The 47,745-nt window shown below is 61.6% G+C and carries 46 protein-coding genes and 1 pseudogene; 33 read left to right on the top strand and 14 right to left on the bottom strand.

Going from position 1 to position 47,745, the window contains the following annotated elements:
- The 9 genes and pseudogenes from VJX68_RS17590 to VJX68_RS17550 all read left to right on the top strand — a co-directional run.
- Positions 1 to 1,150, top strand: a 1,150-nt coding sequence (locus tag VJX68_RS17590; RefSeq protein WP_324097027.1) for a glycosyltransferase family protein, incomplete at its 5' end; no start/stop codon positions are given.
- A 51-nt stretch (positions 1,151 to 1,201) separates the two neighbouring features.
- Positions 1,202 to 1,537 carry a hypothetical protein gene (locus VJX68_RS17585; protein WP_324097026.1) on the top strand — a complete coding sequence of 112 codons (336 nt, stop codon included), beginning with the start codon at positions 1,202 to 1,204 and terminating at the stop codon, positions 1,535 to 1,537.
- 58 nt (positions 1,538 to 1,595) lie between these two features.
- Complete coding sequence (locus tag VJX68_RS17580; RefSeq protein ID WP_324097025.1) at positions 1,596 to 3,452, top strand: hypothetical protein; 1,857 nt, start codon at positions 1,596 to 1,598, stop codon at positions 3,450 to 3,452.
- Between the two features lie 109 nt (positions 3,453 to 3,561).
- Positions 3,562 to 4,185, top strand: a complete 624-nt coding sequence (locus VJX68_RS17575; RefSeq protein ID WP_324097024.1) for a GtrA family protein — start codon at positions 3,562 to 3,564, stop codon at positions 4,183 to 4,185.
- An 87-nt stretch (positions 4,186 to 4,272) separates the two neighbouring features.
- Positions 4,273 to 4,953, top strand: coding sequence for a DedA family protein (locus tag VJX68_RS17570; RefSeq protein WP_324097023.1), 681 nt, complete (start codon positions 4,273 to 4,275; stop codon positions 4,951 to 4,953).
- Between the two features lie 25 nt (positions 4,954 to 4,978).
- Entirely contained in the window at positions 4,979 to 5,665 is a 687-nt protein-coding gene (locus VJX68_RS17565) for a hypothetical protein (protein WP_324097022.1), read from the top strand.
- Between the two features lie 87 nt (positions 5,666 to 5,752).
- On the top strand, positions 5,753 to 6,769 hold the full coding sequence (locus VJX68_RS17560; protein WP_324097028.1) for a GlxA family transcriptional regulator: 1,017 nt from the start codon (positions 5,753 to 5,755) through the stop codon (positions 6,767 to 6,769).
- 17 nt (positions 6,770 to 6,786) lie between these two features.
- Positions 6,787 to 7,434 (top strand): annotated as a pseudogene (locus tag VJX68_RS17555) (DJ-1/PfpI family protein).
- A gap of 128 nt (positions 7,435 to 7,562) precedes the next feature.
- Positions 7,563 to 8,522 carry an amidohydrolase family protein gene (locus VJX68_RS17550; RefSeq protein WP_324097021.1) on the top strand — a complete coding sequence of 320 codons (960 nt, stop codon included), beginning with the start codon at positions 7,563 to 7,565 and terminating at the stop codon, positions 8,520 to 8,522.
- Positions 8,523 to 8,625: 103 nt separating this feature from the next.
- On the opposite strand, the gene VJX68_RS17545 is transcribed toward VJX68_RS17550, so the two are convergent.
- The 4 genes from VJX68_RS17545 to VJX68_RS17530 all read right to left on the bottom strand — a co-directional run bounded on the left by VJX68_RS17545 (position 8,626) and on the right by VJX68_RS17530 (position 13,716).
- Positions 8,626 to 9,579: an SDR family NAD(P)-dependent oxidoreductase gene (locus VJX68_RS17545; protein ID WP_324097020.1), complete on the bottom strand. Its 954-nt coding sequence runs from the start codon at positions 9,577 to 9,579 to the stop codon at positions 8,626 to 8,628.
- Positions 9,580 to 9,677: 98 nt separating this feature from the next.
- Positions 9,678 to 10,409, bottom strand: coding sequence for a CPBP family intramembrane glutamic endopeptidase (locus tag VJX68_RS17540; RefSeq protein ID WP_324097019.1), 732 nt, complete (start codon positions 10,407 to 10,409; stop codon positions 9,678 to 9,680).
- Positions 10,406 to 12,037: an acetate--CoA ligase gene (locus tag VJX68_RS17535; protein WP_324097018.1), complete on the bottom strand. Its 1,632-nt coding sequence runs from the start codon at positions 12,035 to 12,037 to the stop codon at positions 10,406 to 10,408. Before VJX68_RS17535 ends, VJX68_RS17540 begins: the two co-directional genes overlap by 4 nt.
- Entirely contained in the window at positions 12,034 to 13,716 is a 1,683-nt protein-coding gene (locus tag VJX68_RS17530; protein WP_324097017.1) for a thiamine pyrophosphate-binding protein, read from the bottom strand. The genes VJX68_RS17535 and VJX68_RS17530 overlap by 4 nt, the downstream gene beginning before the upstream one ends.
- A 128-nt stretch (positions 13,717 to 13,844) precedes the next feature.
- Here VJX68_RS17530 and VJX68_RS17525 point away from each other — a divergent pair, with 128 nt between their 5' ends.
- The 4 genes from VJX68_RS17525 (at position 13,845) to VJX68_RS17510 (ending at position 19,391) form a co-directional block, all read left to right on the top strand.
- Entirely contained in the window at positions 13,845 to 14,159 is a 315-nt protein-coding gene (locus VJX68_RS17525) for a hypothetical protein (RefSeq protein WP_324097016.1), read from the top strand.
- Between the two features lie 12 nt (positions 14,160 to 14,171).
- A complete protein-coding gene (locus VJX68_RS17520) occupies positions 14,172 to 16,925 on the top strand; it encodes a UPF0182 family membrane protein (protein WP_324097015.1) in 2,754 nt (917 codons plus the stop codon).
- Between the two features lie 130 nt (positions 16,926 to 17,055).
- Complete coding sequence (locus VJX68_RS17515; RefSeq protein ID WP_324097014.1) at positions 17,056 to 18,738, top strand: sensor histidine kinase; 1,683 nt, start codon at positions 17,056 to 17,058, stop codon at positions 18,736 to 18,738.
- Complete coding sequence (locus VJX68_RS17510; protein WP_324097013.1) at positions 18,738 to 19,391, top strand: response regulator transcription factor; 654 nt, start codon at positions 18,738 to 18,740, stop codon at positions 19,389 to 19,391. Before VJX68_RS17515 ends, VJX68_RS17510 begins: the two co-directional genes overlap by 1 nt.
- Before the next feature lie 246 nt (positions 19,392 to 19,637).
- Here VJX68_RS17510 and VJX68_RS17505 read toward each other — a convergent pair whose 3' ends face one another.
- Positions 19,638 to 19,901, bottom strand: a complete 264-nt coding sequence (locus VJX68_RS17505) for a hypothetical protein (RefSeq protein ID WP_324097012.1) — start codon at positions 19,899 to 19,901, stop codon at positions 19,638 to 19,640.
- 124 nt (positions 19,902 to 20,025) lie between these two features.
- Here VJX68_RS17505 and VJX68_RS17500 point away from each other — a divergent pair, with 124 nt between their 5' ends.
- Positions 20,026 to 21,864: a hypothetical protein gene (locus VJX68_RS17500; protein WP_324097011.1), complete on the top strand. Its 1,839-nt coding sequence runs from the start codon at positions 20,026 to 20,028 to the stop codon at positions 21,862 to 21,864.
- 17 nt (positions 21,865 to 21,881) lie between these two features.
- Here VJX68_RS17500 and VJX68_RS17495 read toward each other — a convergent pair whose 3' ends face one another.
- Positions 21,882 to 22,127: a hypothetical protein gene (locus tag VJX68_RS17495; protein WP_324097010.1), complete on the bottom strand. Its 246-nt coding sequence runs from the start codon at positions 22,125 to 22,127 to the stop codon at positions 21,882 to 21,884.
- 72 nt (positions 22,128 to 22,199) lie between these two features.
- Positions 22,200 to 22,931, bottom strand: coding sequence for a 3-keto-alpha-glucoside-1,2-lyase-like domain-containing protein (locus VJX68_RS17490; RefSeq protein WP_324097009.1), 732 nt, complete (start codon positions 22,929 to 22,931; stop codon positions 22,200 to 22,202).
- Between VJX68_RS17490 and VJX68_RS17485 the strand changes: the two genes are divergently transcribed.
- The 17 genes from VJX68_RS17485 to VJX68_RS17405 all read left to right on the top strand — a co-directional run bounded on the left by VJX68_RS17485 (position 22,921) and on the right by VJX68_RS17405 (position 39,622).
- Entirely contained in the window at positions 22,921 to 23,151 is a 231-nt protein-coding gene (locus tag VJX68_RS17485; RefSeq protein ID WP_324097008.1) for a hypothetical protein, read from the top strand. The genes VJX68_RS17490 and VJX68_RS17485 overlap by 11 nt on opposite strands.
- Positions 23,152 to 23,288: 137 nt before the next feature.
- Positions 23,289 to 23,738 carry a division/cell wall cluster transcriptional repressor MraZ gene (gene mraZ, locus VJX68_RS17480; RefSeq protein ID WP_324097007.1) on the top strand — a complete coding sequence of 150 codons (450 nt, stop codon included), beginning with the start codon at positions 23,289 to 23,291 and terminating at the stop codon, positions 23,736 to 23,738.
- A gap of 6 nt (positions 23,739 to 23,744) precedes the next feature.
- The gene (rsmH, locus tag VJX68_RS17475) at positions 23,745 to 24,665 is read left to right on the top strand and encodes a 16S rRNA (cytosine(1402)-N(4))-methyltransferase RsmH (RefSeq protein ID WP_324097006.1); all 921 of its coding nucleotides are present in this window, start codon (positions 23,745 to 23,747) and stop codon (positions 24,663 to 24,665) included.
- The gene (locus VJX68_RS17470; protein WP_324097005.1) at positions 24,662 to 24,949 is read left to right on the top strand and encodes a hypothetical protein; all 288 of its coding nucleotides are present in this window, start codon (positions 24,662 to 24,664) and stop codon (positions 24,947 to 24,949) included. Before rsmH ends, VJX68_RS17470 begins: the two co-directional genes overlap by 4 nt.
- Positions 24,946 to 27,024 carry a penicillin-binding transpeptidase domain-containing protein gene (locus VJX68_RS17465; RefSeq protein WP_324097004.1) on the top strand — a complete coding sequence of 693 codons (2,079 nt, stop codon included), beginning with the start codon at positions 24,946 to 24,948 and terminating at the stop codon, positions 27,022 to 27,024. Before VJX68_RS17470 ends, VJX68_RS17465 begins: the two co-directional genes overlap by 4 nt.
- Entirely contained in the window at positions 27,021 to 28,565 is a 1,545-nt protein-coding gene (locus VJX68_RS17460) for a UDP-N-acetylmuramoyl-L-alanyl-D-glutamate--2,6-diaminopimelate ligase (RefSeq protein ID WP_324097003.1), read from the top strand. Before VJX68_RS17465 ends, VJX68_RS17460 begins: the two co-directional genes overlap by 4 nt.
- Positions 28,566 to 28,583: 18 nt before the next feature.
- Complete coding sequence (mraY, locus tag VJX68_RS17455; RefSeq protein ID WP_324097002.1) at positions 28,584 to 29,663, top strand: phospho-N-acetylmuramoyl-pentapeptide-transferase; 1,080 nt, start codon at positions 28,584 to 28,586, stop codon at positions 29,661 to 29,663.
- 4 nt (positions 29,664 to 29,667) lie between these two features.
- Entirely contained in the window at positions 29,668 to 31,005 is a 1,338-nt protein-coding gene (gene murD / locus VJX68_RS17450; protein ID WP_324097001.1) for a UDP-N-acetylmuramoyl-L-alanine--D-glutamate ligase, read from the top strand.
- Positions 30,968 to 32,107, top strand: coding sequence for a putative lipid II flippase FtsW (gene ftsW, locus VJX68_RS17445; protein WP_324097000.1), 1,140 nt, complete (start codon positions 30,968 to 30,970; stop codon positions 32,105 to 32,107). The genes murD and ftsW overlap by 38 nt, the downstream gene beginning before the upstream one ends.
- Positions 32,104 to 33,186: an undecaprenyldiphospho-muramoylpentapeptide beta-N-acetylglucosaminyltransferase gene (murG, locus tag VJX68_RS17440; RefSeq protein WP_324096999.1), complete on the top strand. Its 1,083-nt coding sequence runs from the start codon at positions 32,104 to 32,106 to the stop codon at positions 33,184 to 33,186. The genes ftsW and murG overlap by 4 nt, the downstream gene beginning before the upstream one ends.
- 5 nt (positions 33,187 to 33,191) lie before the next feature.
- Positions 33,192 to 34,613: a UDP-N-acetylmuramate--L-alanine ligase gene (gene murC / locus VJX68_RS17435; protein ID WP_349255935.1), complete on the top strand. Its 1,422-nt coding sequence runs from the start codon at positions 33,192 to 33,194 to the stop codon at positions 34,611 to 34,613.
- Positions 34,600 to 35,502 (top strand): UDP-N-acetylmuramate dehydrogenase, encoded by a 903-nt coding sequence (gene murB, locus VJX68_RS17430; protein ID WP_324096997.1) that lies wholly within the window; start codon positions 34,600 to 34,602, stop codon positions 35,500 to 35,502. The genes murC and murB overlap by 14 nt, the downstream gene beginning before the upstream one ends.
- A gap of 33 nt (positions 35,503 to 35,535) precedes the next feature.
- Entirely contained in the window at positions 35,536 to 36,327 is a 792-nt protein-coding gene (locus tag VJX68_RS17425) for a cell division protein FtsQ/DivIB (RefSeq protein ID WP_324096996.1), read from the top strand.
- Entirely contained in the window at positions 36,324 to 37,541 is a 1,218-nt protein-coding gene (gene ftsA, locus VJX68_RS17420) for a cell division protein FtsA (protein WP_324096995.1), read from the top strand. The genes VJX68_RS17425 and ftsA overlap by 4 nt, the downstream gene beginning before the upstream one ends.
- 68 nt (positions 37,542 to 37,609) lie before the next feature.
- Positions 37,610 to 38,887 carry a cell division protein FtsZ gene (ftsZ, locus tag VJX68_RS17415; protein WP_324096994.1) on the top strand — a complete coding sequence of 426 codons (1,278 nt, stop codon included), beginning with the start codon at positions 37,610 to 37,612 and terminating at the stop codon, positions 38,885 to 38,887.
- A 161-nt stretch (positions 38,888 to 39,048) separates the two neighbouring features.
- Positions 39,049 to 39,285 (top strand): ribbon-helix-helix protein, CopG family, encoded by a 237-nt coding sequence (locus tag VJX68_RS17410; RefSeq protein WP_324096993.1) that lies wholly within the window; start codon positions 39,049 to 39,051, stop codon positions 39,283 to 39,285.
- A complete protein-coding gene (locus VJX68_RS17405; protein WP_324096992.1) occupies positions 39,278 to 39,622 on the top strand; it encodes a type II toxin-antitoxin system PemK/MazF family toxin in 345 nt (114 codons plus the stop codon). The genes VJX68_RS17410 and VJX68_RS17405 overlap by 8 nt, the downstream gene beginning before the upstream one ends.
- A 46-nt stretch (positions 39,623 to 39,668) precedes the next feature.
- On the opposite strand, the gene VJX68_RS17400 is transcribed toward VJX68_RS17405, so the two are convergent.
- From VJX68_RS17400 to VJX68_RS17370, 7 genes are all read right to left on the bottom strand, one after another.
- A complete protein-coding gene (locus tag VJX68_RS17400; protein ID WP_324096991.1) occupies positions 39,669 to 41,489 on the bottom strand; it encodes a phosphoenolpyruvate carboxykinase (GTP) in 1,821 nt (606 codons plus the stop codon).
- Between the two features lie 218 nt (positions 41,490 to 41,707).
- Positions 41,708 to 42,478 (bottom strand): DUF455 family protein, encoded by a 771-nt coding sequence (locus VJX68_RS17395; protein WP_324096990.1) that lies wholly within the window; start codon positions 42,476 to 42,478, stop codon positions 41,708 to 41,710.
- Positions 42,479 to 42,510: 32 nt separating this feature from the next.
- Complete coding sequence (locus VJX68_RS17390; protein WP_324096989.1) at positions 42,511 to 43,311, bottom strand: DUF455 family protein; 801 nt, start codon at positions 43,309 to 43,311, stop codon at positions 42,511 to 42,513.
- 55 nt (positions 43,312 to 43,366) lie between these two features.
- Positions 43,367 to 43,753: a hypothetical protein gene (locus VJX68_RS17385; RefSeq protein ID WP_324096988.1), complete on the bottom strand. Its 387-nt coding sequence runs from the start codon at positions 43,751 to 43,753 to the stop codon at positions 43,367 to 43,369.
- Positions 43,746 to 44,141, bottom strand: a complete 396-nt coding sequence (locus VJX68_RS17380) for a hypothetical protein (RefSeq protein WP_324096987.1) — start codon at positions 44,139 to 44,141, stop codon at positions 43,746 to 43,748. Before VJX68_RS17380 ends, VJX68_RS17385 begins: the two co-directional genes overlap by 8 nt.
- A 14-nt stretch (positions 44,142 to 44,155) precedes the next feature.
- The gene (locus VJX68_RS17375; protein ID WP_324096986.1) at positions 44,156 to 44,776 is read right to left on the bottom strand and encodes a hypothetical protein; all 621 of its coding nucleotides are present in this window, start codon (positions 44,774 to 44,776) and stop codon (positions 44,156 to 44,158) included.
- A gap of 29 nt (positions 44,777 to 44,805) precedes the next feature.
- Entirely contained in the window at positions 44,806 to 45,540 is a 735-nt protein-coding gene (locus VJX68_RS17370; protein ID WP_324096985.1) for a TetR/AcrR family transcriptional regulator, read from the bottom strand.
- 61 nt (positions 45,541 to 45,601) lie between these two features.
- On the opposite strand from VJX68_RS17370, the gene VJX68_RS17365 reads away from it, so the two are divergent.
- Both VJX68_RS17365 and VJX68_RS17360 read left to right on the top strand, forming a co-directional pair.
- Complete coding sequence (locus tag VJX68_RS17365; RefSeq protein WP_324096984.1) at positions 45,602 to 46,567, top strand: IS1595 family transposase; 966 nt, start codon at positions 45,602 to 45,604, stop codon at positions 46,565 to 46,567.
- A gap of 105 nt (positions 46,568 to 46,672) precedes the next feature.
- Positions 46,673 to 47,350: a hypothetical protein gene (locus VJX68_RS17360; RefSeq protein ID WP_324096983.1), complete on the top strand. Its 678-nt coding sequence runs from the start codon at positions 46,673 to 46,675 to the stop codon at positions 47,348 to 47,350.
- Positions 47,351 to 47,745 lie beyond the last annotated feature (395 nt).

Below are 47,745 nucleotides of genomic sequence, written 5' to 3'. Positions count from 1 at the left end.
TCAATTTCCGCTGTGGAATCCGTTCCTATGCGGCGGTATGCCGCTACTCGGTGATCCCCAGTCTCATTTCCTGACTCCCTGGTTCTTTCTCACCTTGATGTTCGGCCCGGTGGTGGGTCTGCATCTAGAGGTCATCCTTTACGACGCGATCGCATGGGCCGGTGGCTACGTGTTGGGCCGAGTGCTAGGAATGAGACGCATATCGACAATCTGTATCGGTACCGCATTCGCCGGGAGTTCTTGGTTTTTCCTGCGCGCTGGCGAGGGCCATCTCGTCATCCTGGTTTTCATATACCTGCCGTGGATAATTGCGGCCGGATGGACTGGATCGGATCGCGGCAAGCTTCGATACGCGGCGCTGTGCGGCGCGCTGATAGCGGTTAGTTTCTTCGAGGGCAGCCCGTATCCCCCACTCTTCGAAGGTTTGACGGTCGCGCTAGTGCTCGTTGGTCGAGCCGCGGTGCGGCTGAGTGCTCTCCCGCTGATCGCGCTTGTGGTCGCGGCGCTTTTCGCGGGAGGATTCGCCGCGGTCAAGGGGTTGCCGGCAATTCAGGCGATGGCATCGCATCCTCGCCCAACCGACGAAGGGTACTCGAACAGCGTCTATGCGCTAGGTGAAGCGTTGATGTCTCGCAATCAGGATCACGATCGACCAAGCGTGAATGGTTGGGGCTTTTGGGAATTGGGCGCATACGTGGGCCTGTTCGCGGTGATCGCGATGGCGGGGTTGATGTCTCCGCGCAACGCTCTGCCATGGCTTCTAACTGCGATCGTTCTGTTCCACCTGGCTCGAGGATGGACCGGTCCAAACTCTTTGTATGTATGGCTGCACAGTGTGCCACTCTTTTCTTCGACCCGTCTGCCGTCGCGCATTCTGATTCCACTCGCGCTGATGGTGGCGGTGTTGGCCGGTCTCGGCATCGACGTGGTGTGCAGTCGCGGCTCGGCCGCCGCACTCGCGGTTTCTGCTTTTCTCATACTCATTGGCGGCGTTGATTTGATTCTGGTCGGTCCTCCCAACCTGCGTTACACATCGATGTGGGTCGTCGATCATGGTCCGCCCCGGATTGACTTTGCCCAATATCAGCGCGATCCCGCACTCGTCGAGACCAGCGTGATTCGGCATCACGAAGGCGTTGTGAATTGCTAGACGTACACCGATTGGCCGACAGAGGCGAAAGGATGGAACGAAGCCGGCTATTTGGGTGAGCAATACCTTATAGGGCCTGGCACGGTGCGCCTGGAGAAATGGACTTCCAACCGCCTCGAGTATGCCGTGGACGCGCCGGTGCCTTCGGTGATGGTCGTCAATCAGAACTACGATCCATCGTGGCGAGTCACATCGGGCCCCAGCCAGACATTTTCGCAAGATGGATTGCTGGCGGTGCGGGTGCCAGCTGGAAAAAGCCGAATCGTCCTCAGATACATCAGCATCGCGGCAATTTGCGGGCTGATAATCTCAATGCTGACTGCTTTCGCCGCATTTGTGCTGATCCGATGGGAGTCACCGCGCCGCTTCGAGGCGCGTAATTTTTGAGTTTGGCTTCGGGGGCTTAAGAGTATGGCGAAGCAACCGATCCGTTGAGGATGCTCACTTGTTGCAACGAATCATTTCAGCCTTGACGAATGCTCTGTTCGAGCGGGAACCTTCCACCAAGGTCGCCGCGGCTGGGGATTCACTCTGCACCAACGACAGATGGTTTCAACCGATCACGCGGCGCGAAGCCGCGTGGCTCGTCGTCGGCTCGCTCGCATTTGCGCTCGTGTTCTCGTACCCGATACTCGGCGATCTGGTCTACCTGGGTCCGGGCGTCTTCAGATGGATAACCGCAGGACCGGTATTTAGTCATCTGGCTCGTCTCCCCGTCAATGGCGACTGGGATGAGGAAACAGCATTGCGGTGGGTAGTGTATCAAACGACTACTCACTTCCTTCAGTTTCCGTCCTGGAATCCATACAAATGCGGCGGGATGCCGATGCTGGGTAATCCTGAGGCGATCGTTGCCACGCCGTTTCTTCTGGTCGATATGGCGACCGGACCGATTGCCGGAGTTTACCTTCAAATTGTCCTGCACCTGGCGCTTGGGTTTGCCGGCGCCTACGTATTGGCGCGTGTGATGGGACTGGGAGCGATTGCAGGGCTGGTTCTAGGGTCAGTATTTCTTTCGTGTTCGTGGCTATACCTTCAGCTCGCGATGGGTAATCTCCAGATATCGCTGCCTGTTGCGTACTGGCTGTGGATGCTCGCGCTATTCTTTGTCGGGATCGATCGCCGAAAGATTGCACCGCTCGCTGTAGGCGGGATCATGCTTGCCCTCACTGCGACGGAGGGCAATTACACATTCGTATATGCAGGCATTCTGCTCGCCTTGCTTTCACTCATGATCGCATTGACGCAACGAAGCATCTGGCCAGGCATCGCAGCAGTCGTTCTGGTAGTTTTTGGAGCGGCCATCGGAGCAATCAAGATGTTGCCCGTTGCAGAGTTCATAGCCCTCTATCCGCGCGCCGCCGGATTGGCTTGCCGAGATGCTACGCTGTCTATGATTCCGACGTTCCTGTTCTCCAGGAACCAGGACTTGTATCGTGAAATTCCCAACACCGGGCTGTTCGCTTGTTACGGTGCGTATGTTTCGCCGGCATTCGCACTGCTGGCGGTGTTTGGCTTGCCCGGGAGGCTTAAGACGCTGCCATGGCTCGTCGCGGCGATAGTCTTACTCTTGCTGGCGCGCGGAAGTTCTGGTCCTTACTCCGCGTTTGCGCTGCTGCAAAGACTTCCGCTCTGCGGCAATATCAGCTTTCCCACGCGCTTCATGTACCCATTCGTGTTTGCGGTTGGCGCGATTGCCGCGTTCGGAGCGGATTTCGTCTGCCGCAACGCGGGACGATGGGGTCCGCACGCAGTCGGTGCGCTTTTTGTTATCGGGCTAGTCGACGCATGGTTTGTTGGCCCACCCAATCTCAGATACCTGTTTCACAGCCCTACTCCGAACGAGTTGTATCACTATGCTCAGTTCCGGCAGTTTTGGTCCGACGATACGCAGAAGATGACCGAATACAATATGGCAAATCTTGGTGCTATCAACTGCTATCGCACTGCGTCTATTCCACCGAGAGTCGTGGGATACAATCAGGCAGACTATTCCGGCGAGTACTACCTCGTCGGACCAGGCCAAGCTACTCAGGTCGAGTGGACGCCTAACCAGTTGACATACCATGTATCTGCGACGGCGCCGACCGAATTGGTAGTAAATCAGAATTATTTTCCGGGATGGCGCGTCGTACGCGGAGTTGGCGACCCCGCTTCGCGAGGCGGATTATTGGCAGTCCGTCTACCTGCCGGCAGCCAGGACATTGCGCTGAGATTCCGGCCCAAGCATTTCGCCGTAGCCGTGACTGTTACCCTGCTCGGTCTTATCGCCACAATCATTCTCTGGAGGAAGGACTGGTAGACTGGCACGTCGAGAGCGCGGAGCGAGGGCTCGCGACGTTTGCTTCTGTATCCGCAACTACGACCACATGGCATCACAGGAGTTTAGCGGCTCGGGCGGCGGTAGCAGGTTGGCACGGGACACAGTGCTCGCGCTGATCGTCGGATTTCTGACTGGTGCGCTGGCAATCCCGATCGTGATCAATCTTGGGCTCCGAACCGTGCTCAGGATTCCGCTGTTTTCCTTGCCCCCTATTGGCGCCGTGCTATTCGCGATCGCGCTGCTCGTCGCGAGCCTGGTTGCCGGCCGAGTTCCCTCGCTGTTCGAATTTGCGAAGTTTGCCTTGACCGGCGTTCTGAATTCCGGCGTCGATTTTGGCGTCCTGAATTCTCTGATGCTGATAACCGGCGTGTCCTCAGGCGCCGGCTTTGTTGCGTTCAAATCAGTCTCGGTGACGCTGGGAACGATCAACAGCTATCTGTGGAATAAGTACTGGACCTTCGATACCGCGAAATCCGCGGGGGCACGACGGGAGCTGGTCTCGTTCCTGGTGGTGACGCTGGTAGCGGTGGGCCTCAACGTGGCGGGCGCGGACGTGATTGTGAACGTCATCGGCGCACCGCGCGGAGTGAGTACCAAGCTGTGGGCAAACTTCGGCGCAATTTCCGGTGCCGGACTAACGCTCTTCACGAATTTCTTCGGCTATAAGTTTTTCGTGTTCAAAAAGCCGGCGACCGTTGCATTAGAATCATAAATGCGGCGTTTTGCTTCCGACGCGTAATTTTAACACCTGCTAGTCCAAAGCCTCTTACGCTGGCACACTCAATCCGGCAAGCTGGAGATGGCCGAGCGGGGTCCGAGTGCCGCTGACGTCGCGAAAAATGGATTTTCAATGCATGGGATAACCGACCCCGCCCGTATCGCGGATCTGCTCGCGACGTGGGGCTATCTCGGCATTTTCGTTGCCGTGTTCGTCGGCAACCTCGGCGTGCCAGTGCCCGAGGAAACCGTGATGCTAGCCGCTGGATTCCTGGCCGGGCAGGTACTGCTCGATCTGCGACTCGTGTATGTCGTCGTAGTCATCAGCGCGGTCACCGGCGACTGCTGCGGCTACGTTATCGGGCGCACCGGCGGACAGCGCGTGCTCTCGCGGCTGGCCACGACTTTCCCTTTCATGCGCACGCGCTACGAACGGCTGCAACTTTTCTTTCAGACTCACGGCAGCAAGGCGGTGTTCATGGCGCGATTCATTACCGGCGTGCGATTCATGGCAGGGCCGATGGCTGGTGCGTGCGGGATGCCGTTCTTTCAATTCCTCGGATGGAACGTACTCGGCGCGATTGTGTGGTGCTCGCTGGTCGTGACCGTCGGCTACCTGGTGGGTGACGAGCTTTATCCGGCGCTGACGATGGCGCATCAGGTTTCGCGATGGATCGGCGTGGCCGGATTCGTCCTGCTGCTCGTGGTGTTCGTTTTTTGGTGGAGGGATCGGCATCCTGCAGTGTCGCGGCCTCAACCGTAGTTGCGTTCGCGACTGCGTCACGCTCGTGGCGCTCATGCTCGCGCTGACCGGATGCAAGCCGCGCACGCGTATCGATCTTCACTATCTACCGGATTTCGTTCCGGGCTCGCAAAATATTTTTCGTCCCGCGAAAATTGCGGTGCCTCCCACGATTGGAAATTTCGGCTCTGGCGATTCCGAGACCGGCATGATCTACGCCGCCGATGGCACAGCCGAGAATACGCTCGTAGTTGCTGACGGTGCGCATGCTTTCAACATCGCGCTGACTAAGGGGCTCGCGGACGCCGGCCTGGTGCCGTTGGCGCTCGACTCGAATCCCGTCGACGGCAAGCCGCCCGAGGGCTCGGATTTTCTCCTCACCTCCGAGCTCGAACAGCTCGAAGTGAACAAGCGTTTCGGCGCGGATGAGACCGTGCACGGCCAGTACTTCACGATGAAAGCGGTGGTGCGCGTAAAGTACCAGCTCAAGAATCGCGATGGCGCCGTGATTTACTCGGACGAGATCAGCGGCATCGAGAATGAGCCGCCGAATCCCGTTGGCGCCGAGGTTTTTCTGCCGCTCGAGACGGAGCCCGCCGAGTCCCTGTCAGTGGCGCTCTCGCGCGCCGTCGGTTTGCTTATGCTCCAGCCGAAATTTCGCGATGCGCTGCCGATGCGACCCATCGCGGCGGCTCAGCCTTCGTCGCCGACGCCGCAATCGGCCCATCCTTGAAATGTCCGCCGCGTAGCCACGATTGGCAGTAACTGTGGCAGCTTGCCTATTGCTGCCAACATCGATGCGCGCGACAATCTCCCTGACATGAAGATCTCACGAACGTCCCGCAGATCGCGCACGCGCCGAATCGTCATGCTCGCGTTTCCCGACGCGCAGATCATCGATATCACCGGGCCGCTCGAAGTGTTCGGACGCGCCGCCCGTCTGCTCACCGACGAACGCGGCTGGTCCGTTCCCGCGTACACAGTTGAGATTGTGGCGGCGAAGGCGGGCGCGCTGACGACTTCATCGGGCATCCGGGTGATCGCAGAACGCTCGATTGCGCAGGTGCGCGGGCCGCTCGACACGATCCTGGTCGCCGGCGGGCGCGGAACTACCGACGCGCTGCGCGATCGCGCGTTGATCGAATGGCTCCGCGGCAGCGTGCGGCGTGCGCGCCGCCTCTGCTCGGTCTGTACTGGCGCATTTCTGCTCGCGGAGGCTGGTCTCCTCGACGGGCTGTCGGCGACTACTCATTGGCGGCAATGCGAGCGGCTCGCTGCGGATTATCCGGCGGTGTCGGTCAAGAGCGACCCGATCTTCGTTCGCGCCGGCAAGATATTTACCTCGGCCGGCGTGACTGCGGGAATCGATTTGGCGCTGGCGTTGCTCGAGGAAGACCACGGCCGTGACGTTGCCCTCGCGGTGGCGCGCGAGTTGGTCATGTTCCTGCGCCGCCCCGGCGGGCAGTCGCAGTTCTCGGTACAGCTCAGCGCGCAGGTTGCCGATCGCGAGCCGATCCGCGAGCTGCAGCGATGGATCGCGGATCATCTCGGCACCGATCTCTCGGTTGAAGCGCTTGCGCGGCGCGCCGCGATGAGCCCGCGGAACTTCGCGCGCGTGTTCATCCGCGAAGTCGGAGTGACGCCGGGGGAATTCGTCGAGAACTCGCGCGTCGAAGCGGTGCGCCGGCGGCTCGAAGAATCCGCCGACGGCGTCGATTCGATCGCGTCGGAATGCGGCTTCGGTACGCGCGAGTCGATGCGCCGCGCGTTTATCCGCACGCTGCACGTGCCGCCCAGCGCGTATCGCAGCCGATTTCACCAAAAATTGAGCGCCTGACGAAAAAGGAGAACGCCATGCGAATTGCCTTCCTGATTTTCGACGACCTCACAACACTGGATGCCATTGGACCGTTCGAGGTGCTGTGCCGAATTCCGGGCGCCGAGGTGATGTTCGTCGGCGAAACCGCGGGCATCAAGCGCGCCGATCCGAGATCGCTCGGCATAGTCGCCGACTATTCGATCGCCGATGTGACCAGCACCGACATCCTGCTCGTGCCGGGCGAACGCGGCGAGGCGCAGGTGCGCGAGAAGCCGCACATGCTCGAGTGGATACGGCAAATCGACAAGACCACATAATGGACTACGTCGGTTTGCACCGGCGCGTTGGTGCTGGGTGCAGCCGGGCTGCTGAAGGGACGGCCCGCAACCACGCATTGGACGCGACTCGATAAGTTGCGCCAGTTCGGCGCCGAGCCGCGCAGCGAGCGCGTCGTCGAAGACGGCAAAATCATCACGGCCGCCGGAGTCTCCGCCGGCATCGACATGGCGCTGCATCTCGTGCGCCGCGTGGCGGGCGACACCGTGGCGCACGCGATCCAGGTCGGCATCGAATACGATCCGCAGCCGCCGTTCGACGGGCATGCGGGCCGCGCGCCAGCGCACGTCATGGAAGTGCTGCGCCCGCGCTACCAGAGGGCCGAGGCAAAAGCGGCGGCGAAGTAAGCGTCGAAGTTATACGGATCGTGCTGCTACTGTTTACCAAGTCGAGAGTAAGAGAGTTATTATCTTTTACGACGCTCGCTCGTTTCGACTCAAGCCGCACAAACCACGGAATCGGAGGGCCGACCCCGATGACAGATCAGTTCACGGACCGCATCGACGTCCATTTCCATTATCTGAGCCCGGAGTATCGCGAGAAAATGATCGATGCCGTTGGCGGTTCGCCGGATGGGTTTGCGGCACCGCAATGGAGCGCGGAGGCCGTGCTCGCGATGATGGACCGAATGGGAATCGCGACCGGGATGTTGTCGGTATCTTCTCCCGGAGTGCACTTCGGCAACGACGCAAAAGCCCGTCTGCTGGCTCGATCCGTCAACGAGTTTGCCGCGCGCACTATTGGGGACTATCGCGGGCGCTTTGGCGGCTTCGCCAGCCTGCCGCTTCCGGACGTTGACGGTGCGCTGGAAGAGATCGCCTACGCGCTGGATACGCTCAAGCTCGACGGCGTAGTCATGCTGACCAACTTCAACGGCGTGTACCTCGGTGACAAGCGGCTGGATCCGGTCTTCGATGAGCTCAACCGCCGGGCAGCAGTAGTCTTCATTCATCCCACCTCGCCGATATGTTGGCAGCAGAGCGCGCTCGGATATCCGCGGCCAATGATCGAATTCACATTCGACAGCACGCGGGCGGTGGTCAACCTGATATTCAGCGGAACGACGGTGCGTTGTCCGAAACTCCGCATCATCGTGCCTCACGCGGGCGGCACTCTGCCGTTCCTGGCTCGGCGAATAGGCATGTTCGGCCGCGGTCTCGCCGGCGGCAGCGGGAGTACTCCGGTCAGCACTGAAGAGCATCTGCGCCAACTCTACTATGATCTTGCAGGCTCGCCCGGCTCCAATGCGCTCGCGCCGCTACTCGAGATGACCGAACGCTCGCATATTCTCTACGGCAGCGACTACGTACACACGCCGGAGTCGGTGGTGTCGGCGCATCTGGCAGAATTGCTGAGCAGCAAGTTGTTGTCCGCGGAGGACTTCCGCGCGATCGGGCGCGGCAACGCGCTCGCTCTATTTCCGCGGCTCAATTGAATGTGAAACCCGTTCTGGGGTTCACGCTTCCTTGTGCAGGGGTGACCCCTGCACCCGGTGTTAAGAAAGCGACGGCTAAGTGAGGGTGCAACTTCTCTCGCGCTTACAACGAGAAGCGCTCGCCGACCATCTCCTCACTTTTTCGCCACAGAGCATTTGCGCGGTCGAGGTTGAGAGCGTAGGAGCGCACGCCGACGCGCGACGTCGCGTCGTCATTGACCTCGCATACGTGACAGTCTTCGCAATAGCGCCCGCCGACCGCATCGGCCGGCGCGACAAAGCCGGCCCACACTGAAGTCGCGGAGCCTTGCGGCACCGTCTTGAAACGAAACGCGGGCGCCTGACCGCTCTTCGCGCCCCTGTTCACTCGCGCCATCATCTGCTCGATGAGTTCAGGCGTGAGATGGCGGCCGAGCTCGGTCTGGATTCCGCCAGGATGGACCGCGGTCGCACGCACGCCGCGTGCCTTGAGCCGGCTGTCGAGAGCGACCGCGTAAAGAATGTTTGCGGTCTTCGAGCGGCCGTACGCCGTAAAGGCTTGATAGGGAGTGTGCTCGAAATTCGGATCTTCAATGTCGACATCGCTTATCTGGTGACCCCCCGAAGAGAGCGTGACGACTCGAGCGCCGGACTTCAGCAGGGGCACGAGTCGGTTGATGAACACGAAATGCCCCAGGTGATTGGTCCCGAATTGCGTTTCGAAGCCGTCCTGCGTCTTGCCCTGCGGACACGCCATCACGCCGGCGTTCGCGATGATCACATCGAAGGGTTTGGCACGCGCGATCAAATCGCTCGCCGCCTTGCGCACGCTGCTGAGCGAAGCGAGATCAACTTCGACCAGATCTACCGGCGGGTTGCCGGCTTCCGCGAGGGCGCGCCGCGCCTTCGCGAGATCGCGCGCCGTGCCGACGACGGTGGCGCCGTGCGCGACGAGCGAGCGGGCGGCCTCGACGCCCAAGCCGGCCGAGACGCCAGTCACCAACACCCGCTTGCCCGAGAGGTTGATGCCTTCGAGGACCTCATCGGCCGTCGATTCCGCTCCGAAAGTCTTTGCCATTGTGCTTCTCCCAATCTCGAAACGCTGAAATTTGTTAAAGAAGCAGCGGAGGCCGCTGCGTCACGTCGGAGATAATATCGCCGTTAGACTGACAGCACTCAAAGGGTCAGGCCAGTGTCCAAGGTTTGTTTTCCTGACGACAATGACTTGTCGCTGTCAAGATTTGAGTATTTGGATTTTTTGTTCGCAAACCTGATGAACGCGATCGTGTCGTACAGTCCATGGCATAGCATCACAGTCCACAAATTGTACCCGCTGATTACAAACAAAACGCCAAATAAAATCGAGAGTTGAGTTATGATAACCATGGCACGAGGGCCCTGGTAGAAGTGGATGAGCCCGGCGCCCAATGCCGCGACGGAGACGGCAACCGCGGATGCGAGCGGCGCGGTGAGCCACGCGGTCAACAATGACTCGACCGATTTGAGAACAATCCCCCTGAAAACAAGTTCCTCTAAAATTCCTCCAAGCACCCAGGCTACTACTATACCGGCGATAAGTTTGACCCTGGATTCCTGTATCGCGCGGAATGACCCAAGGGTTGGCGGCTTGGCAAACGCTCGGGTCGCCAACCGGTCAGCCAAGGGGCTGTAAGCGAACATCAATGCCGTCCAGGCTACGGCCAATCCAATCACGGGCCACCATGAATTTGGGGTGGCCAGCCCAAGCTCACCCAGAGTTACTTTGTCAGAAACAAAAGCCGCCAACGGGTACAAGCCAATCGCGACCAGCCCTCCAATCAGAACGATGGTCGAGCGGCGAAAGCGAACCGCGACTACCACGAGCCAGAATAGAGTCAGGAGCAGGGAAGTCTGTTGAAAAGTCGTCATGCAGATTTGCCCTTGCGCAATTCTTCCTGGCGGCGTAGCTCTACGCGGCGGATTTTGCCGCTGACTGTTTTCGGCAACTCGTCGATGAATTCTATTTCGCGCGGATATTTGTAGGGAGCGGTCACGCGCTTGCAGTGTTCCTGGATCTCGGTCACCAGCCGGTCACTGGCTACAGCGCCGGGGCGAAGTTTTACGAAGGCCTTTACGATTGAGCCGCGATCGGCGTCGGGAGTTGCCACTACTGCGGATTCCATTACCGCGGGATGTTCCAAGAGGGCGCTTTCTACTTCGAATGGACCTATTCGGTAACCTGCCGAGATGATTACGTCGTCGGCGCGGCCTACGAACCATAGATAGCCGTCGGCGTCGCGCGTGGCCTGGTCGCCGGTCAGGTACCAATCGCCCTTAAACACGCTGGCGGTTTCTTCTGCGTTTTTCCAATATTCGAGAAACAGCGATGGCGGGCGCTCGGGAGTTACGCGCACTGCTATTTCGCCGAGTTCATCGAGCTTGGTTTCGGCGAGGTCGTTGTTGATAACGCGGACGTCGTGGCCGGGAAATGGGAGGCCCATCGAGCCTACTTTTACCGGCATCCCGGGCATGTTTGCTGCCAGTATCGTTGTTTCGGTTTGGCCGTAGCCGTCGTGAATCGTTAATCCCAGCTTGTCGCGCCACACCTCCATCACTTCCGGATTCAGTGGCTCGCCTGCACCCGTGCAATGCCTCAGTTTGGGGAATGAATAGTCAGTGAGTTTTTCCTTAATTAGTATTCGATACTCAGTCGGCGGGGCGCAGAAAGTAGTAATGCGGTAGTGCGCGAGCAATTCGAGTTCTTTGGCGGCGTCAAAGCGGCCGTTGTACATGAATGTCGTTACGCCGTTCATCCACGGCCCGAACAGCACGCCGTACGCGGCCTTGGCCCATCCGGTGTCCGAGGTGGTCCAGTGGATATCGCCCGGCTTGAGGTCCAGCCAGTTAAGCCCGGTGAATTTGTGGCTGTAGGTATAGGAGTGACTATGCAGAACCGCCTTGGGCTCGCGGGTGGTGCCGGAAGTGTAGTAGCAAATCGCGGGTTCAGACGATTTCGTATTCGCGGGCTTGAAGGCGGGCGACGAGTGACCCATGTATTCCTGCAGGCTGATCCATCCAGTGCGGGTCGTGCCGGTTATGAAGTAGTGCTCGACGCTCGGGCACTCCTTGCGCAGGTCGGCGATCATCGCGGCGTTCTCGACGGTGGCGATTATCGCGCGCGCGCCGGAATGGTTCGCGCGATAGATCAAGTCCTTCTCGCGCAGCATCGAGGTACACGGGATGACGATCGCGCCGAGCCTGAGCGCGCCGATATACGCGGCCTGCCACAATGTGATTCGCGGCAGCACCAGCAGGACCGCGTCGCCGTGCGTGATTCCATGGCCGGCGAGAACGTTCGCGATACGCTTCGATTGCGCCGCGATGTCCGCGAAGGTCAGGCGCGCGCGCCGGCCCTCGCTATCCTCGAACAGGATCGCGACCCGGCGCGGATCTTCGGCGAACTTGTCGATGACCTCGGCGAAGTTGAAATGCTCCGGCGTCTCCCAGCGGAAGTCGCGATACGCGCGCCGATAACTCTCAATTGCCTCGATCGTCATGGGCGCGAATTCCCGCGCGCCGCATGCTCGGCCGGCGCCTGCGAGCGTTTCGCCGCCGCCTTGATGTACTTGACGGTAACGGGAGAGAGGTCGTCGCGTTCGACGCGCACGTCGATTATCGCGAACGACTTGCAGTCGTGCGCCGCGCGGAGCGCGTCGCGCAATTGCTCGACCGTAGTCGCTTCGAATCCTTCGCCGCCCCAATCGCGCGCGAGTTGCGCGTACGGCCACGGCGGAATTTCGAGCAGTTCGCGGCGCTCGGCAATCGGCCGGAAGATGCCCCATCCGCCGTTGTTGATCACCACGACGATCGGATTGACGCCCTTGGCGGGCGCCTGCGAAATTTCGGGGCCGGTCATCTGAAAGCCGCCGTCGCCGCACATCACGAGCGGCCGCATGCCGCTGCCGATTTGCGCGCCGAGCGCGGCGGGCACCGCGAATCCCATCGAGGCGTAAAATCCCTGCGCGAAGTAAGCGTTGTTGTGCGGCACCCGGATGTCGAGCCCGCCGAAGAGCATGTCGCCCGACTCGGCGACTACTATGTACTCGCGTTTGTCGGCGAGGAATTCGTTGACCGTCGACAAAATCTGCGCGACCTTGACTGGCTTGCCGTCGCGCGCGGCGATCTCGCGAAGATTGTCGGCATAGATAACCTTTTCATGATGCTGCCGCAGCTTGTGCCGCAGGAGAGCGCGCGCGAAATCACGCACCCCGACGTCGGTGTAGGTGTGATACTTAACTTCGACCTTGCGATCGACGGCCCACACCGTCCTGCCTTGAATCACGTGCGGCGGCCGGTTGCCAAAGTTCATGTCGGTTTTGAGACATCCGAGGTTGAGCACGAAGTCGGCAGCATCCATCCGCGCGACGATCGACGGCGGACTGATCGGGCCGACGTGCACGCCCATGTACAACGGATGGTCCATCGGGAACGCGCCCTTGCCGAGCACGGTCGTGAACACCGGCGCGCCCATCTTCTCGGCCAGCTCGACCAGCTCCTGCGACGCCTTGAAGCGGTGAATCTCGATGCCGGCGATGAGCACGGGCTTCCGGCTCTCGTTGAACATCGCGGCCGTTTCGTGCGCGGCTTCCTCGACCTTGCGCGCGTCGGATTCCTGGAAGTGCAGGCGTCCGTCCCATTCGATGAGCTCATCGGGGACTTCGATTTGCCTATCGACCATGTCGCGATGAATCTCGACGTAGCCCGGCCGCTGCTCGGCCCATATTTGTTTCACGACGCGATGCAACTCGTCGGCGGCGGTGCGCGGATCGGTCAGCACCGCGGACGCGCAAGTGACTTCATTGTAGATGCGGCGCTGCGATTCGATCTCGCGGGCCTGATGATGAATCAGCGTGCCGAGCTTGCGCTCCTCCTCGCCCGGGCCCCCTGAAAAAATCAAAATCGGCACGCGTTCCGAGAACGAGCCCGCGACGGGATTGACCATGTTGTGGCCGCCGGCGCCGTAGGTGACGCAGATGACGCCGATTTTGCCGGTCGCGCGCGCATAGCCGTCGGCCGCGAAGCCGACGCCCGGCTCGTGCGACAGCGTGATGATTTTCATCCCGTGCTTGCGGCCCAGCGCGAAAAACAGCTTGAGCGCGAGGTCACCGGGGATGCCGAAGACGTGCGACACGCCAATCTTGCGCAGGTACGCGACCAGGAAATCGCCCAGCGCCATGTGCCTCTTCACTCCGCTTCGCCCTCCTAGCTCTCGGCTAATTGTAACAAAAACGCGGTTGCCTTCCTCATCGCAGGACATCTTCGGCGCCGCGCTGTGCTAGAGTATGATGTTGGTGGGTTAAGCTGATGTTTTCGAAGATACTGCGCATGCAATTTCTCGGGCCTATGCAACTGAGCCGGCTCGTGATGTACCTGCCCCAGTTCGTGCGCGTGTTCTATCGGTTGATGAGGGACGAGCGCGTGCCGATGCTGGCGAAATTGGTGCCGTGGATGGGTGTGCTCCTTATATTCACACCGCCGGCGCTCGAGCTCGACATGGTCCCGATTGTCGGCGAACTCGATTGGCTTCTTATCGGGTATCTCTCGCTCAAATTGTTTATCTGGCTCTGTCCGCCCGACGTCGTGCGCGAACACGTCAGCCAAATTGGCCGGGGCGAATAGCACATCACGTTGATGCGGCCCCGCAATCTCCTGATCCTTCTCGCGGCAGTCGTTGTCGTCGCACTGGTGATGTTGAGCTTCCTCGACCAGCTTCTGGTCGACTACCTGTGGTACGGCAGACTCGGCTATGGCGGGGTCTTCAACACGACCGTCGGCGCGGAAATCGCGATCTTTCTCGTCGTATGGCTGGTGGCGTTCGCCGCGATCTTCGTGAGCGGGCTGATTGCGATCGGCGGGAGCCGCAATCACGAGCGGCTGCGCGTGGTGCGCCGACCAGACGAGATGGTCGAGGTCAATCTGCCCGAGCTGATTCGTGCGCTCGGCGAACGTGTGCCCTGGCGCGTGATCGTCGCTGCCGGCGCGGCACTGCTCGCGCTGTTCGCGGCGCAGGGCGAGGCGACGAGTTGGGATACGTACCTCAAGGGACTTTACGGGGTGCCGTTCGGAATCGTCGAGCAGGCGTTCGGCAACGACATCGGCTTTTACGTCTTCACCGTGCCGCTGCTCGAGGAAATCCGCGATCTGTTCCTGATGGTGATCGTGCTGGCGGCCGGGATGGCGATCGCGGTCTATTGGGCGCGCGGCGCACTCGATTTCAAGGAAACGCCGCCGCGCGTGTCGCCGGGCGCGACGGGACATCTGTCGGTGCTGCTGGGGTTGTTCTTCATCCAGCGCGCGATGAGTTACTGGCTCGGCCGCTTCGACCTGCTGCTGCATACCGACGGCGTTGTGTTCGGACTGCGCTACGTCGATCGAATTTTGTGGCAGCCGGGGCTGTGGCTGCTCGTTGCGCTGTCGTTGGCCGCCGCTGTGATGTGCATATACAACGCGCGCGAGGGTGGCCTGCGGCTTCCTGTCGCCGCGTTCGTTATCGTGTTCGGTCCCGCGCTCATCATGAATTTTATCCAGCCGGTGATCGAGCGCCTGTGGGTCAAGCCCGACGAGCTGCGGGTCGAGAAACCGTACCTCGAGCGCAATATCGAGGCGACGCGGCACGCGTACAAGCTCGACACGGTGGACGTGAAGCCGTTCGCGGGGCAGGGCACGCTTACGCCCGCGGCACTCGGGCAGGATGAGGCGACGGTCAAGAATATCCGGCTGTGGGACCCGCGCCCGCTGATCGATACTTACCGGCAGTTGCAGGAAATCCGCACTTACTACGATTTTCGCGACGTCGATATCGATCGCTACTGGATCGAGGGCAAGTACACCGAGGTGATGCTGTCGCCGCGCGAGATGAATATCGACCAGCTGCCCGACACCGCGCAGACCTGGGTCAATCAGCATCTCAAGTTCACGCATGGCGCGGGGCTGGCGATGAGTCCGGTCAACAAGAAGGACACCGAGGGGCTTCCGGTGTTCTATGTGAAGGATATTCCCGCAGTCTCTAGCGTGGGGCTGAAGGTTGAGCAGCCCGCGATTTATTTTGGCGAGGCGCGCGACAATTACGCCGTCGTCGATTCGGCGACGCCCGAGTTCGACTATCCCAAGGGCGCTGACAACGTCTTTTCGTATTACTCGGGATCTGGCGGCGTGCCGGTCGCGGGATTTTTTCGCCGCCTGCTGTTCAGCATCTTTTTTCGCGACATCAACCTGCTCGTCACCGAGAATATCGTGGCGAAGAGCAAGATCATGATCCGGCGCAACATCGCGAGCCGCATCGCCTACATTGCGCCGTTCCTGAATCTCGATCGCGATCCTTACGCCGTGGTTCTAAACGGCCGCATGGTCTGGATCGTTGACTGCTATACGACCAGCGATCATTACCCGTACTCTCAGCGCAACGCCGACGGGATCAACTACATCCGCAATTCGGTCAAGGTGGTGGTCGACGCGTACACCGGCGACACCGATTTTTATGTGGCCGATCCCGAGGACCCGATAATCAAGACGTGGCAGCGCGTGTTCCCGGAGATGTTCAAGCCGATGGCGGCGATGCCCACTGAGTTGCGCGCGCACATCCGCTATCCGGAAGATTTTTTTCTGATCCAGGCCGACACTTTCCGCACTTATCACATGACCGATCCGCAGGTCTTCTATAACCGCGAGGACCTGTGGGGATTTCCGCGCGAAAACTACGCCGGCCAGACGGTGCCCATGTCGCCCTACTACGTGATCATGCGGCTACCGGGCGAGGCCCAGGCGGAGTATATGCTGATGCTGCCGATGGTGCCGTCAGGGCGCGACAACATGATCGCGTGGATGGCGGCGCGCTGCGACGGCGCGGATTACGGTCATCTGTTCGAGTATTCATTTTCGAAGGATAGGCTTTTCTACGGCCCTTATCAGATCCAGGCGCGCATCAATCAGAACCCCGAAATTTCGCGGCAACTCTCGCTGTGGAACCAAATGGGTTCGAAAGTCATCCTCGGCAACCTGCTGGTGATACCGGTCCAGGACTCGCTGCTCTACGTCGAGCCGCTGTTCATCCGGGCCGAGAACGGCCAGTTGCCCGAGTTGCAGCGGGTGGTCGCGTCGTACAGCGATCGCGTGGTGATGGGCGATACGCTCGACCTGACGCTGGCGGCGCTGTTCACCAATGAAGCGCCGCCGGCGCCGACGATCGCCAAGGCAATCGCGAATGAGACGGCGCCGCAATCGATCGCGCAGGGCACGGTACCGGGGAAGGCCGACATGCAGAGCGCTGCGCAACATTACAATCGCGCGATGGACGCAATTCGCGCAGGCGATTGGACAGCCTTCGGCACAGAAATGAAGGCGCTGGGCGACGAACTGTCGAAGCCGTCAGCCTCCGGACATCCCTGATAGCACTGGGCGCGAGTCGGGACGTCATCGTCCTCCGGAAGTGTTCCTTGCGTTACTGGACGCGCAGTATCTGGTCGCGCTCTCCTTAGGGCAGGCGTTTTCCTCTGTCATTGTTAGGCAGAGGAATTTTTTGGGAAGCCCTGTCAAAAAACGCAATCGACTGGCAGTTGTCGCTCCTCCGCCGCCATCGCGGGGAGCCTCTCTCAGCGATCGGATCGTCGCTATCGCAGAGCTTGGCGCCGGCACACTCGCGGCCGAGCGATGCGCGATCGCGTTTCAATCCGGTGGAGCGGGAGCCGGCGATGTGGTGTACGCGCCGCCGGGAGACTCGCGATGGGACGAGGCGCTGAACGCGATCCTCGTTGCACTCGAGAATCGGTTGGTTGATGCGATTGCGGCGGGCGGGCGGAAACGGGCGCGTGGTGCGCCGGGTTCAATCGAATCGATCGAAAGGATAGCGCTGAGCGCGGATGAGGTCGCTCCAATCGCGCGGCTCGAAAAAATTAGCGATGAGTATCAGTTAGCTGCGTCGGCGTTCACTGACGGCGCAAGCGCGGTGCGAATCGCGATGGTGGCGCGGGCGGATCGCGACCGCGGCGAACTCGAGGCATCGGTTGAACTTATCGCGCGCGCCGTTTTCGGCGAGATGGCGCTCGCTGCCGCGCGCGCGTCACTCGAGTTCTGGCGGACTCATGGCGCCAAGAATGGGCGCGAGGCGGTTGGCGCAAAGCGGGAACTCGGGCGGGAGCGGGCGGCGGCGAATTACCTGGATGAGGCAGTCGTCGCGGCGCGCCGTGCGCAACCGGGCGAGCGGTTCCGCCGCTTCGGCCAACTCGTCGCGGACGGAGCCGGCTTCGACCAATGGGTGGTTGCGGTCGCCGACAGCGGCTCGTTCATCGTGGCCGCATCGTCGTCCGGCCACAAACAATTTGATTTGGGTGAGAACAGTGCGCTGGCGGAAAGCTTCCGGCGCCGTATCGTGATCGCCCGATGGCGCGATCGCGGCGAAGGCGCCGTCGCTCACGCAAGGCAATATTTCGAAGACAGAATCTTCGGTGGTTCGTACGTGTGTATCCCGTTCGAGGCCGGCGCGATCGCGCTGGCGTCACGCGACACGCGCGCATCGGCGGCCAGGGCGGAGGGTATCGTCGAGCGGCTGGCTCCATTTGCCGCGAGCTGGGTGTTGGAGCGGGACGCCGCGCGGCGGAGCCGGCTGGTGCGTCAGCTTGCGCTCAGAATGTTCGCGGCGATCGACGAGGAGCGCGCCAAGATCGCGCGCGACCTGCACGACGATCAAGCGCAGCTTCTGGCGGCGGCACAAATTGCACTCGATGGACCTCGCGAGGCGGCACGCTCGATCTTCAAGCAAGTCGAGCGGGAGTTGCGCCGCAAGACGCGCGAACTTCGTCCGGCCATGCTTGGGAACGCATCGCTCGACCAGGCGATCGAGCGCGAGTTCGAGCGGCTGGACCGCGCGGGCGTGAAGGCGAAATTTTTTCATCTGATTCACGGCGCAACGGCGGAAAAAATCTCGCGCCCGGTACAGCAACTGTGCTTCCAGGTCGTGCGCGAGGCGCTGTCCAACGTGATCAGGCATGCGCGCGCGAAGTCGGTAGAAATAACGATCGAGAGCAACGACGCGGTTTTGCGCGTCTCGGTCGCCGACGACGGCTGCGGTCTCAGCGCCAACCAGGGCGAGGGCATTGGCCTGGCGGGTGTGCGCGAGCGGCTCGAGTTGATGGGCGGCAGGTTGACGTTGGAATCCCATGCGGGCGGTACGGCGGTCGTCGCCGAAATCCCGGAGTCCGCGTGATGGAAGGTCACGAACGGATTCGCGTGCTGCTCGCCGATGACCATCGGATATTGCGCGAGGCGCTCCGGATGGTGCTCGCGGCCGAATGCGAGGTCGTGGCGGAAGCGTCGGATGGCGAACAGGCCGTCGCGCTCGCGGCGCAACTGAAACCGCATGTGGTGGTGATGGACATCGGGATGCCGGGAATCGGCGGGCTGTCGGCGGCGTATCGAATCGCCAAAGAAGCGCCGGCGTGCAAGGTGCTGATGCTAAGTCAATTCGACGACGAGGAATACGTGTTGGAGGCGCTCGGCGACGCGGGCGCGGCGGGCTACGTGGTAAAGACCGACGCGGCGGCCGAGCTGCTCAGCGCGGTGCGGGCGGTTCACTCGGGGCGGCGCTATCTGAGCCCGACAATCGCGCCGATCGTACTCGCGCGGCTGCGCAACAGCCCGAAGAACTCCTCCCGCGCGGCAAATCCTACCCGGCGCGAGCGCGACGTGCTCAAGCTGATAGGCGAGGGCGCGACTACCAAGGAGGTCGCGCAACGACTTGGCATCAGCGTCAAGACCGCGCAGGCGCATCGCGACAACCTCAAGCAGAAGCTCGAGCTGCGCTCGACCGCGGCGATGGTGCGCTACGCGATCAAGCACAAGCTGATTCGCCTCGACTAGCTTGAAGGGCGAGTTGGTTCTCGGAGTGACACAAAGTCCATATTTTCGTCGAGTAACGTGACATTGTGATGCTGACTACTGCGATAGTCTCAGCCGATGGAACGGGCGAAGTCAGAAGAACGGCGCGTGCGGCGCTGGTTCGAACTCGAGCCGCCAGCACCTGAACGACTGGAACTGCAGACCTCGCCGCGTGTCTCGACCGTCGCCAGCTACGTGTTCACGCGCGCCGCCGAGCGGTCCTGGGAATTACTCAATGAACATCTCGAAGGGCCGCAAGGGGGAGTGTTCTGGATCGGTGGACCGGCGGGATGCGGCAAGACGCATTTTCTTGACTACGTAATTGCGTTGCAGCGGCGGGCCGGCGCACTCGACGCGCAAAACGCCCGGCGGCTGGTGTGCGGGCTCGAGCTGGCCGGGCGGTTCGACGGCAGGGAAGTCGAGCTGTTCCTGCTGAGCGTTCTGGCCGAGCAAATCGGCGGCGACCCGCGCTCGGGTGAACTTTTCCGCCAACTGCGTGGCGCGTCCGCGTTGAACGTGGGGCTGGAGACCGCGCGGCGGACGGGAACTCAGGGCGGTAACGGTCGCGATCGACTTCGGTACGTCGCATTGCGAAGCGGGGGCCGATTTTTTCGCGATGCTGGCACAGGTTGCAGCGTCCTTCCGCCAGGTGAAGTTCACCGTGATCGCTGCCGGCCGCGCGATGGCTCCGGAAGCGACGCGTCCGCTTGCGGTGGCGCCGATCGATGCGAACGAGGAAACGACTATTGCGGTGCGCCGAGCGCGGCGGCTGGTCGAGGAAGCCGAGTTTCACGCCAGCAACGCATACGCGGGAATAGATACGGCGGGGTTGGCGCCCGATGCGATCTTCCCGTTCCATCCGGCGGCGCTTAAAGCGCTTCGAACAATAGCCAGCCGTCGCATTCCGGACGGCGCGAGGGCCGAGCGCGCCGTGATCGTACCGTTGTCACGCCTCGCGCGTGAAGTGTTGGTGTCGTCGACCTTTGACGGGAGCGGCGGCGAGTTGCCGGCGCGGCTGATCTATCCGCCCGACCTGACGATGAACGCGGAGATCTCAAAGCTGGTCAAGGTTCACCTGGCTGAAGCGGGACGCGCCGCGTGGAAGATCGCGCGCGACACGGTCGCCGGTCTCGATGGCTATGAGAAGGACCTCGCGCGCGAAATCGTCGATTCGCTGATAGTGGAGAACGTGTGCGGCGAAACCGCGGCGCTCGCGATCGAAGAACTCAAGGCGCGAGTGCCGATCGTCGCGTGCGGAGCGGCGGCCGATGCGCGGGTAGCGCCGGGCGTCCGCGAATTGTTGCGCCGATTGGAGGTTTCCACCGGGGGCGTGATTCGTCTCGAGACCGACGCGGTGCGGTTCGACCCCGAGGCGGCCGGCGCGCCCGAGCTTGCGGCGTTCAATGCGGCGCTGGTACTCGCGCAAGGCTTCGATCCGCGGCTTACGCTGGCGCGCGACCGCCAGAGTCTCGCCGCGCGCCTGAATCGGCTCGACGCCTCGATGGCGCTTGCGGTAGAGCGTGCAGTCCGCACGCGCGAGGTGCTCGCGTCGGCGCTCGGAGAGGCGAACCTCGAGATGCCCGCGGCGAACAGCGCGGTGATCGCGGAATATATCGCGCTGGCGGAATCGGGCGCGGCCGCGATGCTCGAGGCGGCCGCCGATCGATCGTATCTGGCGTCGGCCATCCAAATCGCTGGCGCCTACGAAATTCTGGCTGCCGCGGCCGAATCCATCCCGCGGATGCGCGCGATGCGCGAGTACCTGGCTGCGACCGGACTGCGCGCCACGCCGGACGAACCCGCCCTCAGAGAGAATGTCTGGCAACAATCTGTGATCGCTTCATTGGAGACCGAGTGCGAACTGCTCCGGGTCGAGCTTGGGCCGCGCATCCTGACCGGGCCGCCGCGCAGTCTCGATGCGCTGGAAGCGCGTTTCCAGAAATTCAAATGGACATACGTGCAGTGCTACCTGGGCGCGCATACGCAATGGCGCCAGAAGATGGAACGGCTCGAGCTGGCGGTGGGTGATGGGCGGCGGTACTTCGACGCGCTTGCGCGGCTGAACGCGATCGTCGCGCTGGGGCGTCCCGAAGGCGCGCATCTCAGCGCGCGGGTCGCGGAGTTGAGCGCGCGCGTCGTGCGATGCGAGCTGGGAGACGCAATCGCGCCCGAGACGACGCCGCGATGTGCGAGCTGCGGGTTTCAGCTCGGCGCTTCGTCGCCGCAGGCGGAACTCGAAGACGCGATGGAGGGCATTCGCCGCGCCCTCGAACTAAAGCTGGCCGCGCTCTCGCAAAGCATGATCGCGCGGCTGATTCGGGCTCACGACAAGGAACATCGCCTCGAAGGATTTCTCAAGATCACGCAGGCCGCGCAAACCGACGCCCTCGTGCGGGTGCTCGACGACAAGCTGGCGCGCTATTTGGCGCAGGTGCTCGAGGACGAGCGGCGGTAGTACCGACAGCGGGACAACTAACGGGTGGAGGCGGTGCGTTTCTTTGGCTGGCCGGGAGGAAACGCGCTGGCGCGTTTGTGGCGCGGGCGGACGTTGAGACGATCGAGCAGGCGGAAGTAGGAATCGCGGACGATCTCGAGGCCCCACAGCAGCGTCAGACCCAGCGTGCGGCCGACCCCGCCGGCAACTTCCAATATAAGAGGAAGCCCGCGCAGCGGCTCGATGCGAACCTCGACGGGCGTTTTCTCTTGAGTGGTTTCCATCAGGGTTCAGAGTAAGTTGCCGGGCGCCCGCATGCAACTACGTCATTCGGGCGCCCGGCGAGATTGCCGGTGCTACGGCGACGCAGACGCGGCAGGAGCGGGGGCGGGCACGCTTTCGCCTGCGCCGAGGACCGTGATTTTCAGGTCGTCGAATTGCGCCTGCGAATCGTCGGCCGCCCAGAGTCCGACTTTGCCTTTGGCTATTTTGCTGTCGTCGAAATCAAAGATCATCTTGTCGTCGTCGTAACACATGAAGTGTCCACCCTGAGCCGTGACCTTAAGCCGGTACCAGGTGTCCTTGTCTGTCGGTACGACGCTCTGCTTGAGGGTGTTCAGCTGTCCATTGGTCATCCGCGAGAGCGCGAAGTAATCGCTGGGGCATCCCGCGGAAAGCAGGTAGAAGTTTTTGTCGTCAACGTAACGGAAGAGGAGACCGCCGGAGCAATCGAAACGTCCGCCGGCGGACTTGAACTGAGCTTCGAGAGTAGAGTCGGAATACTCAGTCGGATCGGTTTGAATTGCCATTGGGTAATACGCGAGTGCGCTGGTCAGCGACTTGAGCAGCCGGCCCGCGGGCAAGCCGAAGGTATTAGGCTTGCTGGGCGCACTCGGATCGGCAATCACCTGCCAATCGCCTTCCAGCGCTTTCCATCCCGACGGCACTTCGCCCGCCTTGTCCTGATCGAAATTCCACACGTGAACTTCAGGGGTCGGCGTTGGGGTCGGCGTCTGGGTTTCGGTGGGCGTCACCTCGGCCTTTTTCTTCTTTCCCTTCGAATAAGCGGCCGGGCTGATGACAAGCACCGTCATTACCAAGCCTGCTGCAACGACTGCGGCGCTTCGCAGCCAAGAATTTCCCGTCTTCATCTATCCTCTCTCTGCCCCGATGAGTTACTTCGTATTAATTTTGATTCTGTGGATCGACAATCGAATCGCGCGAGTTTCGCCAATGAATGGCGTCGCTGTCAAGCTGACGTTTTTTCGGCGAAGCATCTTCAAGACAGGCTTTGCACAGAATAGCTAGAGCAAATCTCAGTTTCGCTTTTTCTTCGTTACTGACTAATCGAGCCAATAGTCAGTTTATCGCATCACAGGACGCGCGAATTGCTTGACTGTAGTGGGATAGAGTGGGATGTTGTGGGGCGCTAGGGAGGGATTCCGGTGTTTAGTGGTCGGTTTGACCATTCGATCGATGAGAAGGGGCGGGTGAGTATCCCGGCTCGCTTTCGCGAGGTTCTGCAGCGCGAAAATCACGATCGTCTATATATCACCAACTTCCCTCACGAAGGAGAGCGATGCCTCGCGCTGTATCCGCCGAGTCAGTGGGACACGCTCAACGCGAAGCTGCAGACCAAGCCGCGATTCGATCCGCTGGTGCAAGTGTTCGAGACCCTGATCATCGGCGGAGCGCATGAGGTGCCCGTCGATCGGCAGGGGCGAATCCTGATTCCGACGAACCTGCGCGACTACGCAAAGCTGGATCGCGAGGTCACATTTTCGGCGCGGCAGGATCATTTTCAACTTTGGGACAAGAAGATCCTCGCGAAGGTTTTGAAGGCCACCGAGGAAAAAATTATGGATCCAGAATTTTTTGCGAAGCTGGGTCTGTGACGTGCGATGAATCTGGCGGTGATAGACGAAGACGACGCGGCGGACCGGTGGCATGTGCCGGTGATGGTGGAGGAGGTGTGCGGGCTGCTGTCCGCACACGGTCCGCTCGCGTTCGTCGACGTGACTGTTGGGACGGGTGGGCATGCGGAGGCGATGCTCCGCGCCACGAAGGCGCGGATGCTCGGGCTGGATCGCGACGCGGCGGCGCTGGCCGTCGCGCGCGACCGGCTGGCGGAGTTCGGCGATCGCGTCGTGCTCGAGCGCGCCGACTTCGGTGAAATCGCGGCCGTGATGAAGCGTCATCACTTCGACGGCGCTGACGCGATGCTCGCCGACCTCGGCATGAGCAGCTACGCGCTCGACGATCCGAATCGCGGGTTTTCATTTCGGCTCGACGGTCCGCTCGACATGCGGATGGACGATCGGCAGACGCTCCGCGCGCGGGACATCGTCAATGAAGAGAGCGCCGAAGAGCTCGCGCGCATCATCTATGCATACGGCGAAGAGCGCGGGTCGCGGCGGATAGCTCGGATGATCGTCGAGGCGCGCCGGCGCCGCCCGATCGAGACGACGGGCGAGTTGCGCGCGGTCGTCGAGCGGGCTCTGGGAGCCCATCGGCGCGGCGGGGCGCATCCGGCGACGCGCACCTTCCAGGCTTTGCGAATTGCGGTGAATCACGAGATGGAAAGTCTCGCGGCGCTTCTGCGCGACGGTCCGGCGCTGCTCAATCCGGGCGGCCGGATGCTGGTCATCTCGTATCACTCGCTCGAAGACCGTCCGGTCAAAGAGCGCTTTCGAGATTTGGTGCGTGTGGGAGACTACACCGCGATCGCGCGCAAGGTGATCAAGCCGTCAGCGTCGGAGACTTCGCGCAACCCGCGCGCACGCAGCGCGAAAGTCCGATGCATCGAACGGAGCATACAATGAGCGCGCGGGTGAAACCGACGCGGCGGCCGTCGAAGGTGTTGCCGACGGTGCTGGGCGTGCTGATCGCGATGGTGGGATTCGCGACGTTGATGATTCGGCTGGAAGCTACGCGCGAGGGCTATCGGCTCTCGGCGCTGCACGATGAAATCGCGAAGCTGCAGGACGAAAATCGCGAGCTGCGCCTGACCGCCGCGCAACTCAGCTCGCATGACAGGCTGCGCGCGCTCGCGCCGCAGTATCATCTTGCGCCGCCGGGGCGTGGGCAGGTGGTGATGCTTCCATGAATACATCGTTCAAGCAGCGTCGCGCGCGAATCGGGGCACTCACGCTCACGCTGGCGGCATTGTTCGGTTTCGCGGTGATTCGGCTGGTGGTGCTGGTTGCCCTTTACGGGCCGCGACTGAACTCGCTCGCGCAACATGAGCATAAGGGAGAAACCGAACTCGCGGCGGTGCGCGGGCCGATCGTCGATCGCAACGGCGAGCCGCTGGCGCTGTCGGCCGAGACGCGCTCGGTTTACGCGCGGCCGAAGAAGGTGCTCGAGTCGAGCACTCCGGCCGAGCGGTCGAAGCTCGCGGCGATCCTGATGATGATGCCGATTTCGCTCGAATCGAAGCTGAACAAGGACGCGCCGTTCGTATGGCTCGAGCGACGAATATCGCCCGACAAGGCGCAGGCCGCGGAAACGCTGGGAATCGACGGCGTCGGCACGATCAGCGAGTACAAGAGGTTTTACCCGGAGAGCAACCTGGCCGCGTCGGTGGTGGGGTTGGCGGGGATGGACGGCCAGGGGCTCTCCGGGTTGGAGTTGCAGTACGACAGGATTGCCCGCGGCGAAGCGGTCGAGCTGAGCTTCGACCATGACGCGCAGGGGCATCCGATTTTCGACAGCCCGCTGGCGCTCAAGGCGCCGGAGCCGGGCGCGCAACTCGAGCTGACGATCGACTCGTCGATCCAATCGCTCGCCGAAACCGAACTGGCGGCGGAAGTGCAGGCGAGCGGCGCGAAGCGCGGCAGCGTAATCGTGCTCGATCCATTTACCGGCGAGGTGATGGCGATGGCGAACGTCACCGCCGACGGCGTCAACGTTCACGACCGTCTGCATAACCCGGCGGTCGAGGACGCGTTCGAGCCGGGCTCGACGATGAAGGGGATTCTCGGGTCGATCGCGCTGGCCGATCACGCGATCACTACGGACAAACAGTTTTTCTGCGAGAACGGGCGCTTCTACCTCGACCGGCACACGATCCACGATCACAGCCCGCACGGATGGCTCGACCTCGGCGGGATAATCGAAGTGTCGTCGAATATAGGCGCGGCAAAAATCGCGTTGACGCTCGGCTCGCAGCGCTACTATGAGGGGCTGCGCGCCTTTGGAATCGGATCGCGCACGGGAATCGACCTGCCGGGCGAAGCGTCAGGACTGTTGAACAAGCCTGCCGGGTGGAAGGAAATCGATCTCGCCAATCACGGCTTCGGGCAGGGCGTGGCGGTCACGCCGATCCAGCTTGCGGTGGCGTACGCGGCAATCGCGAATGGCGGGAACATCGTGCGGCCGTACGTGGTGAAGGCCGCCTACGACGCCGAAGGGCGCGCGATCCTGACGCATACACCGCAGGTGCTGCGTCGCGCGATTGCGCCCGATATCGCGCATCAGATGAACCTGCTCCTGCGCAACGTCGTCATGTCCGACGGCGGCACGGCGGCGAAGGCGCGCGTTGACGGCTTTATCGTCGCGGGCAAGACCGGCACGGCGCAGATGGTGAATCCGGAAAACGGCACCTACTATCAGAATCGTCACGTGTCGTCGTTCGTCGGATTCTTACCGGCGGACGATCCGCGGCTGCTGATCCTGGTGGCGTTGTATGATGTCGGCCACGAGCATTTTGGCGGCTTGATAGCGGCGCCGGTGTTCAGTGAAATCGCACAGGGCGCGGTCCGCGATTTGAACATCACGGCGCCGAATCAGCCCTACGATACCGCCAGCATAATCCCGATGCCGGATTTCGGCAAAGACTCGAGCGGCAAAACTCCTGCTGCAACGGCTGCGGATCCTGATGACTATTTGCCCGTGCTGACGGGCTCCAAGTTAACGCGCGCGACGCCGAATTTTGCGGGACTCAGTCTCAGGCGCGCGATGGAGTTGGCGCGCGTGTCGCGCGTCAACGTCGATGTGCATGGCGGCGGCTACGTCGTTGCGCAGGAACCGGACGCCGGCGCCCCGCTCAATCATGCGACGGTGAAACTCACGCTCGCGCCGATCGTCGCGGACAGTGGCGCCGATACGGCGGCGGATTCGGGCGTCATGCCCGCATCGTATTTCAGTGGCGGCGGGATATCGCCCGTCAAGCGAAAGTGAAACTTGGTGAATTACTCGAAGGACTCGACGTACGTCGAATCGACGGCGACCTGAACGTGGAAATCACGGGCCTCAGCTACGACTCGCGTCAAACGAGGCCCGGTCATCTGTACTTCTCGACGGCCCGCGACACGACGCGCAACCGGACCAACATAGACGATGCATTAAACCGTGGCGCGCGCGCTGTGGTGGTTGGGGGATGGGATGTTGGAACAGCGCGCCCCGCGGCGACCCTGGTGGTGAGCGAGCGGCCGCGCCTGCTGATGGGCGCGGCCGCGTCGCGTTTCTTCGGCGCACCGAGCGAGCGCGTCGATTTGATCGGCATCACGGGCACCAGCGGCAAAACCACGACGAGCTACATCGTGGCGTCGATTTTAGAAGCGACCGGTATGCCGACGGGGATCATCGGCACGATTGGAATTTTCATTGGCCGCAAGAAAATCTACAGCGGACTGACAACGCCCGAGTCGATCGACTTCGAGTCGGCCCTGGCGCAGATGGAGCATGAGGGCGTGCGTCACGCGGCGGCGGAGGTGTCGTCGATTGGAATCGCGGAAGGCCGGGTCGACGCGTTGAGCTTCCGCGCGTGCATGTTCACCAACCTCGGCCGCGACCATCTGGATTATCATGCGAGGATGGAGGACTACTTCGCGGCGAAGCTGCGCCTGTTCACCGAGATACTACCGCACAGCCGGCGGGCAAACACCGTCGCGATCGTGCGCGGCGATGATCCGTTTGGGCGGCGCGTGCTCAAGTCGGTAAAGGGGTCGAAAATAAGTTTTGGAATGGATCGATCTCTCGATGCTTATCCTGAGAAATTCGACGCTGACCTGAGCGGGATTCGCGCGACGCTCTCGGTGCTCGGCAGGAAAATCGAAATCGAATCGCCCCTGATCGGCGAAATCAACTTGCTCAATATCCTGGGCGCGGCGGCTCTGTCGGCGGCCCTGGGTGTCGATATGGATGCGGTGGCGGATGGGGTGCGGCGATGCCCAGGGGCCCCCGGCAGGCTCGAAGTGGTCTCAACGAAAGCGAAACCGGGGGTCACGGTGCTGGTCGATTACGCGCACAAGCCCGACGCGCTCGAGGCGGTGCTGACGGCGCTCCGGCGTTTGCGCGCGGGCAGAATCATCTGCGTGTTCGGATGCGGCGGTGATCGCGACCGCGGCAAGCGTCCAATCATGGGTGAGATCGCGGGGCGGCTCGCCGATATCCCGGTGCTCACGTCAGACAATCCGCGCAGCGAAGATCCGATGGCGATAATCGCCGAAGTCGAGAAGGGTTTGACGGCGACGGGACGCACGCGAATCTCGAGTGAGAAAAACTTTGTCGACGCGTCGATCGGTGGCGGATATATCGTCGAGCCAGATCGCCGCACGGCCATCGGCATTGCGCTTCGACTCGCGGCGGTGGGCGACGCGGTTTTGATCGCGGGCAAAGGGCACGAGGACTATCAACTGGTGGCGGGGCGCGTGCTTCCATTCGACGATCGGGTCGTGGTCCGCGAGATTGCGGCGGAACTCGGCGGCGGGCAGAGTTGAGACTCGGCGAGCGCCGCGATGCTCTATCTGCTGCTCTACCCCCTGCACAAATATTACTCCGGCTTCAATGCGCTCAGGTACGAGACGCTGCGATCAGTCCTGGCCGGGCTGGCGGCGCTGGCGCTGTCGTTGGCTCTGGGACCCATCCTGATCGAACGGTTCCGCGCGCTGAATATCGGACAGACGATTCGCGAAGTCGTTCCGCAGGCGCATCAGAAGAAAGCCGGCACGCCGACGATGGGCGGACTGCTGATCGTGGCGTCGATGCTGGCGGCGACGCTACTGCTCGCCAACATTTTGAATCCGTACGTCTGGATCGCGATCTTTGTGACGCTGACCTTCGGCGCGATCGGTTTCAGCGACGACTACTTCAAACTCACGCGCGGCAAAGGGCTGGGACTCAGCGGCCCGGCCAAACTGGTGTGGTCATTTTCGTGCGCGTTCATCGCGGCCGCGTGGCTGTTTCTGTATCTCGGCTTCGACACGCATCTGACGGTCCCGTTCCTGAAGAACGTGCACCCCGATCTGCACGTGTGGTTTTACATCCCGTTCGCGATGCTGGTGATCGTGGGATGCTCGCATGCGGTGAACCTTACTGACGGGCTCGACGGGCTGGCGATTGGACCGGTGATGACCGTCGCGCTCACGTACTGGACGTTCTCGTATGTCGCGGGAAATTACAAATTCGCGACCTATCTTCAGATACCGTATATCGCGAACATGGGCGAAGTTGCGATTTTTTGCGCGTCGATAATCGCCGCCTCGCTCGGCTTCCTGTGGTTCAACGCGTACCCGGCTTCGATGATGATGGGCGACGTGGGCGCGCTCGCGCTGGGCGGAGCGCTCGGCACGGTCGCTGTGCTCGCCAAGCAGGAACTCGCGCTGATAATAGCGGGCGGAGTGTTCGTCGCGGAGGCGGCGTCAACCATCATCCAGCGATATTATTTCAAGGCGACGCACAACCGATTTTTCCTGATGGCGCCACTGCACCATCATTTTGAACTGAAGGGAATCCCCGAGACTGTGGTCGTGATCAGATTTTGGATCGTATCGATCGTGTGTGCGCTAGTCGCGCTGAGCACACTGAAGCTGCGTTGAATAGATGGAGCTGTCGAGCAAACGCGTGATGGTTGTAGGACTGGGAGTCAGCGGAGTTGCCGCGGCGCGATTCCTCGCGGCGCGCGGCGTGAAGCTCGTGATGACTGATCGCCGCGTCGACGTCGAGCGCGGCAAACTGCCGGCGGGCGCGCTTAAGCTGGGGGCCGAAGATCCGAGCTGGGTCGATGGCGTCGACTTCGTGGTCACCAGTCCGGGAGTCCCGCGCGATTCGATATTGCTGCGCGCTGCGACCGAGCGGCAAATTCCGGTGATCGGAGAAATCGAACTCGCGAGCCGCTTTCTCGAGGCGCCAATCGCCGCGGTCACCGGCACCAACGGCAAGAGCACGGTCGTCGTGCTGCTCGGCGAGATTTTGAAGGCGTCGGGACGGCGCACTTTCGTCGGCGGCAACCTCGGCACGCCGCTAATCGACGCGATCGATGGCACATGGGACGTCGCAGTCGTCGAGGTCTCGAGTTTCCAGCTCGAGTGGATCGAGAAATTTCGTCCGCGAGCTGGTGTGCATCTTAATCTGAGCGACGATCACTTCGATCGCTATCGCGGCCTCGCGGACTATGGGCGCGCGAAGGCGCGTTTGTTCGAAAACCAGCAAGCTTCGGACTACGCAATTCTGAATCGCGACGATCCGAACGTATGGAAGCTCGCGAAGAGCGTGCGCTCGCGAGTGATCGGCTTCGGGCGCGCGCGCGGCAAATCCGGAGCGTCGATCTGGTTCGACGAGCCGACTAATGCGCTCGTTTTCGATTTTGATTTCGAGGTCGCCCGCCGCGGGCGCATCAGCCTCAAAGGATTTCGGCTGCGCGGGCGGCATAACATCTCCAACGCGATGGCGGCGTCGGCTGCGGCGCTCGCGCTTGGCGTCGAGGCCGGAGAAATCGAACGCGCACTCGCGTCATTTCGCGGACTGCCGCATCGGATTGAAGTTGTCCACGAGCACGGCGGGGTGACTTATATCGACGACTCAAAGGGAACCAACGTCGGCTCGGTGGTCGAAGCTATCGACGCGCTCGCGGCGCCGATTATTTTGATCGCGGGCGGTCTCGACAAAGGTGGCGATTACGCGCCGCTGCGGCGGCCGCTCGAAGAAAAAGTCAAGCTCGCGATTTTTAACGGCGCGGCGCGGGATAAGATGGCGGCGGCGCTCGCGGGTGCGACCAAGATCGAAACGGTGGCGACTCTCAAAGAAGCGGTCGAACACGCGGCGCGCGCGGCGCGGACGGGAGATAACGTGTTGCTGTCGCCGGCGTGCTCGAGCTTCGATCAATTCAAGGACTATGCGGAACGTGGGAACGTATATAAAGAGCTGGTTCGGGCGCTTTGACGCTGTAAGTTACCGGCGGCCCGACCCGTGGCTGTGGCTGCCGGCGGCGGTGCTGCTGTTGCTCGGGCTGCTGATGGTGCTGAACACGACGTACTTTCTCGGCATCGAGAAGAGAGGCGACGCGTTCCACTTTTTCAAGCTTCACCTGGCGCATATCGCGGTGGGTTTTGTGTTTCTGATGCTGCTCTCACAATTCTCGCTGGCGGGTCTGCGCCGAATCGCAATGCCGCTGTTCATCGCGTCGATCGTGATGCTCGCGCTGCTCTACGTGCCCGGTCTCGGACTGATGAAGGGCGGCGCGCGCCGATGGCTCAGACTGGGACCGGTTATCGCGGAGCCGTCAGAGCTGGTGAAATTCGCGCTGGTATTTTTCCTCGCGAAGTTCCTCAGCAAACGGCAGGATCGTATCCGCGAGTTCAAGCATGGACCGCTGGCGGTATTTCTGATCGTCGGGCCGATTACACTTTTGATCTTGAAGCAGCCGGACTTTGGCAGCACCGTGATGATCGCGCTGATCCTGTTCGCGATGCTGTGGGCGGCCGGCGCGCGCTGGCAGCATCTTGCTGGCGCTGGCGGCGGGGCGCTCGGCCTCCTCGCGTTCCAGGCGGTGGCGAAGTCGTACCGAATGAAGCGGCTGACGACGTTCCTCGATCCGTGGTCGGTCGCGCGCGGCGCGGGATTCCAGCTCGTGCAATCGTTTATCGCGCTCGGCGAAGGCGGCAAATGGGGCGTCGGTCTGGGTGCGGGTCGCCAGAAGATGTTCTATCTGCCGGAGGCGCACACCGATTTCGTTTTTGCGGTGGTTGGCGAGGAGTTCGGGCTGATAGGCGCGGCAGTCGTGATCGCCCTGTTCCTCGTAATCCTGTTTCGCGGGATGCGCATCGCGCACGACGAGCCCGATCCGTTCGCGAGCCTGCTCGCGGTAGGGCTGACGGCGCTGCTCTCGATCCAGGCGTTGATCAACATGTCGGTGGTGATTGGGCTGATCCCGACGAAGGGGCTGCCGCTGCCGTTCCTGAGTTACGGCGGCACTTCGATCATCATCGCGATGGCGGCGTTGGGCGCGTTACTCGCGCTCGGGCGCCGGCCGGCGGTGCGATGAAGGTGATAATCGCAGGCGGTGGCACGGGCGGGCATCTTTTCCCGGCGGTCGCGCTGGGCGAGGAAATGATTCGCGAGCGTCCGGGGATCGAGGTACTGTTCGTCGGCACGAGCGCGGGACTCGAGGCGAAGTGGTTGCCGAAGAGCGGATACAGGTACGAGCTGTTCGAGATGCATGGAATTCGCGGGCATAGCGCTCTTGAGCGGGCGCGTGCGTCAGTGGAATTCATTCGCGCCATTGGACTCGCGCTGTCGCTGGTGCGGCGGTTTCGTCCGAGCATCGTGGTGAGCGCGGGCGGATATGCGTCGGCGTCGATCGGCGCTGCCGCAATTCTAACCCGGACGCCGCTGGTGTTGATGGAACAAAACACGCGGCCGGGTTTGGCGAATCGAATGATGTCTAGATTCGCGGAAAGGATTTGCGTTGGCTTCAGTGACAGCGCGAGTTACTTCAGTTCTTCTAAAGTTGCGGTGACGGGCAATCCGACCCGATTCAAGTACCGGCCTGACCGATCGAGGCGGGAGGGCGGCCAATTACAAATCCTTGTTTTAGGTGGTTCGTCCGGAGCGCATCGCCTGAATATTGGCGTCGTAGGGGCTTTCAAAATCTGCGGAAAAAGTGTTATAAATTTGCACGTTGTCCACCAGACCGGGGAGGCGGATGGGGAGTTGGTGAGGAGTGCATACCGCGAAATCGGGTTCGCGGCTGAAGTGCTGCCGTTTATCGACGACGTCGCTGACGCGCTGCATCGGGCCGATCTGGTTATCGCGCGCTCAGGCGCGATGACGGTCACGGACATTGCTCTTGGCGCGCGTGCGGCCATTTTCGTGCCGTATCCCTTCCACAAGGATCAGCAACAAGTGCACAACGCGCGCGTGATCGAAAAGCGCGGCGGGGCGATAATAGTTCGCGACGACGATCAGCTTGCGTCCAACCTCGCGCGCGAAATTGAAGCGTTGGTTCGGAATCCGGCGCGGCTGGACGAGATGGGTCTTCGGACGCATCAGGAGGCGCATCCCGACGCGGCTCGCAGTATCGCCAAAATTTGTTTCGAGCTTGCGGAGAAAGCAGCGGCGTGAGTGAACTGCACGCAAATGGTCTTTTGACGCGTCAGCGCCGGCTGCATTTCGTCGGAATCGGCGGCGCCGGCATGAGCGGAATCGCCGAGCTGTGTATCAAGCTCGGGATCCGCGTCAGCGGATGCGATCTGAAACCGTCTGCGACCATCACGCGACTTGCGTCGCTCGGCGCGGAAATCAGCCAGGGGCATCATCCGGCGCATCTGAAGGACGACGGCGGAATCGACGCGGTGGTGATCTCGTCAGCAATAAAATTTTCGAATCCTGAAGTCGCGCGCGCCCGCGAGATGAAAATTCCTGTGATCGCGCGGGCGGAGATGCTCGGCGAGTTGCTGCGGATGGCGAAGCTCGGCGTCGCGGTTGCAGGCACGCACGGCAAGACGACCACGACCGGCCTGATCGCGCTGATCATGGAAGAGGCGGAGCTCGATCCTACCGTGGCGGTCGGCGGAAATATTCGCAATACGGGCAGCAACGTGCGGCTCGGGCGCGGCGATTTCATGGTGGCCGAGGCCGACGAGAGCGACGCGTCGTTCCTGCTGCTGATCCCGACGATCGCGGTAGTGACGAATATCGATCCGGAGCACCTCGATCATTATGGCACGATGGATCGAGTGCGCCAGGTGTTTGCGGACTTTATCAACCGCGTGCCGTTCTACGGCGTGGCAGTGCTTGGGATCGACAACGTCAACGTGCGCGGGCTGATGGCGTCGATTCGCAAACCAATGGTGACCTATGGCGTCGCCCAGGATGCGGACCTGCGTGCCGAGAAAATCGTGATCGATGGCCTTTCGACTCGGTTCGAGGTGATTCGCAAGGGCGAGCATCTCGGGCGAGTGACTGTCCCGACGCCGGGCGTGCATGTTGCACTGAACTCGCTCGCGGCGATCGCGGTCGCGATGGAAGTTGGAATCAGTTTCGAGCGCGCGGCCGCGGCGCTGGCAAAGTTCGGCGGAATCAGCCGACGATTCGAGATCAAGGGCGAAGCGGCAGGACGAATCGTGCTCGACGACTATGCTCACCATCCGGCCGAGGTGCGCGCGACGCTGGCCGCGGTGCGGGCGTCGTTCAAGCGCCGCGTGGTGGTGGTCTTTCAGCCGCATCGGTACACGCGCCTGCGCGATTTGTTCGACGATTTCCTGTCGGCCTTCGATGACGCCGACGTGCTCTACCTGTTCGACGTGTATCCGGCCGGCGAGGAGCCGATTGCCGACGTTTCGTCACGGCGTCTGTACGAAGCGCTGCGCGCGCGCGGGCATCTCGAGGTGCATTACCTGGGCGCGGAGGAAGATCCTGCGGCGCGCATTGCGCAAGGCTCGCGCGCGGGCGACGTGATCGCGACTTTGGGTGCAGGCGATATCTACAAGATGGGCGGCGAAATACTTAACGCGCTCAGCGCCGAGGTCAAAGTTCATGAAGGCGCTTGAGGGCGAGCTGCGCGCGAAATTCGGTGCGCGAGTCCGCGCGTCGATGCCGCTTTCCGAGCTGACCTCGTTTCGGATCGGAGGACCGGCCGACTTGTTCGTCAACGTCGAGGACGAAACCGAGCTAATGCATGCGAAGGCCGCGGCTTATCGCGCGGGCGTGCCGTGTTTCTGCCTCGGCGCGGGAACGAATCTGCTCGTGAGCGATCGCGGGATGCGCGGACTGGTGGTGAGGCTCGGCGACGGCTTCGCGAAAATAAAAATTGACGGCACGAAAGTCGTTGCGGGCGCTGGCGCCGCGTTCGGGACGCTGGTCTTGGCGGTAATCGATCAGGGTCTTGAGGGGCTCGAATTCGGCGAAGGCATTCCAGGGACGGTCGGGGGCGGATTGGTGATGAACGCAGGTGCGTTCGGCGGCGAGATCGCCAAGGTGGTCACGCTGGTGCATGGCGTCACCGAGGCCGGCGAGGCGCTCGCGCTGACCAAGGACGAGGTGAAATTTGCGTACCGGCGCACCGAACTGCCAAGTCATTTCATAATCACGCGCGTCGATTTCGAACTTGCTCGCGGCGATCGCGAGCGTCTGATGGCTCGGGTCGCGGAGTTGAAGGCCAAGCGCGCATCGCGTCAGCCGCGCGGCGTTCCGAATGCGGGATCGATCTTCAAAAATCCGCCGGGGAACTTCGCCGGGAAGCTGCTCGAAGGCGCGGGTCTGAAAGGGACGCGGCTGGGCGGCGCGGCGTTTTCGGATCAGCATGCAAATTTTATAGTGAATCTTGGCGGCGCACAGGCCGCCGACGTGCGCGCGCTGATCGACATGGCGCGCGACAAGGTGAAAGAGCACAGCGGCGTCTGGCTTGAACCGGAGGTCAGGTTAGTCGGCGACTGGTGAAGCGAGATTTGGATTTTTCACTGAGGTGGCGGGGTGGCGGTTCGCGGAGGAAATAAAGCGGTGGCGGGATGGAACGCGCGGATGGGCGGGCTGGTGGTCTGCGCATTTTTCGCCTTGGGCGTGATGACGGGATTCAGCACGACCGGCCGCGTTGTCGCGCTCAGAGCGGCAGCGACTCTCAGCGCATATCGCGATCAAATCATGAATTCGCTTGCGCCCGCGCGCACGACCGCCGCGAACTACTCCGCGGTGCTGGTCGAGTGGGCGGGACGCGCGGGGATTTACCATCGCGGCTTGCGCGAGCCGGGCGCCGCGGCGATTTCGGCGGGCGACATGCGTGACGGTGCGATCGCGATCGTCGAGCGTCACGACGGCTTCTACGAACTGTTCAAGGGCGGCGAGCTGCGCGGGCCGGTCTCGCCCGGCAAGCAGGGCGACCTGCCGGTGCTGAGCGGCGCCGCACTCGACAACGCTCGCGGTCCGCAGATGGTCGACTACGCCTCGGAACTGGTGCGCGCGGAAACGCAACTTTCGGAAATTATCTCCGAGATGCGCGTTGGCGATGACGGGACGGCGTGGCTGTTCCTCGAGCGGGAGCGCACAGAGGTGGTGATCGATCTCGATCGCGCAACGACAGAACTTCAGCGCGCGATCAAGGTGCGGCGGCAATGGCAGGGGCGTGAGAATCTGATCGCGGCGCTCGATTTGACCACGCCGGGGCTGGCAGTCGTGCGCCTGCATGCGGCCGAGATTAAAAACTCGAAGCACAAGACCGCGCTTCGCAAAGTTTCGTACCAGCCGGGCGGGGAGCCGGTGACGCAATGAGAAATCTGCTCACCGGATTGGACGTCGGCACCAGCAAAGTTTGCGCGATCGTCGGCGAGTCACTGCCCGACGGGCAGTTGGCGACGCTCGGCTTTGGAATCGCGCCATGCACGGGGCTGCGCAAAGGCGTAGTCGTCAATATCGAGGCGACGGTCGATGCGATCAAAGCGGCGGTCGACGAAGCGGAGAAAACTTCCGGCGTGCGCGTGGGCTCGGCAGTGGTTGGCGTCGCGGGGCCGCACATCAAGGGCCTCAACAGTCACGGGATCGTCGCGGTGCGCGGCGGCGAAGTCAGTTCGCGCGATGTGGATCGAGTGATCGATGCGGCGCGCGCGGTCGCAATCCCGCTCGATCGGCAGGTGCTGCATATCCTGCCGCAGCAGTTCGCCGTCGATGAGCAGGAGGGCGTGCGCGAGCCGTACGGAATGGCGGGAGTGCGGCTGGAAGCGCGCATTCATATCATCACGGCGGCGCAAAGCTACGGCCAGAATCTCACCAAGTGCTGCGAGCGCGCGGGTGTGACGCCGTCGGAGATGGTTTTCCAGCCGCTGGCGTCAGCGGACGCGGCGCTGTTTCCGGAGGAACGCGAGCTCGGAGTCGCGCTGATCGACATCGGCGGCGGGACCACGGACATCATCGTGTTTCACGGCGGCGCGGTGATGCATACCGCTGTGCTGCCGATTGGCGGGAATCATCTCACCAGCGATATCGCCGCGGGATTGCGCACTCCTATTTCCGACGCCGAGCGGCTCAAGGTCACGTTCGGCGTGGCGACCAACCAGGTCGTGCGGCGTGACGAGATGGTGCAGGTGCCGGGAGTCGGCGGACGCGAGCCGCGAGTGATCGCGCGCCGGCTGCTCGGTGAAATCGTCGAGCCGCGCATGGAAGAGATTTTCACGATGGTGCAGCGCGAACTGCTGCGCTCGGGCGTTTCGGACGGGCTCGCGTCGGGCGTGGTGCTGGTCGGAGGAACTTCGCTGCTCGAGGGCACGCAGGAACTGGCCGAGCGCATCTTCGGCGTGCCGGTGCGGCGTGGACTTCCGATCAACCTCAAGGGTCTGCCGGAAGAGTTGATGAAGCCGATGTTCACGACGGCAGCGGGCTTGCTGCTGTACCAGAGCGCGGCGGGCGGAGTTGGCAACGGAATCGGAAGGACGGGCCGGCTGAGACGTCTGCGTTCGCGGCTCAGCGATTGGGTGAGAGACTTCTTTTGAGAAGTCGGCGCAACAAGAAATTAATTGGGCAACAAACTTTGCCGGTAGGTGGTGGAGGAGGATCTGTGATGATTGAGTTGGTGAGTAGTCCCGACCCGGGCGCGAGGATCAAGGTAATCGGCGCAGGTGGATGCGGCGGCAATGCGGTCAACCACATGATCAATGTGGGCCTGCGCAACGTCGATTTCATCGCCGTGAATACCGACATCCAGGCGCTGCAGAATAATCACGCGCCGCTGCGCGTTCAGATTGGCGACGAGATCACGCGCGGACGCGGCACCGGCGGCAATCCTGAAATCGGTCGCAAGGCCGCGCTCGAAGACGAAGAACGGATTCGCGAAATCCTGTCCGAAGCCGAAATGGTCTTCGTGACGGCCGGAATGGGCGGCGGCACCGGAACCGGCTCTGCGCCAGTGATTGCGCGCATCGCGCGCGAGCTCGGCGCGCTGACCGTCGGCGTCGTGACCAAGCCGTTCCAGTTCGAAGGACGCCGCCGCATGGCACAGGCGGAAGAAGGACTGCGCGAGCTGAAGAACGCGGTCGACACGCTGATCACGATTCCCAATCAGCGTCTGCTCTCGGTCGCCAGCAAAAATACGTCGTTGAAGGAATCCTTTCAGAAGGCCGACGACGTGCTGCTGCAAGCGGTGCGTGGTATTTCCGAACTTGTCACCGTGCATGGGCTGATCAACCTGGATTTCGCGGATGTGCGATCGATCATGGCCGAGATGGGCATGGCGATGATGGGTGCGGCGACGGCGTCGGGCGAGAATCGCGCGGTCGAGGCGGCGCAGCGCGCGATTTCGAGCCCGCTGCTCGAAGACGTCTCGATCAAAGGCGCGCGCGGCCTGCTGATCAACGTCACCGGCGGCTCGGACATGGCGCTGTACGAAGTCAACGAGGCGGCCAGCCTGATCCAGGAAGAGGCGCACGAGGACGCGAACATCATTTTCGGCGCGGTGATCGACGACGCGATGTCCGACGAGATTCGTGTCACTGTAATCGCGACTGGCTTCGGCGACCTCGATAGAAGTTCACCGCGTTACTCGCCGTCGGGCGCGCCCGTCACCACGCCGATTGCGGCGGCCTCGACTCGGCCCGTCGATCCGATGGAGGCCAGCCAGCCGGCTCCCGTGCAGGCTGGGCAGGTGCGGATGTTCCCCGGCAACAAGCCGGTGCGCAGGATGGGGCTGGTCGTCGACGACAGCACACTCGACATCCCGGCTTTCAGACGCCGCGGCGAGGATGCAGGCCTGGCGGACGGCGAGAAGCTCGAGCCGAACTCACTGCTCGACGGCGACGACAAGCTCGACATCCCGACCTTCCTGCGCAAGCACCTCGACTAGCGCGGGCCATCACAGAAAAAATTGCGGCGCCGGAGTCTAACGACTCCCGCGCCGCATTCGCGTCGTCACCGCTCCTGTCCGCGTGTCGCTGGGTTGCTTCTTTTAGCCGCACGGCGCATATTAGTCGAGGATATCTTGTAAAGATATCTGGAGCGAAACTCATGGAGTCTATCTCCCTTAAGCTGCCCGAGGACCTGCTCGAAACCAGCGAGCGATGCGCCCGTGAGCTGGGGATCCCGCGCGCCGAATATATCCGCCGCGCAATCGAACGCATGAACCGCGAGGCCGAAGCCCGCGCTCGCGCGGAGCGGATGGCTCGCGCGTCGCGCAAGGTCCGCAAGGAAAGCATGCGGGTGAATGCCCAGTTCGCCGCGATCGAGCGCGACCCGGATGCCTGAGCGTGGCGAGGTATGGCTCGCCAATCTTAATCTTCGCCGCGGCACCGAGCCGGGCAAGACCCGCCCCGTGCTGATCGTTCAGGCGCAGGCGCTGATCGACGCTGGCCACCCTTCGACACTGATAGTCCCTCTGACCACCAATCTCATCGACGATGCCGACCCGCTGCGCATACGCGTGCATGCGCAATCCTCTTTGCGACGCAATTCTGATCTGCTCATCGACCAATTGCGCGCGATCGACAACCGCCTCCTGGTCAAAGGCCCTCTGTCACATCTCGATGAAGCAACGATGGAGCGCGTCGTGGCCGCTCTCCGCGAAGTGCTCGACCTTGGCTGAACTCAGAGTTCGGGCGCAGCGTTCGCGTCGAAGCTCTGCAGATCTGTCAGCGGCCCGCGGCGATTTGACGCACGGGAGCTTCGCCGTCGAGCGAATGGAGGATCGCCTGGCGGCGATCCTTCAATTCCTTCGGCATCGTTGGGCCGATCTTTTCGAATAACTCGCCCGCCGATTCCAGCTCCGACTTCCACTCCGCGGGATTTACCGCGAGTGCGTCGCGCGCCGCGCTCTTGGAAAGATCGAGGCCCTTCAGATCGAGTTCCGTTTCATCGGGAACGATCCCAACCGGCGTCTCTCGGCCGCCCGCGCGTCCATGGATTCTATCGAGCATCCACTTGAGTACGCGCAGGTTCTCGCCGTAGCCGGGCCAGATGAAGTTGCCGGCGGCGTCCTTGCGAAACCAGTTGACCATGAACAGGCGCGGCGGTTTTTTGATTGAGCCGCGCATCTTGAGCCAATGAGCGAAGTAATCGCCCATGTTGTAGCCGCAGAACGGCAACATCGCCATCGGATCGCGCCGCAGCACGCCGACCGCTCCTGAAGCCGCCGCCGTCGTTTCCGATCCCATCGTCGCGCCCATGAAAACGCCGTGCGCCCAGTCCATCGATTCGAGCACCAGCGGCACCGTCGTGGCGCGGCGTCCGCCGAAGATGATTGCTGAGATCGGCACGCCGCACGGATCGTCGGCGCTCGGCGACCACGCGGGATTGTTGCGCATCGGAGTCGTGAAGCGGCTGTTCGGATGCGCTGCCTTGTCGGTCGATCCCTTTTTCCACGGATGTCCCTGCCAGTCGAGCAGCCCGTCGGGCGCGGGCACGTCCATTCCTTCCCACCACACGTCGCCGTCGGCGGTCATCGCGACGTTGGTGAAAATCGTATCATGCTCGACCATCTTCATCGCGTTCAGATTCGATTTTGCGCTGGTGCCGGGCGCGACGCCGAAGTAGCCGTTCTCGGGATTCACCGCCCACAAGCCGCCGTCGGGACCGACGCGCATCCACGAGATGTCGTCGCCGACCGTGAAAACTTTCCAGCCCTTGAACTCGGCCGGCGGCGTGAGCATCGCGAGATTGGTCTTGCCGCATGCGCTCGGAAACGCCGCGGCGATATAAGTGGTCTCGCCTTCCGGACTCTGCAACCCGAGGATCAACATGTGCTCGGCGAGCCAGCCTTCGTCGCGGCCGAGCACGCTCGCGATTCGAAGCGCGAAACATTTCTTGCTGAGCAGCGCGTTGCCGCCGTAGCCGCTGCCGACCGAGATGATCGTGTTGTCCTGCGGAAAGTGGCAAATCAGGCGCCGCTCGGGATTCAAATCGAGCGTGCAATGGATTCCGCGATTGAAATCGGCGGACTCGCCAAGTTGCTCGAGCGCCGCCGCGCCCATGCGCGTCATGATTCGCATGTTCAGCACGACGTAGAGGCTGTCGGTGAGCTCGACGCCGACCTTCGACAGCGGCGAGCCGAGCGGCCCCATCACGTACGGCACCACGTACATCGTGCGCCCGCGCATCGAGCCGTCGAGCCATCCGCGCAGCTTGGCGTAGGTCTCCACGGGCTCCGACCAATTGTTCGTCGGCCCGGCGTCGATTTGGTTCGGCGTGCAGACGAAAGTCAGTTGCTCGGTGCGAGCGACGTCGTTGGGATTCGAGCGATGCAGGTAGCAGCCGGGCCGCTTCTGCTGGTTGAGCTCGATGAGGATTCCCGCGGTGACTGCCTGTTTGGTGAGCCGATTTTTCTCGGCTTCGGAGCCGTCGCACCAGACAATGGCGTCAGGTTTGGTCAGCGCTGCTACTTCGTTGACCCAATCGCGCAACGCGCGGCTGCTGGTCGGCGAACTGTTTGCGTTTTCGTTGGGATTGGGCGTCACTTCATGCGCTCCAAGTCGGTCCTTGAGAAACGTAACTCTTGTTCCATGCGGACCGGCGAAACGCGACCCGATGAAAACCAGATCGTAATATGTAGATTAGCAGATTAGAATAATCAAGGGTCAGAACTATAAGCAATTCTTTACCCCGTCGGCGGGCACGAGGCCCTTTCGGCCCGCTTGACTCGCGACGAACGCGTAAGCTTGCGCTTTTGGAACCGCTAGTAGGCGGCGCTCTTGCGCGCGGAATCGATCAGCCGTTGGATTTCTTCTTCGGTGAATCCCGCGAGCATGCGCGCCTCTTTCGCGATCGAGACAATCTGCCCGTCGTCGTTCGAGATGTCTTCCTGCGCCAGCCGGCCGCCGCGGAAGTTGAAGACCTCGTCCACCATGTCCTGGAACGCCTGCGCCTTGGCCAGCCGCTCGGGGTCGCCCTCGGTCAGCTTGCGCATCCATTTCGAGCCCATCCGCACGTGCGTGATCTCGTCGGCCAGCACGTAATCCACCGAGCGCTCGATCACCTCGTCGCCGTTGCGCTGCGCGATGCGAATTAGCTGATCGAAGACGTCGCACGCGAGGCCCTCGAGGCCGCGGTTGATGCCCGCGACGCGCGCCGCCGGATCCATCGCCTGCGTGCATCGCCACAAAATCTCGGTCTCGACGTAGTCACCGGGATGACCGCCCATGTACTCGACGAGGCGCTGAAAAATCTCGGCGTGGCGCGCTTCGTCCCACACCTGCCGCGCCATGTCGAGCTGGAACTCCCACGGCGCGTCAGGGAAATCGAACAACGTGCGGCCCGCCGCCTCCATCGCCTGCAACTCACCGGTGTAGATGCCGTGCAATCGCGCGCGCAGCGTCTCTTCGTCGAACGGCATCGGGCCGCCGGCGTCGAGGCCCTGCTCCTCGCGAATTTCGCGGACTTGCCGGCTGCGCAGCACTACCCAATTGTCGGGACGGGCGAGGCGGTCAACGGGGATGCATTTTTCCATCGCAGAAATTCCTTGGTCGAAAGGCGCCGCGATTAGTAGGCGGCGCTTTTGCCGAAGCCTTTGACGAGCCGATCGATCTCCTCTTCAGTGAAGCCCGCCAGCAGGCGCGCCTCGCGCGCGATCGTGATACCGGAGTCGATCTCGATTTCCTTGTCGTTGACGCGCTGCATGACGTGATCGACGTCTTCGATCCGCTTGCGCCCGCCGCCGAAGTTGAACAGGTCGTCGATGCTGTCCTGGAACGCCTGCGCCTTTTTGAGCCGCTCGGGATCACCTTCGGTCAACTGGCGCATCCACTTCGAGCCCATGCGCACATGAGTGATCTCGTCGGCCAGCACGTAATCTACCGAACGTTCGATAACCGAGTCGCCCATTTTCTGCGCGATACGAATGAGTTGCTCGAACACGTCGCACGCCAGCCCCTCGAGTCCGCGATTGATTCCCGCCACGCGCGCCGCGGGATCCTCGGCCTGCGTGCACGACCACAGTACCTCGCCTTCGGGAAATTCTCCGTAGTAGGAGCCGACGTACTCGAGCAGCTTCATATAGATCTCAGCGTGGCGCGATTCGTCCCAGACCTGGCGCGCCATGTCGAGCTGGAACTCCCACGGCGCGTCGGGAAAGTCGTAAAGCGTGCGGCCGGCCGCTTCCATCGCCTGGAATTCGCCGCCGCAAATCCCGTGCATCCGCGACTTCAGGAAATCATCCTCGTAAGGCATCGCGTTGCCCGGCGACAATCCCTGCTCGCTGCGCGCATTTCGCGTTCGATTGGCGGGCAGCAGGATATGGTCCTCGGGACGCGCCAGCTTGTCGACCGGAATCATTCTTTGCATCGAGCTTGCTCCTTCTTTCAGTGTCCCACTCTTACTATTTCGACCTGCCAGATTATCACTTGCTCCACGCTGACCGTCGTCCGGTCAGGTTCAACGCTTCGCGCACGGTCCACTTGCCGTCGGTCTCTCCGAGCCGAAACTGAAATTTGAACGGTTCGGCATCGGCGCCCGTCAATCGCGCTTTCAAAAAGTAATGACGCGAGACGCGCGCGCGACCGATTATTTCAAACCTATCATACCGGTTTGGCGGAATCTCTTTCGCGATTCTCAACATCTCGTCGCGCACATGCGGCGGGGTCATCGCCTCGACGCTTGCATGGTCGCCGCGCATCAGCGCGTTCAGAAGGTGCTCTGCCGCCGCGAGCATCGCGGCCGGCGGCTCGACTATCGGCGCAATCGGCTGCGGACCCATCACATTGCCGCGTTCTCCCAGGTCAGGCATTGCCGTTCCCCGCCCGAGCTTGCGCCACCGCGGCCGCAAGCTCGGGAATGTCGCTCCACGACGAGCGCTTGCCCGTGGTGTCCTCGACGCTGACGATCACCCACTTGCCGTCGCTCTCTTTGCGCCATCGATACAGCACCCGGCGCATCGTGCCCGCGTTCGTGAATCGAAGTTTCGAGATGTACTGGAAGCCGACCTTCGCCAGCGCGAGCGCTTCGACGTTGATCGGCCTGGGAATGCGCGCGATTTCCGCCCCCGCATGGCGATGCGCCTCGATCGCACCCGGAAGCGCGAACGCTTCCGCCTTGGCGCTATCGCCCGCCGCGAGTGCCGCCGCGTGCGTCGCGATCGCGTCGCGCAGGTCGGTGATGTCGTCCAGCTTCTTCATATTGCTCAGCCCGCTCAGCTACGCCCGACTTTTCTGCGCGGCTGTTCGGCTTCCGACTCAAACCCGGTCACTCCGCCCGACGCGCCGAGCAATCCTTCTAGATGCGACTGCCAGTTCGCTGCCCGCAGATGTTTCTCCTTTGAGTTGAGTAATTCGTCGAGCAACACGCTGCCGCGCTCGACGTGCGCCTTTTCCTCTTCGACCAGCCGCTGCAGAATCCGCAGGGTAGGGGGCTCGTAAACGGGATTCATCGCGGTCAAGTGCGAGCTGTAATGCGAGATCAGATGCGGCTTCAGCACGCGGTAGATTCCGACCAGCCGCTCGATCGTGTCCTCCCACTCTTCTTTATCCTCGATCGCGTTCATGAACGTGACGAAAGCTTCGTTGGGCGGCTTGGATATCTGCGGCTGCGCGCGCAGTTCCGGCAGCCGCTTGCCGAGCGCGTCGGTATGCAGCGCGTCTTCGTAGACCTGCTTGGCCATCTCGAGCTTGACCGCGAGCTCCGGCGTCAGCGCGATCCAGCCGGCCATCATGCGCATCATGCGCTCTTCGGCGTAGCGATAATTTTGAATGTAAATGACGCTCTGGCGGACGCTGTAAACGCCTTCGAGAGTTCGCCTGTCGTAAAGTGCCATTCGCAACTCCTCGTGATGACCGTGCCACGTCAGCGAATCGCGGTCGTGGTGCTTGCTCCATTGGCGGATGCGAAAAAACGTCCTTCGACGATCGCCGCAATTTCCCGCCAGTAAGTTTCTTTGTCAGTCCCCTTGAGATTGTTCGCGCCCATCGCCCATCCCGCGCACAGCATGTGAATCGCGTGAACGGCGCTCCGCGAATCCTCGAAATGAATCACGCCGAGGCGCCGGCCGCGCTCGATAATCTCAGCCACCGCGCCCAGGTAGTCGCCGCCAATCTTCTTCATCGCCGTGCGATACTGCGGGCGGCGCTCGAGGTAGCGGGCCTCATGATGCAGCACGTTGAAGGCCTCGCGATAACGATCGATCACGTCGAGGATCGCGCGCATCACGTCGATCAGCTCACGCCGAGGATCGCCGACGGTACGCTCGCGAATCGCAGGCAGCATCTCGACAAACTCCGCCACCATCGACTCGGCAATCAGCGGAATAATCTCGTCCTTGCTGTCGAGATAAAGATAAATCGAACCCGCCGCGAGCCCCGCCTCGAGCGCAAGCTCCTTCACGGACGCTTCATGAAACGATTTCCGCGCCAGCACCCGGCAAGCAGCCAGAAAAATCTGCCGCCGCCGCGCTTTGACGAGACTCTCGTCCTGCGGCAGTGACCGTATAGCTTCGGCGGCTCGTGGCATTATTCGATGAATGGGTCCGGCGCGTTGAACGGCCGTTCCCCAATTCCCGACTTGTATTGAATGAACGTTCATTTGTCAAGCCGCAAGGTAAGTATCCCTTGACTGTATAAGCGCGCTCTGGTAGATTGTGCGTATGGCAGCAGGAAATCGAAAGAATCCGCAGCGTTGCTTCTCATCGGACTCGCGCTATTCGCTCATGGAGTTCATGGCCGAGTTCCCCGACGATGAGGCTTGCTTGCAATGGCTCTGGAAGACGCGGCTATCGCGAGATGGAGAGCACGCGCATTGCCCTAAATGCAACGTCGAGCGGTCGTTCAAACGATACGCGATCAAGCAGCAGCGTCAGTCATGGACGTGCGTCGCGTGCGGCCATCATCTGCATCCGACAGCAGGGACGATTTTCCACAAGTCGTCCACGTCGCTGCATCTCTGGTTCTACGCGATGTACATGATCACAAGCACCCGATGCGGCATCTCCGCGAAGCAGCTAGGCCGCGAATTGGGCGTTACATACAAGACGGCTTGGCGCATCTTCAATCGAATCCGGTACTCACTTGGCGACGATCGTCCGAGACTGTCAGGTCATGTCGAAATCGACGAGTCATATTTCGGCGGGAAGGAAGAAAACAAACACCTGAACAAGCGAACCGGAACATCTCGAATGGCAAAGACGCCAGTACTCGGAATGGTCCAGAGACGCGGCAAGAAATCTCCGCGCGTCATCGCATCGGTCTTGCCATTGCCGTGGAAAGGCTACATCCATCCGCCGATTCGCGAGCGCGTGATGCCTGCGACCACGATATTCACCGACGAAGCGCACCACTACAAAGCATTGCGCTCAATGGGCTTTGAGCATGGCCGCGTCAATCATTCGCAGAAGGTTTACGTAAGCGGGGAAGCGCACACGAACACGATTGAGGGATTCTGGTCGCTAGTGAAGCGCGGAATTTCTGGCGTGTATCACAATGTATCAGCGAAGCATTTGCAGTCGTACTTGGACGAGTACGCTTGGCGCTACAATCACAAAGACGATCCGCGCGGGCACTTCAATCTTTTGGCTTCGCGCGTGGCGCACGCTTCGGGGGCGGAGAAGCGTTAGCGGCCTTAGTCAGATTGCGCAGAAAATCTCCGCGCTTCGGAATCGGGATTTTGTAACCCGTCTTAGTCTTTTGTTTTCGTTCGCCCTTCACAATAGTTAATTGCCATGGGGGACATACTTTATCAATCTGAGCTCCGGATACTGTGGGCACAGAAAAAGCTCGATGAGTTGGACACGCTCGTTGACCGCGCAAGCCAAACCGCTCTCCAGGTAAGCAGCAGTCAAGCTGAAACTGAACGGATGCTTGTTCTGTTTGGCTTCTTGGACGAGGTTCAAGACGAAACCCGTAGACTTGTCAGTGAATTTCTTTTCCATATCCGCGCCGCGCTCGACTACCTGATTTTCGTGTTGGCCCGAATCAATACCGGAACCGAGCAGGACGATACGCAATTTCCGATCAATTCTTCTAAACAAGTCTTTGAAGGAAATCGGAACGGCGGTAAAAGAGACGGCTTGCGATATCTCACCTGCGAACAGGTCGCACTCGTCGAGTCGGTTCAACCGTACAATCGCTTTCCGCTTTTGAAGTTGTTTCACAAACTGTCCAACATAGACAAACACCGGCAGTTGCTTAAACCCAGCGTCAGCCGAATCACTCGCCAAGTCCCTCACACACAGACAGACACCGAGATCGTCCCTCCCAACCAAGTGCGCGTGGATTTCGAGCATACCTTCAGCATATTGCTCGTGGATTGGGAGGGACTCCCTGTCATTGAAACGCTTCAGGAGTTGCACTCGAACATTGCTGAAATTCTTGATTTGTTCGATGCGTCTCTGAGGTAATTCCGGCCTGTCACCTCGATCAGGATTGTACCGATTATGCTTGGTAATCTCTACAGTCATGGGATACTTACCAGCCGCAACTTTTCTGCAGCACCGATGCCCGCGCCGTCATTGCTTTTGTGTCAACCTGACTGAAGCGAGCTGCGCGACGGATGTCTCGGACAGCTTCGCGCCAGCGAAGCCGGTGCTGGTTCTGGCTCGCTACGCAGCGTATTCACATCTCGATTCGCAGAACCCTCACCTACCGGCCGCGGTGCGGCCGGCCGCCTTGTATCTGTGAATTGAGTTGTGCAGAAGGAAAGGAACAACCGCGGCGCGGCAGATCGAGGTCGCCTGGGTCGGATAAGGCCGAGGGAGAGTGTGATCGCCGCGCCCGCATAGCCGGCCATAAGCCC

Source organism: Binatus sp. (SeqCode), from assembly GCF_035272065.1.
Taxonomy (GTDB): domain Bacteria; phylum Desulfobacterota; class Binatia; order Binatales; family Binataceae; genus Binatus.
The sequence above is the reverse complement of the archived record's forward strand: the minus strand, read 5'-3'. Positions and strand labels throughout refer to the sequence as shown.

Excerpts from the sequence above, each read along its gene's own strand:
- VJX68_RS17570 (WP_324097023.1), top strand. The coding sequence starts at position 4,273 with ATGGCCGAGCGGGGTCCGAGTGCCGCTGACGTCGCGAAAAATGGATTT.
- VJX68_RS17560 (WP_324097028.1), top strand. The coding sequence starts at position 5,753 with ATGAAGATCTCACGAACGTCCCGCAGATCGCGCACGCGCCGAATCGTC.
- VJX68_RS17550 (WP_324097021.1), top strand. The coding sequence starts at position 7,563 with ATGACAGATCAGTTCACGGACCGCATCGACGTCCATTTCCATTATCTG.
- VJX68_RS17545 (WP_324097020.1), bottom strand. The coding sequence starts at position 9,579 with ATGGCAAAGACTTTCGGAGCGGAATCGACGGCCGATGAGGTCCTCGAA.
- VJX68_RS17540 (WP_324097019.1), bottom strand. The coding sequence starts at position 10,409 with ATGACGACTTTTCAACAGACTTCCCTGCTCCTGACTCTATTCTGGCTC.
- VJX68_RS17535 (WP_324097018.1), bottom strand. The coding sequence starts at position 12,037 with ATGACGATCGAGGCAATTGAGAGTTATCGGCGCGCGTATCGCGACTTC.
- VJX68_RS17530 (WP_324097017.1), bottom strand. The coding sequence starts at position 13,716 with ATGGCGCTGGGCGATTTCCTGGTCGCGTACCTGCGCAAGATTGGCGTG.
- VJX68_RS17525 (WP_324097016.1), top strand. The coding sequence starts at position 13,845 with ATGTTTTCGAAGATACTGCGCATGCAATTTCTCGGGCCTATGCAACTG.
- VJX68_RS17520 (WP_324097015.1), top strand. The coding sequence starts at position 14,172 with ATGCGGCCCCGCAATCTCCTGATCCTTCTCGCGGCAGTCGTTGTCGTC.
- VJX68_RS17510 (WP_324097013.1), top strand. The coding sequence starts at position 18,738 with ATGGAAGGTCACGAACGGATTCGCGTGCTGCTCGCCGATGACCATCGG.
- VJX68_RS17500 (WP_324097011.1), top strand. The coding sequence starts at position 20,026 with ATGCTGGCACAGGTTGCAGCGTCCTTCCGCCAGGTGAAGTTCACCGTG.
- VJX68_RS17495 (WP_324097010.1), bottom strand. The coding sequence starts at position 22,127 with ATGGAAACCACTCAAGAGAAAACGCCCGTCGAGGTTCGCATCGAGCCG.
- VJX68_RS17485 (WP_324097008.1), top strand. The coding sequence starts at position 22,921 with ATGACAAGCACCGTCATTACCAAGCCTGCTGCAACGACTGCGGCGCTT.
- rsmH (WP_324097006.1), top strand. The coding sequence starts at position 23,745 with ATGAATCTGGCGGTGATAGACGAAGACGACGCGGCGGACCGGTGGCAT.
- VJX68_RS17470 (WP_324097005.1), top strand. The coding sequence starts at position 24,662 with ATGAGCGCGCGGGTGAAACCGACGCGGCGGCCGTCGAAGGTGTTGCCG.
- VJX68_RS17465 (WP_324097004.1), top strand. The coding sequence starts at position 24,946 with ATGAATACATCGTTCAAGCAGCGTCGCGCGCGAATCGGGGCACTCACG.
- mraY (WP_324097002.1), top strand. The coding sequence starts at position 28,584 with ATGCTCTATCTGCTGCTCTACCCCCTGCACAAATATTACTCCGGCTTC.
- murD (WP_324097001.1), top strand. The coding sequence starts at position 29,668 with ATGGAGCTGTCGAGCAAACGCGTGATGGTTGTAGGACTGGGAGTCAGC.
- murG (WP_324096999.1), top strand. The coding sequence starts at position 32,104 with ATGAAGGTGATAATCGCAGGCGGTGGCACGGGCGGGCATCTTTTCCCG.
- murB (WP_324096997.1), top strand. The coding sequence starts at position 34,600 with ATGAAGGCGCTTGAGGGCGAGCTGCGCGCGAAATTCGGTGCGCGAGTC.
- ftsA (WP_324096995.1), top strand. The coding sequence starts at position 36,324 with ATGAGAAATCTGCTCACCGGATTGGACGTCGGCACCAGCAAAGTTTGC.
- ftsZ (WP_324096994.1), top strand. The coding sequence starts at position 37,610 with ATGATTGAGTTGGTGAGTAGTCCCGACCCGGGCGCGAGGATCAAGGTA.
- VJX68_RS17410 (WP_324096993.1), top strand. The coding sequence starts at position 39,049 with ATGGAGTCTATCTCCCTTAAGCTGCCCGAGGACCTGCTCGAAACCAGC.
- VJX68_RS17405 (WP_324096992.1), top strand. The coding sequence starts at position 39,278 with ATGCCTGAGCGTGGCGAGGTATGGCTCGCCAATCTTAATCTTCGCCGC.
- VJX68_RS17395 (WP_324096990.1), bottom strand. The coding sequence starts at position 42,478 with ATGGAAAAATGCATCCCCGTTGACCGCCTCGCCCGTCCCGACAATTGG.
- VJX68_RS17390 (WP_324096989.1), bottom strand. The coding sequence starts at position 43,311 with ATGCAAAGAATGATTCCGGTCGACAAGCTGGCGCGTCCCGAGGACCAT.
- VJX68_RS17385 (WP_324096988.1), bottom strand. The coding sequence starts at position 43,753 with ATGCCTGACCTGGGAGAACGCGGCAATGTGATGGGTCCGCAGCCGATT.
- VJX68_RS17380 (WP_324096987.1), bottom strand. The coding sequence starts at position 44,141 with ATGAAGAAGCTGGACGACATCACCGACCTGCGCGACGCGATCGCGACG.
- VJX68_RS17375 (WP_324096986.1), bottom strand. The coding sequence starts at position 44,776 with ATGGCACTTTACGACAGGCGAACTCTCGAAGGCGTTTACAGCGTCCGC.
- VJX68_RS17370 (WP_324096985.1), bottom strand. The coding sequence starts at position 45,540 with ATGAACGTTCATTCAATACAAGTCGGGAATTGGGGAACGGCCGTTCAA.
- VJX68_RS17365 (WP_324096984.1), top strand. The coding sequence starts at position 45,602 with ATGGCAGCAGGAAATCGAAAGAATCCGCAGCGTTGCTTCTCATCGGAC.
- VJX68_RS17360 (WP_324096983.1), top strand. The coding sequence starts at position 46,673 with ATGGGGGACATACTTTATCAATCTGAGCTCCGGATACTGTGGGCACAG.